The sequence below is a fragment of the Corynebacterium sp. NML180780 genome, assembly GCF_007786415.1.
Classification (GTDB): Bacteria; Actinomycetota; Actinomycetes; order Mycobacteriales; family Mycobacteriaceae; genus Corynebacterium; species Corynebacterium gottingense.
In genome coordinates, this window is the sequence record NZ_VNKN01000004.1 from 1 (window position 1) to 57,671 (window position 57,671).

The window sequence follows — 57,671 nt, forward strand, 5'->3', positions numbered from 1 at the left end:
TGGGCGACGCTGTCACGGTACCAGGCGCGTAACGTGTGGTGGGACACGCCAAGGAGCTCTCCGACTTCCTCGTACGCGCGTTGCCGTGAGCAGGACTCCAGACGGACCATCTCTAGGACTTGATGGATCGCCTTCTCCTTGAATTCGGCGGAATACTTTCTGGGCATAGTGCCAATCCTTCCTTAGCAGAGGTAGGAACTAAACCCAGGACGCTTCAGTTTCGGACCGGCTTTGGGTTCGCCTGTCAAAAGCGTGGTCTGCGGTTGGGGGGTGTTCCTATATAGGTTGTCAACTCCGCGGGTGGGCTTGTTGGGGGTGTGAACGGCTTCTGCTTCGTCTCGTAGATGTTGTTTTGGGTACCTTGAGGAGCCGATTGGGCTTGCTGTGCAATCGGCTTGGATGGGGGTCTGGTGGCTTTAGGCTGCTGCGGCCTCCTGGATTGTGGGGATGTCTCGGTAGAGCTCGCCGTTTCGCATCATGGCGAAGAGGACGTTGAGGCGTCGGCGTGCGAGTGCGACGACTGCGGCGTTGTGTCTTTTGCCTTCTTTGCGTTTTCGTTCATAGAATTGCCGGGAACGCTCGTGGAATCTGATCGATGCAAAAGACGATTGCCATAGGGCGTTCTTTAATTTTTGTTGCCAGCGCGGTTGGGCGAATTCGACATAATGGACGTTCCTGATTGATTTGTCCGTGGTGATAGGCCTGCATAGGACGCTAGGTGCGCTGCATCGGGGAAGTCGGACATATCGCCAACGGTCATGAGGATCTGTGCTGCGCTACGTGGGCCGATGTCGGGCATGGATAAAAGAATCTCGGTTTGAGGAATGTCTTGAATGAGCTTGAGTACCTGTGCTTCTATTTCCTTGCGATGCTCTAGTTTGGCCAGTGCGTCTTTGGCGGACATTGCTACGCCAAGTTCGGCGTATTCTGCGCCGACAATGGACACGGTCTGTCCGTGGATGGCAGCAAGCATGGCATCGATGACAGGCTCGGGATTGCGCGCTTTGTGACTGCGCGCAAAGGCTGCTAGGCGTGTTTTACCGATGCGTCGAATCTTGGTGGGGTCACCGTATTTCGCAAGTAGGTGGAGGATCCATTTTCGGTGAATCATCTGTCCGCGCAGAACATGTTCGAATGCAGGATAGGTTCCTACGAGCGCGGATCGCATCTGGTTAATCAGGCGTGTGTAGGCCCGGGCGAGATCTTCGTCAATACCGTTGAGTACTTTCAGCTGGATAAAGACTTCCTCAACGCGGTCGACACTGCGCAAGGAATCTGGAAGGTTAAGACCGGCATGGGCGATGACGTAGGCGTCGCGTACATCGGTTTTGGAGTTGCCGACGTGGATGCGAGAGAGCTGTCGCATCGCAAGCCCTGGTAGATAGCGAACATCTGCCCCCATGTCTTGGGCGACTGCGACGGTTAATCGGCCGATGTTGTTGGGTTGATCGACAATGACCAGGACCGAGGCGTTGTCGGTGAGGAATTTGCCGAAGAGCTTGCGTAGTGAGCCTTCATGCTGGTTGATGCGTTTGGATAGGACTTGCCTGCCTTGGGGATCGAGGACGCAGGCGTGGTGGAAGTATTTGCCGACGTCTACGCCAATGACGAAGTCATAGGCCATGGGTGTGTGCCTCCTAGCGATGAATGAGAAGTTGGACTATTTAAGCTTCATCACTGGGGTTGGTCGGACATACTTGGACTGGCACCCACATTACTGTGAGACCTCATACCACCTGGGCTGGGTCAGGTTCCTATTAGCAGTTTGAGTATGTCACTGTCTTCGGCGACATCACCCCCCGGATCATTTTCAGACAGGGACAGGAATAAGCCATACCGAAGCCAGTGACTAGTTCCCCTGTCCTTTCAGACGGAGGGAACGGAAGTAAACATAGCCCGCCCAATCGGGCGGACAGGTTATGAATCTTCGGTGCCCTGGGGTGGAACTGCTAACAACGTAATGGGGGGAGCGGGGGCAAAGTCAATAATTCGAGTCTGGCATAAGTTGCTAAGGATTGCCTAACCTAATACTGTTTCAAGTTAGGTTCCCGATCGGGAATCGGCAACGGAAGCGAGGCGGCGACGATGAACAGAAAACGTGGATCGACCAGAGAACCCCTCTCCGGAGGGGGAGTCGGGGACGCGGGCCCGGACGGGACGGGCGACGGCGACGCGGTGGCGTCGCAGACGGACGACGGGCGGTTGGTACACGTCGCACCGGTCGCAGCGGGTGGCCGACCATCCACCCGCGATATGCTCGTCGCCGCCGCGATCGGCGTCGCGGGGTCTCTCGTCGTCGTGCCCTTGACCTACCTGCAGGTGTTCGCCGGCATCGCCCACGTTTATCTCGTCGCGGCGACGCTCGGGTTGTGGTTCCTGCAGTGCGTCGTTCCCCTCATCGTCGTCCGCAAGCCTGGCGCGAGCCTCATTGCGTGCCTTGCCATGGGCGTCGTGTCCGCGGCGACCACCCCGTTCGGCGTCGCCGCGATCGGGGCGCTGATCATGGAAGGATTGCTCATCGAGCTTCCATTCATGGTCACCCTGTACCGGCGGTGGACGCGTACCCAGTTCGTGGCGTCGGCGATGTTGTTTTCCGCGCTGATGGGAACGATGGCCCCGCGCGCAGTTGGCGTCGACTCGCCGACCACGCCCATGACCCTGATCAGCTTCGCCGTAGCCTTTGCATCGAGCTTGGTGTTTTTGGTCCTGGGCTTTGCCGTCGCAAAGGGGCTTCGCAGCCGCGGGGTCACCCGGTGACCGGCGGAGCACCCGCGTGCGCTGGTGCGACACGCGGGACGGCCCCGGCCCGGTTACGGGTCAGTGGCGCTGGCGTGCGGCACGCCGATGGGCGATGGGCACCCGACATGGTGGATCTCTCCTTCGACTTCGGTACGATCAATGTCATCACGGGACCCGTGGGATGCGGAAAGACGAGCCTGGCCCACCTCATCGCTGGACTGATCCCCTCGCACATCCCCATCGACCATGCCGGATCCGTGCATATCGTTGATGTCGACGGCACCGAATGCCCCGTGGACGGGGACCGGGTCACCTTCGTCGGGCAAGACCCGGCGACGCAGGTGCTCACGCTTCGAGTCGTCGATGACGTATCCATGGCCCTCGAGTTTTCCCTCGTGGAAGCCGACATCGTCGCCAAGCGATCAGCCGCGGCCCTATCAGAGCTCGGGCTGTCAGAGCTCGCGGAGAAGGATCCGTGGGCTTTGTCGGGCGGGCAACGCCAGCGGATGGCCATCGCCGGCGCGGTGGCCAGTGCGCCGGAGGTCATGATCTTCGACGAGCCCGCGGCCCACGTCGACGAGGATGGTCGCCGGTCGCTGTTCGCCGCTATCCGTGATTTGCGGGCCCCGGGGCGCGTCATCCTGCTCATCGAGCACGACCTCCGCCCGTTCGACGGGTGGGTCGACACGGTGACGATCCTCGATGTGGACGGGAGCGTCGCCGCCCACGGAGCGCCGGATGGCATCGCGGTGAAGGGCATTGCGACGACGGCCGCGACCGCCGGAACGCCGGACGCCAGTACGCCGGGCACGGGGGTGCCGGACCGTCCCAATCCGGAATCGGAGGCGGAGGCCGTTCCACTGCTGGCCTTGACCGGAACCCACGTGGCCCGAGGCGGGGAGAGGATCCTGAACGGGGCCGATCTGACACTGGAACGGGGCGAGATTCATGCCCTAGTCGGTGCCAACGGAGCCGGTAAGTCCACCTTGCTGGCGGTGCTGTCGGGCCAGATGAAGGCGGGAGCGGACCTCCGGATTGACGGCGCGTCCGCCCGGCGCGTCCCCGACGCCTTCGCGTCGTTGGCGTTCCAGAACCCCGAGCACCAGTTCACCCGCGCGACCGTCGCCGCGGAAATCGACTCCGCGCTGGCCGGCACGGACCCGCACGGACCACTCGGTGCCGATGAGCTGCGGAAACTGCGGGAAGCCTTGTGCCCCCGGGCACTTGACCCCGTCTCGCCGTTCGTCCTGTCGGGCGGACAGAAAAGACGGTTGGGCATCTTCCTGGCGGTGGCGGCCAATCGCCGTTTGCTGCTTCTCGACGAGCCGTTGGCGCATCTGGATTCGCCGAGCTCGCGCATCGTACTGGATGCCCTAGCGGAATACGCAGGGGCCGGCGGAACCGTTGTGTTCACGTGCCACGACCGCCGTGCTGCGCGAACGTGGGCGGATCGGGCGAGCATCGTCGCCGAAGGGAAGGTCGCCTGGTCCGGTCCCGCAGCCGACGTGCCGGCTTCCCCGGAGTCGTCCCGGCGGGATCGTGCACTGCCCGCGGCCGGCGCACGGACGTCCTTGGACGAAAGCCCCTGGACCAGTGGATCCGCCGCTCGAAGGCGCGCGGGGTTGAACGCCATCACGATTGTCGCGGCGGTGATGCTCGTCCTCGTCGCCGGGCTGCTCTCCGGCGGAGACGCCGTTCTCGCTCTGACGGGGGTCGCGTTCCTCGCACTCGCTGCGATCGCGGAACGCGACGTTCGGGCGACGGCGGGGAAGGTCCTCCTCGTCCTGTTGATCGGGGTGTTCTTCGGCCTGCTCGGGTGGCGCTCCGAGTTCTACGGCAGTGGGGATCCGGCGGAGGCTGTCCGCCACGGCATCCATCACGGACTGCTACTGACGGCCGTGTTTGCGGGGACGGTCCTGGTCTCCGCGTGTATGCGCGTCGAGGAGCTTTTCGACGCCATGGTGCAACGCCTCCGGGTGCCCTACACATGGTGCACCATAGCGATTTCCGGGGTGAGCATCGCGGCGTTCCTGCGCAGCGAAATCCCCCAGCTGACATGGGCGATTAGATTGCGCTCGATGCGACCGGGGCAGTCTTTCCGCTCCGGCTTCATTCGCGCGACGACGCCCGCGCGCATCGCCTTTCCCCTGTTCGTCAGCGCCGTGCGCTGCGCCGAAAAGCTGTCCCTGACCCTGGTGATGCGCAACTTCGGCCGCCATCCGCGGCGTACCTTCCGCACCGATCACCCCTGGCGAGTGCGTGACGGTTTCGCGGCCGCAGCGTCCGCCGCGGCCTTCGTTGCCGCCCTGGTGTCCGCAGTGACTTGACGGGCACCCGGAACCGGCGGTCCCCGAGCCCGCGAGCGTTTCCGAGCCTGTACGGAGACGCGCCCCACCCAGTTGCTTCAACCCTTCAGACACATCCTCCGGGTCGCGCCATGCGGGCCCGGTCCGCCCGGCACCGGCATGGCGCCGACAACCGAAAGAGGTACCAGTGAACACGATCCGGACCATCAGCGACGTGCTTCGGGACAAGGCCGATGAGACGAAGAAGGGGATCACCTTCGTCGAGAATTGGCGGGACGTCCTCGTCCCGTACGGCCGGGTCCATGCGGAGGCGGTGGCGGCTGCGACTCGGTTGGCCGAAGCCGGCATCGGCCCGTTCGAGGTGCATGCAGACTCACTCGCCCGTGCTTGCATCGACTCAGGCACCGGGTACATCGACGTCAACGATTCGATCGACGCCCGCCGCGCAATCATGGCCCTCGACGGGGATGCTCGGCGGGAGGGGGTTCCCGTGCTCACCGGGTTCGGCCTGTGCCCGGGCTTGTCGACGGCCCTGTTGATGCTCGGGGCCTGCGCTGCGGGGGCCGAAGAGGTCCGCGATGTGCGGGTCGATCTGCGAATTGGCGCCGACCAGGAATCCGGGGCCGCGTCGGTCGAGTCGATGTTCCGGACCATTCGCGGCGGATACCGCGCGATGCTCGGCGGCGCCATCGTCGAAGTGCGGCGCAACCTGGTGTCGTCGCAAAGCGGAATCGGCTACGAATGCCCGGACATCGACGTCGTACGCGGGGTGTGCCCCTCGATCCTCGGATTTTCCTACCACGTCGCCTTCGATGCTCTCCCCGATGAGTCGGTGGAGAAGATCCGCACGTCGAGACTGTACGCGATGCCCGTCGTCTCCGGTCTGCTCGCCCGTCTCGGGGCGGCCGTGACGTCGCGGAAGGCGCGGGCGAACGGCACTCCGCAACCCGCCGAGCTGGTCATCGCACTGTCCTCCGCCGGCGCGGGCGATGCGGGGTCGGCGGCCGAGACAACCGTCGTCCGGGCAACTGGCCCGGGTTCCTACAAAATGACCGCGGCCATTGCCGCCGCCACCGTTGCGTCGGTCGCGGGGAAGCCAGTCGCGCCGGGGTGCCGGGATCTCGTCAGCCACCCCCGGCTCCTCGAACCGGTCCTCGCCTTCGCCCGCGATGCAGGCATCCATATCGAAACGCCGCATGACAACCCGACCACGGGGCCACTGCCGGCAGCGGCCCACTGCGACACCAAAGAAAAGGAGAAACGATGACGGATCAAGCTGAACGGGGTGCGGCGATCGTCGTCCGCGACCTCACGAAGAGCTACCCGATTGCGGGCACAGCCGGCACCGCGCCCGAAGGCGGGGCAGGTGCTCCGCCGGACGGCGGGCGCAAGGGAAAGCGCGGCGCCCGGATGCGCAAGCATGTGCTCGACGGCGTGAGTTTCACCGTGCCCGCCGGGTCGATCGTGTCGTTCCTCGGCCACAACGGCGCAGGCAAGACCACCCTCATCCGAATCCTGTCGACGCTCATCACCGCAGACTCCGGCGAGGTGAGCATCTTCTCGCGCGATGTGAAAAAGGATCCGGCGGGCGTGCGTGCCGACATTGCCACCACCGGCCAATTCGCGGCGATCGACGAGAACCTCACCGGCCGGGAGAACCTGGAGTTCTTCGGGCGTCTGCGCGGACTCGACCGCGCCGACGCGGCCGCCCGCGCGACGGAACTGCTCGCGCAATTCTCGCTCGCGGACAGTGCCTCGACGCTGGCGTCGGCCTATTCGGGTGGCATGCGGCGCCGCCTCGACATCGCCGCGTCGCTGTGCGTCGTGCCCAGGTTGCTGTTCCTCGACGAACCCACGACGGGGCTGGACCCGGTCAGCCGCGAAGAGTTGTGGGGCTTCATCCAGCAACTGCGGGACGACGGAATGACCCTGGTGCTGACCACCCAGTACCTGGAAGAGGCGGAGGCGCTGGCAGACTACGTCCATCTGCTCAAGGACCGCCGCATCGTCGCCAGCGGAACGCCGGAGGAATTGCGCCGCGACTTCGGATCGCACGTGCTCCGCGTGTCCTTTGCCACCACCGCCGAGGCGGAGGCGTTCGCCCGCTGCCTCGGAGGAACGTGCCTGGACGGCGCCCGCGTCGCGGGGAAGTCGGTGTCCCTCGACGTCGACCCCGGACCGCAGGTCCTCGAGGCGGTGGCGCAGGCGATGGAGGCCTCGGACGCGTTGCCGGATTCGCTGAGCGTGTCGCCGCCCACCCTCAACGAGGTATTCATATCGATGAACGCAGGGGGTGCGGCGCGATGAGTGCGACGTCGGTCGCGGCGTTCCTCCGTCGGGATCTGCTGCTGTTGCGACGCAACACCGCGTCGCTGATCTCCATGTTCGTCGTTCCTCCCCTCTTCCTGCTGTGCCTGTACGCGGTGTTTGGGTACTCGGCAGGGCAATCCGGCTTCGGGTACCTGCGTTTCGTGCTCGGCGGCTGCCTGTTCCAGGCGGCGATGTTCACCGCCGCGGCGTCGGCGATGGCGGTGGGACAGGACGTCGAATCCGGGCTCGTTGACCGCGTGCGCGTGTTGCCCGGGGCCACAGGCGGCTATGTCGCCGGCAGGCTCGCCACCGATGTGCTGCGGATGTCCGCGTCGATCGCGGCGCTGCTGGTCGTCGCGTGGTCCTGCGGCCTCGACATGGCTCTCGGTGACGTCGCGTGGACAGTCCTGTGGTCACTGCTCGCCGCCGCGGTCCTGTCCCTGGTCACGGACGGGGTGATCCTGATGGTGCCCGCCCCGGTGTCGACAGCCTCATCGATCCAGGCGCTGGAAATGCTGCTGCTCATGTTCTCCACCGCGTTCATTCCGGCGACCGCTTTGGACGGCTCCCTGCGCGACGTCGTACGTCACATGCCGTTTTCGCCGATCATCGAGGTGATCAGGGCGGCGTCCCCGGATGCCTTCCCGGATAGTGCCGGGGAAGAGGCCGCCCTGTGGCTCGGTGTCGCGGCGGTCGCCGGAATCGTCTTGTTCATCCGCCGGTTCACCTTGAGGAGCGAATCATGATCGACGCCATTTTCGTGCATCTGCGGCGCATCGTCCACACTTGGCTGCGGCGCCCTGACTTCTGGTTCATGACGTTCATTGCTCCGCTCGTGTACCTGTTCATCGTCAACCGCATGTTCGGTGGCCTGGTCAGGCAGCTCACCGGAGAGTTCGAACTCCCGAACGCGGTCATCCTGGTCGTGACGACGTGGGCGTTCATCTTGGCCATCACGGGATCGTCCACTGTGTTCGTTGAACGCAGCAATGGCCTCCACGAGCGGTTGATCACCATGCCGGCACCGTACGCGGCCGTGCCGACCGCACGGATCATCGCCGAGTTTATCCGGATCATGGCGATGACGGTCGTCGTCGCGGCGGTGGCCGCCTTGCTTTCCGACAGCCCCCCTGAGGTGTCCTGGTGGTGGAGGATCACGGTGACCGGCGCGATGGTTGCCGCGGCGGCCGCATGCACCGGCACGTACATCGCGTTCTCCATCACCAGCCCCCAGGGATCCGTGGCACTCATCCCGTTAATCATCGTTGCGATGTTCGTCAACACGGTGCTCATGCCCGCCGACCACTTCCGTCCCCTCCTGCGCGGAATCGCCGGGCACACCCCCGTATCCGCGGCCGGCGAGGCCGTCAACGGCACCGGGGCTGCGGGTCTGGTGGTCTGCGCGGCCTGGTTCTTTGGTATCGCTGTGCTCGCGGCGTGGGGCATCGCCGTGAAAACGAGGCCGGGGGAGTCTGCATGACGGCCCGCGAATCCGAGCATCTAACCCGAAACCGCCGCGTGGACGCGGCCCACACACCCGGAGACAGAACCAAATGAAGTCGATCGCCCAGATCGTCCAGAACAACCGCAGGCTCCTCGCGGCCTACGAGGACAAGGTCCAGCCGAGGTTCCTAAGCCGCTATGCGCGCGAACCGATGGACGCCGCTGCCGTGTACCGGAAGCTCCGTGCGCTGGATCCCGGGCCGGATGCGCCGGCCCGGGTCCTCGACCTCGGTTGTGGAACCGGGTGGCTCGCCCGCACGCTCGCCGCTGAGTCTCGCTATCGCAGGGCGAACATCGTCGGCTACGACCTGTCGCCCAATGCGATCCGCATCGCCCGCGAACGCGCCGCCGCCGACGGGCTCGGGGCCCGGACGGAATTCCACGTTGCCGACATCCTCACGCCGCTCGCGGGAGAGCCCGGCGGGGCCTGTGAAATCTGGGTGTGTGGCGCGCTCCACCAAATGAAGGATGCGGGAGCCGCGCTCGGCAGGGTCTCCGGGCTGCTCGCCGACGGCGGCATCGCTTACGTGCAGACGTTCGTCGAGGATCCCGACGTGAACGAGCGGGTCGACATGGCCGTCATGGAGAAGACGGGCCACCGGGTGTTCCGGGGCAGCGAGCTCGAGGACCTCGCCGAAGCCAACGGGCTGAAGCTGGACGGAGTCTCACGCGCCGGCATGGTGTATTTCTGCACTCTCACGAAGAAAAGCGCGATCGGGGAGGCGGGCAAGTGAGCGCCGTGGACGGGACCGTAGGCCCGTGGTCGCTGCTCGCCCCGATTCGGACCCGGATGCGTGCGGTGGTCGCGTTATCCGTCCTGTCGTCGGTGGCTACCGTCGCTTCGCTGGTCGGCATCATCGACATCGCGATGACGTACCCGGAGGCCCCGGAGCATCGGACGTGGTTGGCCGTGGCTGTCATCGTCGTCGCCGCAACGGTGCGCATGGCCGCGGACGGCGCCGCCGGCATGCTCTCGCACCGGGCGGATAATGACCTGCAGCTCCACCTCCGGCGCCGGCTGGTCGCCCACATCCGGAAGTTGCCGTTGGGCTGGCTGGACGCCCGGCGCTCGTCGGGAATCATCGAGTCGGTTGAGAAGGACGTCGCGGCTGTCCACCAGCTCATGGGCCACACCGTCGGTGAGACCGTGGTGGCGGTGCTGGTTCCCCTGCTTTCCCTCATCGCGCTCGTCGCGGTCGATTGGCGGATCGCGGCGGTGGCGGTCGTCCCGGTGCTGGTCACCTTCGCCCTGATGGGCGTGATGATTTCGCGCGGAGCCGGTCTTCAGCGCGACTACGAACGAGCCTCTGAAAAAGTGACGGCTGCGGTCATCGAGTTGGTGCGCGGCATCCCGGTGATGAAGTCCTTCGGACGCGCCAGCCAGGGCGCGGGCCGCTACGATGCCGCGGCGTCGTCGTTCGTCCGCGCGTGGTCCGCCTGGTCCCGGCAGTCGAACATCTATCTCGGGCTCATCGACGTGGTGACGTCCCCGATCACGGTCCTCGCAGTGATGTGCGGCGCCGGCCTCGCTTTGAGGGACACTGCGGGCGGCAAACCGGAGGGTCTCGTCGCCGGGCTGGTTCTCGGCCTTGGACTCTCCGCGGCGATCGTGAGGGTGGCTATGAACTCCGAACCCATCATCGCGGGGATCGCCGCCCTGAAGTCCATCGCGGAGGTGCTGGGCACGCCGCCGATCACCGAGTCCGTCGAGCCGGTGCCCGTGCACGGAGGCGCGCTCGAGGTTCGGAACCTGGTCTTCTCCTACGGGGATGGGCCGCGGGTCCTCGACGGGATGTCCGCGACGTTCGAACCGGGGACCCTCACGGCGCTGGTGGGGTCCTCCGGTTCCGGAAAGTCCACCGTCGCCCGGCTGTTGGCGCGTTTCCACGACCCTGTCGAAGGCTCGGTGCTGCTGGGCGGCGACGATCTTCGCGACATCGCCGTGCGCGACGTGCACCGTTCGGTGTCGGTGGTGTTCCAGGATCCGCAGTTGCTCACGCTGCCCTTGCGGGAGAACATCCGGCTGGCCAGGAGAGACGCCACCGACGGCGAAATCATGGCGGCCGCGAAGCTCGCGAACCTCGATACGGTCATCGCGGCGCTGCCGAAGGGCCTGGATTCGGTGGTCAACGTCGACGTGACCTTTTCCGGTGGTGAGGCGCAGCGCGTGGCCATCGCGAGGTCGATTGTCACGGACGCGCCGGTGCTCATCTTCGACGAGGCAACCGCTTACGCGGATCCGGCTTCCGAGGCCCTCATTCAGTCCGCAATCGAGCGTTTGGCTCGTTCGCGGACGGTGATCGTGATTGCGCACAGATTGAGCACGATCCGCAACGCCGACCGCATCCTCGTTCTCGATGGGGGAGCGGTCGCGGAGGCGGGCACCCACGACGAGTTGCTTGCGCGCGGTGGCCGTTACCGGGATCTGTGGCGCGCGTTCGCGCTCGACGACGAACCATCCGCCCCGCGGGGCACTGAAGCAGACGATGAAAAGGCAGGGAACCGATGATCCGGGACTTGTGGTCGATGACGGATCGGCGCTCGAAGATGACGCTGGCGTGGCTCATTGCGTTGGCCGCGCTTGCCGCGCTGGCACAGGGAGCGGCGTTCGTCGCGCTGCTGCCGCTGCTGTCGGCTCTGGCCGTGGGAGATGATGCGACGGCGTGGCGTTTCACCGGCGTTATCGCCGGCCTCGCGGCCGCCCATGCGGTGCTGTCCCTCGCCGCGGGGACGGTCGGCAGGGCGAATTCCGCAGCGGTGCTGTCGTCCCTGCTGCGTTCCCTGGGCGAACGCGTGCTGACGTTGCCACTCGGGTACGTCACCAAGTCCACGGCCGGCCGCTTTTCGGAGATGGCGTCTTCGGGCATGGCGTTCGCGGCGTCCGTGCCGCACGTGATCCTGCGGCCCGTCATCGCTGCTGTGGTTGCGCCGACCGTCATCGCTCTCGGAATTCTGGCGGTGGATTGGCGTGTCGGGTTGGTTCTCGTCGCGTCGGCGCCGGTGCTCTTCTTCGCCTACCGGGCCATTGGCCGAGTCGGCGGGGAGTCGGACGAAGCGCATGCTGACGCCGTCGCTGCCGTCTCCGGCAGGCTGATCGAGTTCACCCGCGGCCAGCAGGTGATTCGCGCCGCGGGCGACGGTTCGGCGGCGGACGCGATGGTGGATGAGGCGATCCAGGCCCAACACGATGCGTTCGCGAAGGCGACGTCGACGCAAGGCGCGGCCATCGGACGGTTGGGCTCGGTCGTCCATGCGGTGTTCACGGCGGCGGTGGTCGTCGCCGTGGCGGTCGCCGCGACGGGCGGGATGTCACCGGCGCATTTGGCGTCGATGCTCATTGTGGTCGTCCAGTTCACCGGACCGATCACCACGGCGGGAGCGTTGTCCGGCGGTTTCGGCGCGGGCCGCAACACGTTGGCTGCGCTGCGTGACCTGCGGGCGATCCCCGCCCTTCCCGAACCGGCCGCACCGGAGCTGCCCGACGGGCATGACGTGGAGTTCCGCGGCGTGAGCTTCGGGTACGGGGAGAAGAAGGTCCTCGACGGCGTCAGCTTCCGTGCACCTCAGGGAGTGCTGGTCGCCATAGTGGGACCTTCGGGGGCGGGCAAGACGACGGTCATGCGGCTGCTGTCGCGGTTTCATGATTCGGACTCGGGGGAGATCCTCATTGGCGGGGTGCCCTTGCCTCGGATCGGCACCGACGGCGTGAACTCGCTGGTGACCCCGGTGTTCCAGGAGACGTTCCTCTTCGACGCGTCCGTGCGGGACAACGTGGTCTTCGCCGACCCCGGATTCGGTTCCAGGCCCGGCGACGGAGACCGCTTGCGCGAGGCCGCCCGGCGATCCGGGGTGGACCGCATCGTGGAGCTGCTGCCTTCCGGGTGGGATAACCCGGTGGGGGAGGAGGGGACGCTGCTGTCGGGAGGCGAGCGGCAGCGCGTCGCCATCGCCCGGGCGCTTCTGAAGGATTCCCCGGTGGTGCTTTTCGACGAGCCGACGTCCTCGCTGGATGCGGCCACTGAGCGGGCGATTGTCGGCACGATGGAAGCGTTGCGCGGCGATCACACCGTGATCGTCGTCGCCCATCGCCTGCACACCGTCCGCGATGCCGACCTCATCGTCGTGCTTTCGGAGGACGGGACGGTCGCAGAACGGGGCACGCACGATGAATTGCTGGCGAAGGGCGGCCGCTACGCCGAGTCGTGGACGTGCCGGACGGGAGGCTCCCCGGGCGCCTGATCCTCGTCCGTCGAGGACTATCGCTCCGGTCCGGTACCGGTGCAGTGGTCCCGCCACGCCGTCCCGGTCAGCGGGTCCTCGACGATGCCCTGGGCGACAGGGTCGTAATTGAAGCCGTAGTGCTCGGTGCGGTGGGCGGGGCACACGTCTTGGACGGTGATGTTGGTGACGCCGGGTTCCCGCACGAAGGAGTTTTAGTGGGGGAGCACGGCATTGTCGTGCCGCGTGCCCAGGAAGGTGTACCGAACGCCCGGTCGAGTGATGTCGCCGATGGTCAGCTCATTCAGCAGCATGGAACCGGAGATCTGCTGTTCCCAGGCAAGCGCGTTCGTTTTGCCGGCGTTTCGGGAGTATCCGTGGCGCATCTCGGGGTGGACGTCAAAGCGATCGGCTGCGCTGTGCGCCCGGGGCCCGTGGTTCGAGGCCCGGTACCGATGAGCTGTTCGACGACCCGGTCCCGGGAATGAGGATGACGGGCAATTCACCGTCCCGGGGCGGCACCGGAAGTCGTTGGCGCCGGGGGCACCAGACCGGGCTTGGCCATGGACAGGGCCCGGGCGGCCGCGGGTGAGGTTTGCCGGCGGCCGGGCCACCGGTCGGGAAACCGCCGTCCGACAGCGACGAGGGGATTCTCGTCACCTCGTCGGGGGGTCATCCTAAAGTGGGCAGGTAGTTCCAAGGAGAACGCGTGGTGAACACTTGGTGAACCGTGCGGGTGAATGAAAACTGGCGGCGAAGGCCCGCGCGAATACCTGTTCACGGATAGACTTGTCCACCATGAACGCAGCCACCGAGCACAATGAACAGTCAACGAGCAACTACCAACCGGTCCACGCTGCCGACATTCAAGCTGCTCAGGCGAAAATTTCCTCGGTGATTGAGCCGACCCCGCTGCAGTACTGCCCGCGGCTGTCGCAGCAGTACGGCGCGGATGTGTACCTCAAGCGTGAGGATTTGCAGGACGTGCGCTCCTACAAGATTCGCGGCGCTTACTACAACATCTCTCGCCTGTCCGCTGAGCAGCGCGCAGCGGGGGTGGTCGCGGCGTCGGCAGGCAATCATGCGCAGGGCGTCGCGTACGCCTGCCGTGCGCTAGGGATCCAGGGCAAGATCTTCGTGCCCAAGCCCACGCCGAAGCAGAAGCGCGACCGGATCAAGGTCCACGGCGGCGACAACGTCGAGCTCGTCGTAACGGGCAATACGTTCGACGAGGCAGCGGAGGCGGCTCGTGCCGACGCCCGCGGGCGCGGGGCAACAATCATCGAGCCTTTCGACGCCCGCGATACCGTCATCGGGCAGGGCACGGTTGCCGCCGAGATCCTCGCTCAGCTGACGGGGCTTGGCCGGGAGCTGGACACCATCATGGTGCCCGTCGGCGGCGGCGGCCTGCTCGGCGGGATCGTGTCGTACGTGGCAGACATGTCGCCGCGCACGGCCGTGGTGGGGGTGGAACCGCGCGGCGCGGCGTCGCTCGCCGCAGCGCTCGAGCACGGGGGTCCGGTGACGCTGACGGACATTGACCCGTTCGTCGACGGTGCGGCGGTCAAGCGCATCGGCGCGTTCCCGTTTGAGGTGATTGAGCACAACCAAGGGCGTACGCACCTCCTGCGCGCAGACGAGGGCGCGGTGTGCACCGAGATGCTGGCGCTGTATCAGAACGAGGGCATCATCGCCGAGCCCGCAGGCGCGCTGTCTGTCGCGGGACTTGCCGGGATGAAGGTCCAGCCGGGGTCCACCGTCGTATGCGTCATCTCCGGCGGCAACAACGACGTGCTGCGTTACGCGGAGGTCATGGAGCGCTCCCTGGTGCACCGCGGGCTCAAGCACTACTTCCTGGTGAACTTCCCGCAGGAGCCGGGGCAGCTGCGTACCTTCCTCACCGACATCCTCGGCCCGGACGATGACATCGTCCTGTTCGAGTACCTGAAGAAGAACAACCGCGAGACCGGCGCGGCGCTGGTCGGTCTGGAGCTCACCCGCGCGAGCGACCTGGAGCCACTGCTGGAGCGCATGGATGAGTCCGTCATCGAGTGCCGCCAGCTCACGCCCGGCACGCCGGAGTACGAGTTCATCGTCTCCAGCTAGCCCAGTGGGCCGAGCGGGCCGTGCGGATCCCGCCTAGCGCTGGATGTAGGCGATGCCCCAGGGATCCAGCACCGTCTCATTGGCGCCGACCTGCGGGTCGGTGAACGAGTACAGCAGCGTACCGCCGACCGGCACGGTGACCGGCTCGTCGCTGAAGTTCGCCGCCAGCACGACCGTTCCGTCATCGCTACCGTCCGCCATGGTCAGCCACTTCTCGCCGTTGTCCACCTGCAGCGTGCGCAGGTCCTCGCGGTTGCAGCCGTGCTCGCGGCGCAGCTGGATCAGGCGCTTGTAGGCGTCGTGGACCTGCTGCTGCTCGTCGGTAAAGGTCCAGTTCAGCTTCGCGGACGTGTAGGTGTCCTCGTGGCCCGGGTCCGGCACTTCGTCGTGGTCCCAGCCCTGGCGGGAGAACTCGTGGAGACGACCCTGGCGGGTGCCCTCCAGAATTTGCTCGTTGGAGTGGGAGACGAAGAAGGGGAACGGGGTGTTCGCGCCGAACTCTTCGCCCATGAACAGCATCGGGGTAAACGGGGAGTGCAGGAGCACCGCGGCCTTGAGCACCTGCTGGGCGGGGGTGAGGTTCTGGCTCGGGCGGTCGCCCGCAGCGCGGTTGCCGGTCTGGTCGTGGTTGGTGGTGTAGGACACCAGGTGCCACGGTGCGACGTGGGAGAGGTCCAGCTCGCGGCCGTGCGTGCGGGCGCGGTACTTCGAGTAGGAGTTGCGGAAGCGGTAGCCGTTGCGCAGCGTATCCGCGAGGATCTCCATGGTGCCGTAGTCCACGTAGTAGCCCTGGGTCTCACCGGTCAGCAGAGAGTGGATCCCGTGGTGGACGTCGTCGAGCCAGTGCCCCTCGAGCCCGTAGCCGCCGCGCTCGGGGGCGCTGATCAGGCGCGGGTCGTTCTGGTCGGACTCGCCAATCACGGTGCGAGGCACGCCGGTGTCCGCGGCGAGGTCGTCGCCGATGCGGGCGATTTCTTCCATGATGGAGAAGGCGAGGCGGTCGTCGTAGGTCTGCACCGCGTCCAGGCGCAGCCCGTCAGCGTGGAACTCGCCGAGCCACTGGCGCACCGTATCCAGGATGTAGGCGCGCACCTCGTCGGAACCGGGGCCGGAGATGTTGATGACCTCGCCCCAGGCGGTGAGCCCGTCCGTCAGGTACGGGCCGAACGCGTCGTTGTAGTTGCCCTCCGGGCCGAAGTGGTTGTACACGACGTCGAGGAGGACGGCGATGCCGTGGGTATGCGCGGCGTCGATAAGCTCCTTGAGCCCCTGCGGGCCGCCGTACGTCTCATGGATAGCAAACCAGTCGACGCCGTCGTAGCCCCAGTTTCGGGTTCCGGCGAAGGGCTGCAGCGGCATGAGTTCGATGGTGTTGACGCCCAGCTCGGCGAGGTAGTCCAGCTTCTCAATCACGCCGGCGAAGGTGCCGGAGGGGGAGAAGGTGCCCACGTGGAGCTCGTAAATCACCATGTCCTTGGTGGGGATGCCGGACCAGTTGTCATCGTTCCACGCGAAGTCGGTGCTCACGACCTCGGACGGGCCGTGCACGCCCTCGGGCTGGAGGCGCGTGCGCGGATCCGGCATGGGGATGGACCACTGGGTGCCGTCGAAGAGCGAGAAGGTGTAGTGCTGACCCGGCTGCGGGGCGACGGTGGCGGGGTCGAGCACCCACCAGCCCGCGCGCTCCGCGTCGGGCTGCATGTCGTGTTCCTCGCCGTCGACGGTCACGCGCACCTTCTGGCCCTTCGGGGCCCATACCTCAAACTGGCCCGGGGCGGTGTGGGACGCATCATTATTGGCAGCGTTTGTGCTGTGTGATTCACTCATGTCCCCAGCCTAAGGAGGCGACTCGAGCACCGCAATGACGTCGTCCCCCGGTAGACTGCACCCCTATGCTGACCACCTACGAGCTGCCCGCCCCGGGCGCGCCGACCACCCACGAACTTGAAATTAAACGTTCCCGGTTCATCACCTGGGTGGGTCGCGTCGAATCGGAGGATGAAGCACGCGAATTCATCCACGCAGCGCGCGAGGCGTTCTCGGATGCGCGCCACCACTGCTCGGCGTTCATCGTCCACGTCGACGGCGCGCAGCCCATCGAGCGCTCGTCCGACGACGGCGAGCCGTCCGGCACCGCGGGCACGCCCATGCTCGAGGTGCTCAAAGGCTCGGGTCTGGTCAACGTATGCGCAGTGGTCATCCGCTACTTCGGCGGCACCAAGCTGGGCACCGGCGGGCTTGTCAGCGCGTACACGCACGCGGTGACCGGCGCGCTCGAGAACCTGCCGCGCGCCACCCGCAACCTCCGCGAGCTCATCACCGTCAACCTGCCGCACGCCGAGGCCGGCCGGATCGAGTCGGAACTGCGCAACGCGGGCATCGAGGTCGTCGACATTGCCTACGGGTCACTGGCCACGTACACGCTCGGGTTCGCCCCGGGGGAGCGTGAGCTTGTCGACGCCCACCTGGCAGCGTCCACCCAAGGCACCGTCGAGTCGAAGGAAGCCGGGCACCGGTGGGTGGAAACGACCGACTGATCCGCGGCAAACGCCGGCTGCGCGTGATCCCGCGATAGACTGTGCAGCATGACGATGAAGCCTCGCCTCAATAACCCCATCGCGCGCCGCAAGGAAGCTGTGCGCAAGTACAGCCGGAACGCCGTCCTCTGGGCCGGCGGCGGAGTGGTCGGCGGTGTCGCCCTCGGCCTCATCGCGGGCTCATGGTCGCTGCTCATCCTCGGTTTCGTCGTCGCCGTGGTCGGCGGCGTGGCCAACTGGATGAAGGTACAGAAGATCGTGAACCACAAAGACGAGTACTAAAGGCGCGGGCGAATGACCCAACCCGATGGGAGGGCAGTGCGGATCGACGCCTGGCTGTGGGCCGTCCGCATCTTCAAGACCCGCACCCAGGCCGCGGAGGCCGTGCGCGCCGGGCACGTCAAGCTGAACGAGCAATCGGTGAAACCTGCCGCGCAGGTCGTGCCCGGCGACGCGGTGCGCGTGTGGAAGGACCACCGCTACCGCGACCTGGAGGTCACGGCAACCGTGCGCAAGCGCGTCGGGGCGCCCGTGGCCAAGCAGTGCTACCTCGACCACTCGCCGCCACCGCCTCCGATGGACATTTTCGCCACGATGCCCAAGCGCGAGCGGGGGGCGGGGCGTCCGACGAAGAAGGAGCGGCGCGAGACCGACCGCCTGCTGGGTCGGCGCCGTTAGTTCGCCGCCCGGAGCTGCGCCAGACGCTTGGTCAGCCGCGCCCGGCGCACCTTTGGCCGGTTGCCGGCGTCCCACGTGCGCTCGATGTGGTCGGTGCCGTAGCGATTGAGCAGGAGGTCGTCGACAAGCCTGACTTGCCCGGGCACGAATGAGTAGCGCAGGCCGTTGGTTACCGCCTCAAGGTCCGCCGGGTTGAGTAGCTCCGCGACCTGCGAGACCCGCTCGAGGCCGTGCGCGCGCAGCAACTCGTTGAGGAACCGGTAGTCCGCCGCCCGCGAGAGTGGGTAGCGCGAACCGAGCAGCACCGTGAGGATGCCCGGCAGGGTCTCCGGCGCGATCTGCGCCTCCACGTCCGCCCCCTCCGCAGGTTTCACATCCGTGATTCCGGCGATCTGGTCAAACTGCTGATCGGCCAACTCGATGAGCCCGGCCGCGAGCGTGAACGCACGGTCCACCTGCGGGTCGACGTCCTCAACGGCCCGCTTGTAGCGCACATCGTGCTCGAACTCGGCCCAAGCGTGCTGGAGCACCGTGCGGATCTGCACCTCGAAGGCCGTCCCCACATACTCCTCGAGCCCCTCGGACCTCTCCTGCACCCGCAGCACCAGGTGGTGCGAGCCGTAGCCGAATCCGCCGGCCACGCGCGTCTCCTCCGCCTTATCCACGCTGCGCAGGACCTCAAACTCCTCCGCAAGCAGCGTCTGTACAGCGGGGATCTCAGTGGAGTGTAGCACCGTAATGCGCGCCCCGATGATGTCTTTAATGTCCGTCCACGGTTCCGGGTAGACGGGTTCGCCGTCGCGCATCTTGCGCGCCTTTTCCTTCAGCGAGGGCCACGTTTTGATCCGTACGTCCACCCGGTCGAAGTTCACGGCGGCATCGCGCATCAGCTCGTGCAGCGCGTGGCGGAACGCCGTCGCCGGGTCCTCGTGCGCATTGAGCCAGTTGAAATAGGTAGAGCCGAGCCGGGCGATGGTCGCGTCGGGAACCCTCGCCTCAGCCTTCCGCGCCCCCTTGCCCGCCCGGGCGCGCTTCTCCTGCTCGTTGCTCATCAGGAGCTACAGCATACCCCCCTGCATGCTTATCGACGCCCCCACAGTCCCATCCTCACGCCCCCGCCCGCACGAACAGCGCCACCGGCAGCGCGGAGAACACGTCGGCGACCTGCACAGTCCCGCGAAACTCCCGCCTGCTCAGGCGCTCGACCCACGTGCCCTCCGGCAGGTCCACCGTCGTTTCGCCCCAGCCGCCGGTCCTGGCCAGCTTGAGCGGCTCCCGGGTGGCGAGCCCAATCACCTGCGCGTCCTCGCCCTGCATACCGCGCGCCATGCCGACGAGGTGGTGCTGCGCTGGACCCAGCGCGAACACGGCCCGGTACGAGCCCTCCGTAAACACCTCCGGCCGCTGGCGGCGCAGCCGCAGCGCCTCCGCCGTAACCGCCTGCTTCGCGCGGTTGCCGCGCTCCGCCAGCGCCTCGGGGGTCGGCGGGACCTCGTCATACAGGAACGAAGCAATGTCGAACGACTCGCCGTCGCGGGCGGCGTCGTACTGCGCGAGCGTTTGCGCGCGCGCAGTGTAGTCTACGAACGCCCTGTTGTCCGGGTCCACGAGCGCAAGTTCTACGAACTCCTGCCCTTGGTACGTATCCGGAATCCCCGGCCCGACCAGCTGGAGCAGCTTGCGGCCCAGCGACACCTGGACCGCCCCGATGTGCAGCTGCCGGACGAACGCGCTCACCCGCGCGGCGGCCGGTCCGTACAGGACAGCGTCCACCCAGTCCAGCACCCGCTGTTCGTAGCGCGCATCCGGGTCCACCCAGGTGGTGTGGAGTGCTGCCTCGCGCACCGCCTTCGTGGCATAACCGTGCAGGCGCTCCCGCAGTGCGTCCGTCACCGCTCCGTCCTCCGGCCAGACGCCGATGATGTTCTGCAGGAGGAAGTGGCCGGTCGCGCTGTCCGGCGGCGGCACCAGCGCAACAACCTGCCGCACCAGCTCGGCGAAGTCGTTCGGCACCTCGGTGAGCTCGATGATCCGCGCGCGGGTGTCCTCGCTGCGCTTTGTGTCGTGCGTGGACAGTGACGTCATCGCGTGCGGCCACAGCCCGGCGCGCTCGTCCTGCAGCAAGTGGAACTCCGCCGCCCCGACGCCGAAGCGCCCCGGCGCGCCGCCGACTTCCTGCAGCGCCACGAGCCTGCTCGCGCGGTAGAACAGCGTGTCCTCGACGCCTTTGGCCATGACGGCGCCGCAGACTTGGGCGAAGCGGTTCTTCGCCTCGCCGGACGCGAGGAAGGCAGCCGCGATGAGGTCGAGCGCGTTGCGGCGGGAGGGGAAGCGCTTGGACATGTCCGAGATGACGCTGGAGGTGATGCGCGAGAGCGACCGGTAGTCGGCGCGGTAGACGGGCATCGCCGCGACCAGCTCGATCACTGTCGACGCCAATTGCTCATCCGAGACTTCCGCGGTCACCGCGGAGAAGTTGTCGCGGCGGATGGCGCGAACGAGCCTGCGTACCTCGGCGCCCAGCTCGGAGGAGGCGACGTCGTGCTTGAGCTGCTGCTCGCTCGCCGCGATGGCCTCCTCGTCGCAGGTCGAGCCGGATTGCTGCAGGGCGAGCATGCTTAACGTGTCCTCGGCCGAGCGGTTGAGAAAGATGCCGTCGAGTTCCCGCAGTGCGTCGTACCCGGTGGTGCCGTCGACGTGCAGGCGCGGGTCGAGCGGCTCGTTGACGCCAAGGATCTTTTCCACCACGAGCCACCGGTCGTGCCCGATGAGGTCCCGCAGGCGGGAGAGGTACGCGAAGGGGTTGGTCAACCCGTCGGGGTGGTCGACACGTACGCCGTCGATAAGCTCTTCTGCGATCAACTGGCGAAGGAGCCGGTGCGTGTGCTCGAAGACGAGTGGATCTTCCTGGCGCACCCCTGCGAGCCCATCGACGGAGAAGAAGCGGCGGTACGAGATTACGCCGTCGCGCCAGTACATGAGCTTGTACGGCTGGCGCTGGTAGACCTCGAGCGGGTCGTCGTCGAGACCGCCGTACGACCCCGGCGCGAGGGGAAAGTAGTTGTCGTAGTAGGCCAGGACATCCTCCCCGCCCGGGGCAGTGCCTGCGGGGAATTCATCCTCGGCCAGGTGAGTGAGGCGGAGCTGCTCCTCGTCGCCCTCCTTGCCAAGCACCGGGAGCCCGAGCTTACCGCCGGCGCCGTTGTCCTCGTGCCAATCAATATCAAAGTAGGTGGCAAACTCGGAGTCCGCGCCAAGCTTGAGCACGTCCCACCACCAGCGGTTGCGATGCGGGACCTCCACGCCCACGTGGTTTGGCACGATGTCCAGCACGATGCCGAGTCCGGCGTCGTGTGCTGCCCGGGCGAGCTTGCGCAGGCCCTCGATGCCACCCAGCTCGGGGTTGACCTTGGTCGGATCGATGACGTCGTAGCCGTGATTGGACTCCGGCATGGCGGTGAAGATGGGGGAGAGATAGAGGTGCGATACCCCTAGGTCGCGCAGGTAGGGGATCTGCGCCTGCGCCTCAGCAAACCCGAACGCCCGGCCCGCCGGGTCCGCCCCCGGGCCGCGCAGCTGGAGGCGGTAGGTGGAAGTGATGGGTCGACGCATGGTCGTGCTGCTCCTTGAGCTGGAATAAACGGGGACACAGGGACACCCCATTCACCATAGCGAGGTGGCTAGTAAAAGCGGCGTACCTTGCGCGGACGGCATAGCAGGAGCGGGAAGCCGAGTGAGTACCGCATCAGGCGCTCCCAACCGACGACACCGGCGACGTCCCTCGGTGGTGCGTCGAAGACGAACAACTTGTTGTCATCAGCAACGTAGTACAGCAATTCGTGCTCCGGGCGCAGTACTTCCGTGAAGTGCGAGTGCAGCACGTCGAAGGTTGTCGGGTGCGTCACCCACCCCGCGGCCGTCCACCCAAGTGCTTGGACCTCAACGCCGCGCGGGAGCGAGCCCGGGGCACCAGCGAGCGCGATGGACGGGTCCCGGACCCAAAACGCCTCCTCCTGGCCGCGCTCCTCGGCGAAGCGGAGCAGGCGCGCGGCAGCGTGCTTCCACGCTTGGTGCTCCGAAAAGCCCAACATGCCCACTTGCTGGTGCGTGAGCGCGGCCGTTGCCGGGGTGTCAAACACGCACGCCAGGCCGGGCGACAGGCCGACGTACGCAGTTGACGAGCTCAGCCCGGGCGTGAGCCACGCGTACGGGCCGGTGGAATAACGCTCGTCGCGCCGGGCGAGGCGGGGGATGAGCAAGGCGGGCAGCTCCGGGGCGCGGGGAGCCAGGGTGTCAGAAAAATGCGTCATGCACTATTAGACGCAAAAAGTGCCGCTCCGGTTCCATGCGTTGCCGAAGAAATTGAAATTTTTTTGACGGAGGGGGGAGTTGGCAGGTCAGAACGGTGGTTCGTCGTCAAGCTCGAGCACCGAAAGCAGGCGATCCGCCTGCCAGATCTGGATCTCCTGGCCCTTTTCCTGCAGTTCCTTGGCGCGCTTTTCCTTCGAGGTGACGCTGTTCCAGGCGCCGACCACCAGGATCGTCGTCTTCTTGGTCACGTTCTTGCCCACCTGGCCGCCGTGCTCGGCGATGCCGTTCCAGAGCGTGCCCTTGTCAAAGGGCTCGAATTCGCCGGTAAGCGTGACGTGCTGGCCGTACAGCGGCGAATCCGGGCTGGCGTCCAGGTTCGGCTCGGGGACCTTGTCGGGCGTGGCCACAGACTGCCAGGGAGCCGGGCCGCGCTGCCCGCCGCTCGAGGCCCCCGCACCCTTGCCCGAGCCGGATTGCCCACCGCGCTTCGGCCCGGCCTGGTTGCTGCCGCGCGGCGCGGCGGCAGCCTCCACGACGGCCTGCACGCCGCCATCGGCGAGCAGCTCCGCCTGCGCGGCGCTCCGCTTCCCGGAGCGGTCCCGCGTCACCGGTGTGACCTTCGCCTGCTCGATGGTGCCCAGCACAAAGCCGCTGCTGTGCACGAAGCTGGCCAGGGAGCCTGTGTGGTGCGCCCGGCGCGCCAGGCCGAGCATGATGCCGGCGCACGCGGCAGCGTCGGCGCACGCGTCGTGGTGGTTGTCCAGGCCCACACCGAAATACTCCGAAAGCGTGGGCAGGCGGTGGTTGCGCACGTCAAGGCGCTCCGCGCGCGACTGCGCGAGCGTGCACGCGAACAGCATGGGCGGAACCGGGTGCCCCGTAGCCACGCACGCGCTGTGCAGCGCCGAGGCGTCAAACTGCGCGTTGTGCGCGACCAACGGCAGCTCGCCGACGAAGCCAATCATCGCGTCGATGCGATCAGCCACGCCGGGCGCGTCAGCCACATCATCGGCGGTAATCCCGTGGATGGCCACGTTGCCCGGCTCGAACTGGTTGCAGCTCTCCGGGGGCTGGCACAGCCACGACACGCGGTCGACCTCTTCGCCGTCCACAAACTTGACCAGCCCAATCTGGCAGATGGAGCCCCAGTTGGGGTTGGCGGTCTCCACGTCGAACCCCACGAAATCGAAGCCGGGGATCGCGCCAGAGGCTTCCGCATTATCGACGTCCGGGGCTTCGCCCCGGCGCGCCGCAGCCACGAGCGACGCGAGCGCTTCTACCTGCGACGCCTCGCCGGGCGCGAAGCGCACCACCTTGGTGTCCCCGGCCCCGAGCGTGAAGGAGAGGCGGCCTTCTTGCCACCCGTCCCCGGGCTCGGTGGTCACCTCGGTGATGTCCGCGACGTCCACGCTGTGCTCGTCGGACTTGCCCGCGAGGGCGGCGGCGAGCGGCGAGGGGCGCCACACCACCTTCGAGTTGGTCACCGTTACCAGGGCGCCGTGGGCGGAAATCACGTGAACTACTCTCCAATCACAGGCAAATGCGGGTTCGCACTAGTCTACCGGGTCGGTGGGGCGTCGATAAGCACCTGCCCCTTAGTCCTCCGGCATCACCGGCGGCTCGATCTGCTTGAGCACCATGGTGGAGCGGGCAGGCACGGTCAGGGTGCCCTCAGCGTCGGCGGGATCGAAGCCGACGGGGTAGCCCAGGGGCTCGGTCGTGTCGATGAGCACCTCCCACTTCGCGCCGAACTTCTGCGGCGGGATGCGGAACTCGATGTCCTCGTAGTGGGCGTTGAACATGAGCACGAAGGAATCGTCCGTGATGCGGTGGCCGCGCGAATCGGGTTCGGAGATCGCGTCGCCGTTGAGGTAGACCATCAGCGCCTTGCCAAAGGCGAAGTCCCAGTCCTTCTGCTCCATTTGCTGCCCGTCCGGGACGAGCCAGGCGATCTCGCGGTCCAGCACGTCCTCACCCAGCGCACCACCGGAGAGGAAGCGACGGCGGCGGAAGACGGGGTGGGCCTTGCGGATGGCAATGAGGCGTTTGGTGAAGTCGTGGAGCTCGTTTGCCTCGTCCAGGCGGTCCCAGTTCATCCAGGCGATCTCGTTGTCCTGGCAGTAGACGTTGTTGTTGCCGCCTTGGGTGCGCGCAAACTCGTCGCCGTGGGCGATCATGGGCGTGCCCTGGGACAACAGGAGCGTGGTGAGGAAGTTGCGGCGCTGCTGGGCGCGGAGCTGGCGCACCTCCGGATCGTCCGTCGGGCCCTCCACGCCACAGTTCCAGGAGCGGTTGTGGCTCTCGCCGTCGCGGTTGTCCTCGCCGTTCGCGTCGTTGTGCTTCTCGTTGTAGCTCACCAGGTCATTGAGCGTGAAGCCGTCGTGCGCGGTGATGAAGTTGATCGACGCGGTCGGGCGGCGATCGTTGTGTTGGTACAGGTCCGAGGAGCCGGTGAGGCGGGACGCGAACTCGCCCAGGGTGGAGCCCTCGCCGCGCCAGAAGTCACGCATGGTGTCGCGGTACTTGCCGTTCCACTCGCTCCACAGCGACGGGAAGTTGCCCACCTGGTAGCCGCCCTCGCCGACGTCCCACGGCTCCGCGATGAGCTTGACCTGGCTGACAACCGGGTCCTGCTGCACGAGGTCGAAGAAGGTGGCCAGGCGGTCCACATCGGAGAACTCTCGGGCAAGGGTGGAGGCGAGGTCGAAGCGGAAACCGTCGACGTGCATCTCAGTGACCCAGTAGCGGAGGCTGTCCATAATCAGCTGCAGCGAGTGCGGGTCGCGCACGTTAAAGGAGTTGCCCGTCCCCGTGTAGTCCATGTAGTGGTACTTGTCATCGTCCACCAGGCGGTAGTACGCCTCATTATCAATGCCGCGGAACGCAATCGTCGGGCCCATGTGGTTGCCCTCCGCGGTGTGGTTGTACACCACGTCCAGGATGATCTCCATGCCCGCCTCGTGGTAGGCGCGCACCAGGTGCTTGAACTCGGCCACGGCGTCGCCGGGGTTGGAGGTGGAGGCGTAGTCGTGCTCCGGGGCGAAGAAGCCGAAGGTGTTGTAGCCCCAGTAGTTGCGCAGCCCCATTTCCTTCAGGCGGTCGTCCTGGAAGAACTGGTGGATCGGCAGCAGCTCGACGGAGGTGACGCCGAGGTCCTTGAGGTATTCCACCATTGCGGGGTGTGCCATACCGGCGTAGGTGCCGCGCAGGTTTTCCGGGATGTCCGGGTGCGACTGCGTCATGCCCTTGACGTGGCACTCGTAAATCACCGTTTCCTCGTCGGGGATGCGCGGGCTGCGGTCGTCGCCCCAATCGAAGAACGGGTTGATCACCACCGAAAGCATGGTGTGACCCAAAGAGTCTTCCTCGTTGCGGCCGGTGCCGGGTTCCTCAGCGTCCGGGTCGTAGGAAAAAAGCGCGGAGTGGGTGTCAAAGGAGCCGTCGAATGCGCGTGCGTAGGGGTCGATGAGCAGCTTGCTCGGGTCGCAGCGCTTGCCGTCAGCCGGGTCCCACGGCCCGTGGACGCGGTAGCCGTAGCGCTGGCCGGGGGCGATGCCGGGGAGGTAGCCGTGCCAGACGTGGTTGTCCATCTCTTCGAGGGGGACGCGCGTTTCGGCCCCGTCGTCGTCGATCAGGCACAGCTCGACGGCATCGGCGACACCGGAGAACAGTGCGAAGTTCGTGCCGGCTCCGTCGTAGGTGGAGCCAAGCGGGTATGCGGATCCTGGCCACACGATCGGTGCCTCGGAGGTGGTGGGTGCATCAGAAGGTGCAGTAGGTTCAGTCATGTCGACCGATCCTAGCCAAATTTGCGCGCTCGGTCCCGGCTACGCGCCTGTCTTGCCCGTCGTGCCTCCAGCGCGCAACCCCGCCATGAGGAGCGCGACGCCTTCCTCGTGCTCGCGCGTCGCTTCCTCGGCGCCCACCACCGGCCGCTCCCCGGTGGCTTCCGCCAGCTGCGCGCCTGATTGGTACACCGTCGCCGCGCCAAGCGTCATGGTGACCAGGCCCGCCGCCGCTGAGCGAAGGACACTTGCCGGAGCGCCCTCGTTCGCGACTTCCCGCACTGCCTCCTCAAAGACGGTGGAAAGCTCCCCGCGGATGCGCGCTCCCGGCTGGCTCATTGCCGCGAGCACGACCTCGGCGCCATCGCGGATGCCCAGGACGGCCTCCCGGAGGGAGCGCGCGAGCTGTTCCGGCGCGGTCGCCTCCCCCGCGGCGCCGGCTGCAACTGGTCGCACAATCTCCGCGGCAAGGCAGGAGATGAGCTCCTGTTTGTTCTCGATGTGCCAATACAATGCCCCCGGGGCAACGCCGAGTGAGGTGGCCACGCGGCGCATAGAGACGTCCGCCAGCCCGTACTCTGCCAAAATGCGCAGCGCGGATGCGGTAATGGTGTCCCGGGTCAACTGCATAATGCTCCATCGTAACTGTGGTGCAGTCAGGGCACGGGAGGTTCATTGCCCCGATTGCTCACAGGAAGCGCCCAGAATGTTGTCACCTCAACTCGACGATTGCCCCAGCTGGGTGTTGTTAGGATGGTCGAGACAACTTACAAGTATCTCGAGCGTGCGTTCGCGCGTCCAAGAGCGATACGAACCCGGGCGGTCCGACTTCCCGGGAGATGAAGAGAGGTAATTCGTGAGGTTTTCCACCAAGACGACGAAAGCTGCTGCAGCAGGTGTCACGGCAATCGCCCTGACCTTGACACTGTCTGCGTGTGGCTCAGGGGAGGAAACCAAAGGCGGCGGTCTGTCCACGGCAGCAGAGGCCGCCGGGGACAACGGGGCCGACAACACCGAGTCCGTCGACGGCGCCGCGAAGGAATCGGAAAAGAAGTCCGGGGACGACAAGGACCAGAAGGACGGCCAGGAGGCTCAGGACTCCAAGGGCGGGGATGCCGCGAAGAAGACCTCGGACAAGGATGCCAAGGACTCCGGCGAGAAGGGTTCTGGCTCCGACAACCAGGGCGAGAACGGCGATGTGCCCACCATTGCCAACCCGTTTGCGGACGGCGAGTACGAGCAGGTCACCCACGAGCCGATCGCTGGTGGCCAGGATGCGTCGCAGGGCGACATCGATGAGATGACCAAGGTCGTCGAGGCCGTCTCCAACCCGGAGTCGCTCGCCACCTGGACCCGCACCATCCTGGATAACTCCTGCAAGGCCGTGCGCGACCCCGCGATGGAGGAACTGGAGCGCCAGGGCATGACCCTGGACTCCGTCGAGGAAGCGGCGCGGATGCAGGAAGATGCCGGCATGACCATGGACCTGCCGAAGTCCGAGATCTCCCTGGCGGACGTGCGCGTTGACGGCGACCGCGCCTCCGCGTCCGTGACGGCCAAGAATGATTCCGGCGAGGATACCCAGACCCAGCTCTTCCAGCGCGAGGATGGCCGCTGGAAGCTCTGCAACTAGTCAGCGCCCCTCGTTGAGTACCGCATTAGAAACAACCCAGCCCGCGTCGCGGCCCCGCATCCCGAGGTTCCCAGCCCGGATCGGGGCGGACGCGGGCCTTGTAGTGTGCGCGCTGCTGCTTGGTATTGGCGGCGGCCTCGTGTGGGGCTGGCTGCGCCCGGCGTACGTGGGCACGGCGGATCACGGGAGGCTCGCCATCGACCAGGTGGCCAGTCCGGAAAACGTGGAGTTCGCCGCGACCGGCTGGTTCAGCCTGATCACTCTGGCCATCGGCGTCGTCCTGGCCGTCGTCGCGTTGCGCCAGTTCGCTACTCGACGCACCCGTGGAGGCCTCGGCTCGCTATGTTGGCTCATCGCCTGCGCGGTCTCCGCGGTCCTGACGGTGGCCGTTACCGGCGACGTGCTCGCCGCGGCGCTGCACCCGCTGGACCACGCGAACCTGGCCGACGGCCAGCAGGTCGAGATGGTGCCTCCCGCCAAACTCGGCGCTGCATGGTTGGTCGGCCCGTTTGTCTCCTCCCTGATCTATTGGGCCTTCAATGCGATGTCCCTCGTGGTGGAGCGGGACGAGCCGCCAACTGACTGACGAACTTGCCGCGCGCAGCGGTACCGACCCCTACACTGGAAACGTCCTGGGGCATAGCCACGCAAAGGCCGCGCCCCGTACCTCAAAGCAACGCGAGCGATGTTGGGAGTTTCCATGCTGCACGTCACCGACCTCCGGGACACCACGCCGACGACATCCGAGCTCCGTCGCGCACTACCGCGCGGCGGGACGGACGTGAACGCGGTACTGACCACCGTGGCGCCGATGGTGGAGGCCGTGCGCACCGGAGGAGCTGCGAAAGCCCTGGAATACGGCGAACAGTTCGACCGGATCCGCCCCGCGTCGGTGCGCGTGCCCGCCGAGGTCATTGAGCGGGCCGTCGCCGACCTTGACCCCGCAGTTCGTGACGCGCTTGAGCTGGCCATCCAGCGCATCCGCCGCGTCCACGCGGAGCAGAAGCCAGCGGCGCACACGACGCGCCTGGCGGCGTCGGCGCACGTCACCGAAAAGTTCGTTCCCATCAACCGCGTGGGCCTCTACGTCCCCGGGGGCAAGGCGGTCTACCCGTCGAGCGTGCTCATGAACGTCATCCCGGCGCAGGAGGCGGGTGCCACCTCCATGGTGGTGTGCACACCACCCCAGGAGGAGTTCGGCGGCTGGCCGCACCCGACCACGCTCGCCGCCTGCTCCTTGCTCGGCATCACCGAGGTCTGGGCGGTCGGTGGCGCACAGGCCGTGGCGCTCATGGCGTACGGCGACGACGCAGCCGAGCTCGAGCCGGTGGACATGGTCACCGGGCCCGGCAACATTTTCGTCGCCGCCGCCAAACGCCTGGTCAACGGCGTGGTTGGCATCGACGCGGAGGCGGGCCCCAGCGAGATCGCGGTGATCGCGGACGAGCACGCCAACGCCGAGTACGTCGCGCTGGACCTCATTTCCCAGGCGGAGCACGACGAGCAGGCGGCCAGTGTCCTCATCACTGACTCGGAAGCGTTCGCGCGCCGCGTCGACGAGCTGGTGGAGCAGCACTCCACGTCCACGCTCAACGCGGAGCGTGCCCGCAGCGCGCTGGGCGGGGCGCAGTCCGGCATCGTGCTGGTGAACGACAAGGACGCCGCGGTCGCCGTGGCCGACGCCTACGCCCCGGAGCACCTCGAAGTCCACACCTCCAACGCCAGGGAGATTGCGGAGCGCGTGACCAACGCCGGCGCGATTTTCGTCGGCCCGTACTCGCCGGTGCCGCTTGGCGACTACGCCGCCGGATCCAACCACGTCCTGCCCACGTCCGGCACCGCGCGCTTCTCCGCAGGACTGTCCACCCACACCTTTCTCAAGCCGGTCAACCTCATCGAGTACGACCAGGCCGCGCTGGCGGAGATCGGCCAGGCGATCATCACCCTGGCCGCCGAGGAGCAGCTGCCCGCCCACGGCGAATCCATCCGCGCACGACTCGAAGGAGGCCGCTAACCATGCAGTTTCAGGACGGCACACTCGCCGCGTCCACCGAGCTCGCCGGGCTGCCGCTGCGCGATGAACTGCGCGGCAAGTCCGCATACGGCGCGCCGCAGCTCAAGGTCCCGGTCGCGCTGAATACCAATGAGAACCCGTACCCGCCATCGCAGGAGCTTATCGACGCCCTCGTGCAGGAAGTTGCCGCCGTCGCCGGCGACCTCAACCGCTACCCGGACCGCGACGCGCTCGCGCTTCGTAGCGACCTCGCCGCCTACATCAGCGGCCAGACCGGCGTCCGCGTCACCCGCGACAACGTCTGGGCGGCCAACGGCTCGAACGAAATCCTCCAGCAGCTGCTGCAGGCCTTCGCCGGCCCCGGCCGCAGCGCGATGGGGTTCGTCCCCAGCTACTCCATGCACCCGATTCTGTCTGCGGGCACGCAAACGGAGTTCATCGCGGTCCCGCGCGGTGAGGACTTCCGGATTGATCTTCAGGCGGCGCTGGTGGGCGTCGATAAGCATGCGCCCGACGTCATCTTTGTGACCACGCCGAACAACCCGACTGGCGACGTAACGAGCCTGGACGACATCGAGCGGCTCATCCAAGCCGCGCCGGGCATCGTGATCGTGGACGAGGCGTACGCCGAGTTCTCGCCGAGCGCTTCGGCGGTGACGCTGCTGGAGCGGTACCCGGAGAAGCTCGTGGTGTCGCGGACCATGTCCAAGGCCTTCGATTTTGCGGGCGGGCGGCTCGGCTACTTCGTGGCGGCGCCGGCGTTTATCCAGGCAGTGATGCTCGTGCGGCTGCCGTACCACCTCTCGGTGCTTGCGCAGGCGGCCGCGCGCGTGGCGCTTCGGTTCGCGGGGCAGACCCTGGAAACCGTGGAGAAGCTCGCGCAGGAGCGCGACCGAGTCCAGGCGGCGCTGGAGGAGATGGACTACGATGTCGTGCCGAGCGAGTCGAACTTCGTCTTCTTCGGGCCGTTTGCCAACGCGCCCGCCGCGTGGCAGGAGTTCCTCGATCGCGGCGTGCTGATTCGCGACGTCGGGGTGGCCGGCCACCTGCGCGCGACCATCGGCTTACCGCACGAAAACGACGCATTTCTCACCGCAGCGAAGGAGGTTTCCCATGGCTGAGTCTCCGGCGCCAGCCGCGCAGCGCATCGGCACCGCGACCCGCACGACCAGCGAGTCCGACATTACGGTGCAGATCAACCTTGACGGCACGGGACAAGTCGAGGTTGACACCGGCCTGCCATTTTTTGACCACATGCTCACCGCGTTTGGCACCCACGGCGCGTTCGACCTCTCCGTGCGTGCCCAGGGTGATACGCACATCGACGCCCACCACACCGTCGAGGACACCGCCATCACGCTGGGCTGGGCGCTTATCGACGCCATCGGTGACAAGCGCGGTATCCGCCGGTTCGGCTCGATGCTGCTGCCCATGGACGAGACCCTGGTGGAAGGTGTCGTCGACCTGTCCGGGCGGCCGTACTTTGTCATGCACGGCGAGCCCGAGCACATGGACTGGCAGGTCATCGGCGGGCACTACGCCACCGTGATCAACCGCCACTTCTTCGAGACGCTGGCGTACAACGCGCGCCTCACGCTCCACCTCAACGTGCGCTACGGGCGCGACCCGCACCACATCACGGAGGCGGAGTACAAGGCGGTGGCCCGCAGCCTGCGCCAGGCGGTGGAACGCGACCCCCGTATCACGGGGGTGCCGTCGACGAAGGGGGCGCTGTAGGTGTTTAACGTCGCTGCCGGAATGTGGGTTGTCGTCCTCTTCCTGCTTGCCGGGCTGCTCGCCGGGGGAGTGTGGTCGGCGTATCAACACGGCTCAAAGGCCGTCACAATTGTATTAGCTCTACTCGCTGCGCTGGCATTCGTGTTCGCGCTGTTCAACATGGCAAAGGTGGTGTGAGGTGTCCTTCTTTTCCCGTCGTCCTGTGACTACGGAAGAGATCAATTCCCTAACAAGTGTGTGGCAGGCACGCGGTCTTAAAGCGGTCTTCGTGGCCATGGCGTGCGCGTTCGGCGCGTGGGCCCTGCTCCTGCCCGTCGTTCCCACCGCCGTCCTTGACGCTGGCGGGGGCGAGACACTCGCCGGCACCACGACCGGTGTGTTCATGCTCTTTACCGTCACCACACAGGTATTTACTCCGCGGCTGCTACGAAAGTTTGGCTACACCACTGTGATGTCGGTTTCCGCGTTCCTCCTGGGCTTCCCCGCGGTGGGGTACCTCCTCGGGATGGGAGCGCCCGAGGTGCTCACCATTTCCGCGATCCGCGGCGTGGGATTCGGTGCGCTGACGGTGGCGGAGGCGGCGATCGTCGCGGAGCTGGTACCCATCAGCCTGCTGGGCCGCGCGACCGGCGTGGTGGGCATCATGATTGGCCTGGCACAGATGATCGCGCTGCCCACTGGCATGGCCCTGGTCCAGCGCATCGGGTACGACGCTGTCTACCTGATCGCGGGTGGCGTCGGCCTGCTCGCGCTCGTGGCCTGCCAGGGCATCCCGCCCATCCCGCCGCCGGAGAAGGAAACGTCGGAGACGGACCACATTTACGTGCCGATCTGGCGGTTGGTGCTCGTCCCTGCGCTCGCGCTAATGTTCGTCACCACCGCATACGGTGCGATTACGAACTTCCTGCCGGCGTCGATGCGCGAGCTCGACCCTGTCGCCGGCGCAACCCTGGGCGGGCTCATGCTGGGGTTCATGAACTTCGCCTCCATGCTCTCGCGCTACTACGCGGGCCACGTCATGGACCGCGTGGGGTACCCGGGTACCGTGATGATTCGTTTCCAGATCACCGCCGCCCTCGGCGTCTTCCTCATCGCCGCGATCCTGGTGTTCCAGCTGTCTGTGTGGTGGATGGTGCTCGCGGCGCTGCTGTACGGACTCGGCTTCGGCGCCGTGCAGAACGAGGCGCTGACCATGATGTTCTACCGGCTGCCCCGGTCCAAGACCTCAGAAGCCGCGGCGATTTGGAACGTGGCCTACGACGGCGGCACCGGGCTCGGCTCGACCTTCTACGGCATGCTGCTGACCACGATGGCGTTTTCGCCCATGTTCGGTATTTCCGCGGCGGTCATCATGATCGGCCTGGTGGTGACGTTGCTGGACCGCCAGCTGGGCCGCCACCGCGTGGTTGAGGTGAACAACCTCGCCGCCCGGCTCCAGTCGGTGCAGGCACCGCGCCGCCACCGCCGCCGCGACCGGTAAGATGAGCCACCATGAACGCCACCCCTGAGCGCCCGGACCACGCGACAACGCCGAGCAGTGCCCCCAGCGTCGCCCTGCTTGATTACGGAGCGGGCAATATCCGCTCCGCGCAGCGCGCCCTCGAGCATGTCGGCGCGCAGGTGAGCGTCACACAAGACCCGCACGTGGCCGTGGAGGCTGACGGCCTGCTTGTTCCTGGGGTGGGAGCGTTCGACGCGTGCATGCGCGGCATCAACCGCGTCAACGGCGGTCGCGTCATTGGCCAGCGCCTCGCCGGGTCGCGCCCGGTGTTGGGGATCTGCGTCGGCCTGCAGGTGCTGTTTGACCGCGGCGTGGAGCACGGCGTGGACACCAAGGGGCTCGGCGAGTGGCCCGGGGTGGTTGAGAAGCTCGAGGCTTCGGTGCTGCCGCATATGGGCTGGAACACCGTCGAGATCGCGGACAACAGTGAGATGTTCGCCGGTCTGGACCCGCAGACGCGCTTTTACTTCGTGCACTCCTACGGGGTGCGCGACTTCGCGCTGTCCGCCGACGACTACATCGCGTACCCCAAGGTCACCTGGGCAACGCACGGCGACTGCCGGTTCGTCGCTGCGGTGGAGAACGGCCCGTTGTGGGCCACGCAGTTCCACCCGGAGAAGTCCGGAGACGCAGGCCTGGCGCTGCTGGAGAACTGGGTGAACACGCTGCGCTAAACGCGTGGCGGCGCTGCTACCATGTGTGCATGGATTTCACACTGCTGCCCGCCGTAGACGTTGTTGATGGCCAGGCCGTCCGCCTCGAGCAGGGCGAGGCCGGGACGGAGAAGAGCTACGGCGACCCGTTGGAGGCTGCCCTTCGCTGGCAGGAGCAGGGGGCGCAGTGGCTCCACTTCGTTGACCTGGACGCTGCCTTTGGGCGGGGGTCGAATCACGAGATGATGGCGGACATCGTCGGCAAGCTTGATGTGCAGGTGGAGCTGACCGGGGGGATTCGGGACGACGCTTCGCTTGAGCGCGCCCTGGCCACCGGTGCGCGTCGCGTGAACATCGGTACCGCAGCGCTGGAGAACCCGCAGTGGGCGGCCGATGTCATCGCGCGTTTTGGTGACAAGATCGCGGTGGATCTGGCGGTGCGCGAGGAAGCCGGCGAGTGGCGCACGAAGGGCAACGGCTGGACCTCGGACGGGGGCGATCTCTGGGAGGTCCTGGAGTACTTCGATGCGGCGGGGTGCGCGCGCGTTGTGCTTACCGACGTCAGCAAGGACGGCACCCTGACCGGTCCGAACATCGAACTGCTGCGGGAGGTCTCGGCGGCGAGCGACGCTGCGGTGACCGCCTCCGGTGGTATCGCCACACTCGACCACGTGCGGGAGCTGGCCAGCTACGCGGAGGAAGGCATCGACTCGGCCATCATTGGCAAGGCGCTCTACGAGCGGAAGTTCACGCTGACCGAAGCGCTCGACGCGGTGGCACACGCCACGCCCGCGGCCCAGGACTAATTGCGAGACGAAGGAGAAGGGGCACCGCACGTGAGCGAGTTGCACCAGCCCGATTCCAACACCGATGCGGCGGGGACAGGCGTCGACCTTCCCGGGTGCATGGACGCCGCGCGCGACGTGGTAGCACAAGCTCGCGAGCTCTTCACCGCGCACCTCGGGGCGGCGCCGGCGTTGGATAAGGGGAAGGGGGACTTCGCCACCGAAGCGGACCTGGCCATCGAGGCGCTCCTGCGGCGCCGCCTCGAGTCAGAAACCGGCGTGCCCGTCTTTGGGGAGGAGCAGGGCGGGGAGCTCAACGAGCACGCGTGCTGGGTCGTGGACCCCATCGACGGCACGTCGAACTACTCGACCGGCAACCCCAACTGCGCGATTCTGGTCTCGCTGGTGGTGCGCGGCGAGCCGGTCCTCGCGCTGACGGACATCCCGCTGATGGACATGCAGCTGAGCGCCGTCGCGGGCGGCCCGGTCATGCTCAACGGGGATGCGTTGCCACCGGTGAACAGCCGGACGGCGTCCGCGTGGCAGGTTGGCGTGGGCTCCGTCGGCTCGGACGACCGGCAGCGGTTCCCTGCCCGGATGCGCCTGGGACTTGTCGGGGCGCTCGCGGAGACGGAGCTGCGCCCCCGCATTTCCGGCTCCGTGGGGGTGGACCTGGCGTTCGTGGCGCAGGGCATCTACCAGGCGGCCGTGAGCTTCTCGCCGCACATCTGGGACAACGCGGCGGGCGTGTGCCTAGCGCGCTGCGCCGGCGCGCGCGTGACCGACGCCGTGGGCAAGCCCTGGCACATGCGTTCCGTCGGCGCCCTGCTCGGCACCCCAGAGGCGCACGCTCGGACCCTGAGTACGATGAAGTCCGTTGTGTAGATAGCCCTGTAGCCCTGTAGCCCTGCCCGAAAGGACGTGCCCGCTCATGCCCGTTGCAATTCGTGTGATCCCGTGCCTCGACGTGGACGAGGGCCGGGTGGTCAAGGGGGTTAACTTTGCCAACCTCCGCGACGCCGGCGATCCGGTCGAACTGGCCAAGAAGTACGGGGAGGCAGGCGCCGACGAGCTGACGTTCCTCGACGTCTCCGCGTCGAAGGAGGGCCGCGGCACCATGTTGGATGTCGTGCGCCGCACCGCGGAGCAGGTGTTCATTCCCCTCACCGTCGGCGGGGGAGTGCGCTCTGCTGACGACGTGCGCGAGCTCCTCCGCGCGGGAGCGGACAAGGTGAGCGTGAATACCGCAGCCATCGCGAACCCGTCGCTGCTGCGTGAACTCAGCGAGGAGTTCGGCGCCCAGTGCATCGTGCTGTCCGTCGATGCGCGGCGCGTCCCCGAAGGCGGCGCGGAACAGCCGTCCGGGTTCGAGGTCACCACCCACGGCGGCACGCGCTCAGCAGGTATCGACGCCGTGGAGTGGGCCCGCACCGGCCAGGACCTGGGCGTGGGTGAAATCCTCTTGAACTCCATGGACGGTGACGGCACGAAGGAGGGGTTCGACCTGGACCTGCTGCGCGCGGTGCGAGAGTCCGTGACGATCCCGGTGATCGCCTCCGGCGGCGCCGGTAAAGCGGAGCACTTCCCGCCCGTGGTCGATGCAGGTGGCGACGCGGTGCTTGCCGCATCGATCTTCCACTTTGGCGAGGTCTCCATCGCCGCGGTGAAGGACGCGCTGCGGGATGCCGGCAAGGAGGTCCGGTAAGTGGACACCCAGCACAGCGATAATCCTGCCGAGTATGCGCTCGACCCGGAGATTGCGCAGCGCTTGAAGCGCAACGATGCGGGGCTCGTTCCGGCAGTGGTGCAGGCGGCGGACACCCGCGAGGTGCTTATGATGGCGTGGATGGATGACCACGCGCTGGCCTACACGCTGGCCACGCGGCGCGGGACCTACTATTCGCGCTCCCGCCAAGACTACTGGATTAAGGGACTGACCAGCGGGAACGTGCAGCGTGTGACGGAGGTGCGTCTGGACTGCGACGGCGATACCCTCCTTGTCACGGTGGAACAGACCGGTGGGGCCTGCCACACGGGCGATCGCACTTGCTTTGACGCGGACCAGCTACTCTGACGCGCACGACTACTAAGGAGCACAACATGAGCCAACCGTCGAAGGGCTGGTCCCGCGCGGGCGCGATCGCGCTCGGCGTGGGCGGCGCTGCGCTGTGGGCCTTCGCACGCATGGAATGGATCCAGGTGGACTACCAGGACGACCTCTCCGGCGGAGGCAGCGTGGCCATCCGCGGGGCGGAGTGGTCCACGGAGACGACGGCGGTCGCGTTGCTGCTCATCGTCGGCATGATCGCAGGTGTTGCCCTGCGGCGCTGGGGTCGGCGCGCGGTGGGCATCGTTGGCGCGCTCGCGGGCGTCGGCGGCGCGATTTCGCCGGCGACGACGCTGCTCGGCACGATCGACCCCGAGCGGGTGCACACGCTGCTCAGCGTGGGGTCCGACACCGCGCAGACCGCGCAACAATCCCAGTCATCAGGAGCTGTGATTGCGGAATGGGCCGACATTACTGCCACGACGGTGGCACCGCTCGGGCCGATCGGTGCGCTGCTCGGTTGCCTCGTTGCGGTGGTCGGCGGCGTGCTGCTGGCGGCCAAGCCGGGACAGGACTCTGCGAAGCTGAACAAGTACGAGCAGGAGACGGTGCGCCGCGAGAAGATCCATGAGGACCTCGAAGCACGTCCGGACTCGGGTCGCGTCCTGTGGGACGCGCTGGACGCAGACATCGATCCGACTGAGCAGTTGGGCCAGCCGGAGCACCCGGAGCGCCCGGAGCGCCCGGAGCACTCCGTGCGCCGACGGGACCAGTAACCAGGGGAGATTTCGTGCGCAGCGGCCAACCCGTCTATTCTATGGACAACAGTCAAGACTCCTGGAGGTAGTCATGTTGGCACCGCACACGGCTGACGCGCCCGACAAGGTCAACACCGTTGTCGCCAGCGTCCTGCGCGACGTTGCCAAGCGCGAATCTGTCGTTTCCTTCCAGGACATTAAGGCCCGCTCCCGCGCAATGGCGCCAACTCGGGACGCCAAAGCCGCGCTGCTGCGCCACGGGTGCGGGGTGGTTGCGGAGATTAAGCGCAACTCTCCGGTGTTCGGACCGACCGCCGCCACCTACCAGTCCATCGAGGAGGTGGCGCACGCCATCGAGCAGGGCGGGGCGCACCTCATCGCGTGCCAGACGGAGCGCCTGCGTTTCGACGGTTCCCTGGCGGACATGGCGGCCGCCAGGGAAGCGGTGGAGCTGCCCATGGTGTGCAGGGACGTGATCGTTGACCCCTACCAGATCCACGAGGCGCGCTGCTACGGCGCGGACGTGCTTCCCCTCCAGGTGGAGATCCTGGAGCAGGCGAGGCTCGCCGCGCTGCTGGACCGCGCGGAGTCGCTCGGCATGGTGGTCATGGCGGAGGTGCGCACCCCAGAGGAAGCGGACCGCGCGCTTCAGGCCGGGGCGAGCGTCATCGCGGTGAACTCGTGGTCGTTTGAGACCAACTCGCTCAACCGCGACGCGTTTGCGGAAATCGCGCCGGGTCTGCCCAGCGAGGTGATCAAGATCAGCCTCGGCGGCGTCGCGACCGCGAAGGACTTGATGGCGGCTGCCGCGTGCGGGGCGGACGCGGTGCTGGCCGCCGAGGCGATCATGAACGGGGGAGACATCTTGGCGGCAACCAGGAAGCTTGCCGCAGCCGGGCAGCACCCGGCCTGCCCGTCGCGGAGGTAGCGTCGATAAGCACGAGGCCCTGTTCGAGATTCGGGGCACGCTCAGGCACACTATGTGTCGTGGAAACCTTTTATTTGGCAAATATTCCGTCGCCGCCGCAAGGCGTGTGGCACCTCGGGCCGGTGCCGATCCGCGCCTACGCCCTGTGCATCATCACCGGCATCTTCGCGGCAATGTGGCTCGGCGTGCGGCGCTACAAGGCGCGCGGCGGCGACCCGGACGTGGTGTGGGACGCGGCCATCGTGGCGATCCCGGCGGGTATCGTCGGCGGCCGTCTCTACCACGTCATTACGGACCATGAGAAATACTTCGGCCCCGGCAAGGACCCTCTGCAGGCGCTCAACATTACCGCCGGTGGCCTGGGTATTTGGGGCGCGGTCGCGCTCGGCACGCTCGCGGTGTGGGCCCTCATGCGGTACCGCAAGGTGCCGTTTGCGCCGCTTGCCGACGCCCTCGCGCCCGGTGTTGTGCTCGCACAGGGCATCGGACGACTGGGGAACTGGTTCAACCAGGAGCTCTACGGCGCGGAAACGGATGTGCCGTGGGCGCTGGACATCTACTACCGGGTCGACGAGTCCGGGAAGTTCGCGCCACTGACCGGGCATTCGACCGGCGAGGTCTTGACCAGTGTGCACCCGACATTCCTCTACGAGCTGGTCTGGAACCTGCTCGTCTGCGCGCTGCTGCTGTGGGCGGACCGCCGGTTCCGCCTCGGGCACGGCCGCGTGTTCTGGCTCTACGTGGCGGGGTACACGTTCGGTCGCTTCTTTGTGGAGCTCATGCGTAGCGACGAGGCGACCATGATTTTCGGGCAGAGAGTCAACACCTGGGTTTCTGCAATTGTGTTTTTGATCGCGGTTATCTTGTTCCTACGCTTGCCCGAGGGGCGTGAAACCACAGCTCAGGTGCGGTCGACTAGGGGGTCTAGCCCGGTCGGTGGGGAAGCGCAGGAAGATACGGCGGAATGTCCGATTGTGCCCGAACGGTCATCGGAAGACGAAAAGGAGTACCGTTGGAGACCGGAAGCAGGGCCCGGCAATCGCCCCGGTCATGAAGGCTGAGGCGGGGTCGTCGCCCTGAAGAGTTCGTCAACATCCAGATAGGTTGGAGATCGTGGATAGAAGAACAAAGATCGTTTGTACGCTGGGTCCGGCTGTGGCTTCCAAGGAGGGCATCCTCGGGCTGGTCAAGGACGGCATGGACGTCGCCCGCCTGAACTTCTCGCACGGTGATTACCCTGATCACCAGAAGAACTACGACTGGGTCCGCGAGGCGACCGACGAGACCGGTCACGCCGTCGGCATCCTGGCCGACCTGCAGGGCCCGAAGATCCGCCTGGGCCGCTTCAAGGACGAAAAGACCTACTGGGAGACCGGCGAGACCGTCCGCATCACGATCGATGATGTGCAGGGTACGCACGACCGCGTCTCCACCACCTACAAGGGCCTGGCCAACGATGCGCAGCCGGGCGACCGCCTGCTTGTGGACGACGGCAAGGTCGGCCTGGTGTGCGTCGAGGTCGACGGCAACGACGTCGTGTGCCGCGTGACAGAGGGTGGCCCGGTGTCCAACAACAAGGGTGTGTCGCTGCCCGGTATGAACATCTCCGTGCCGGCCCTGAGCGAGAAGGACAAGGCCGACCTGCGCTTCGCCCTGAACATGGGCGTGGACATGATCGCCCTGTCCTTCGTTCGCTCCCCGGCGGACGTCGACCTGGTCCACGAGATCATGGACGAGGTCGGCCGCCGCGTCCCGGTGATTGCAAAGCTGGAGAAGCCGGAAGCGGTTGACGCCATTGAGTCGATCATCCTCGCATTCGACGCCGTCATGGTTGCCCGTGGCGACCTCGGCGTGGAGATCCCGCTCGAGGAGGTCCCGGCCGTGCAGAAGCGCGTGGTCCAGATCGCCCGCGAGAACGCGAAGCCGGTCATCGTGGCAACCCAGATGCTGGACTCCATGATTGAGAACTCCCGCCCGACCCGTGCAGAGGCTTCCGACGTTGCAAACGCCGTGCTGGACGGCGCGGATGCGGTCATGCTCTCCGGCGAGACCTCCGTCGGCGTCGACCCACACAACGTGGTCCGCACCATGAGCCGCATCGTCCGCTCCGCAGAGGGCACCGGCGAGGTGCCGAAGCTCCAGCACGTCCCGCGCACCAAGCGCGGCGTGGTGGCGTACTCGGCCAAGGACATTGCTCAGAACCTGCACGCCCGCGCGATTGTCACCTTCACCACCTCCGGTGACACCGCACGCCGCGTGGCCCGCCTGCGCCCGGACCTGCCCATTCTGGTGTTCACGCCGCACCCGCAGGTGCGCTCACAGCTCGCCGTGTCCTGGGGCGCGGAGACCTTCCTCTGCCGCGACGTCCACTCCACGGACGAGATGATCGAGGTCGTCGACGAAATCCTGCTGGGCATGGACCGCTACGACGAAGGCGACACCATGGTGGTTGTCGCTGGTACCCCGCCGGGAATCTCCGGCAATACCAACACCATCCACGTCCACCAGCTGGGCGAGGATACCCGCAGCCCGCGCTAAGACTTCCGCGCGAACTGCTGCCGCATCGCCCCCGGCTGACGCACCAAAACGTGCGTTTAGCCGGGGGCGATGTCGCGTTTCCGGGGGCGGACGTATGGTGGCAGCATGTCTAGTATCTCTGTCCGCGACGCCCACCTGCACAACCTCAACAATGTCGACGTCGACATGCCGCGGGGAAAGCTCGTGGCGGTCACGGGCGTGTCCGGGTCGGGCAAGTCCTCGCTCGCATTCGGCACCATCCACGGCGAGGGCCAGCGCCGCTACCTCGAGTCAGTCGCACCCTTCGCGCGCCGCCTCATCGGCTCCGCCGTGGACCCCCAAGTGAGCCAGGTCGAGGGCCTGCCGCCCACCGTCGCACTGCAGCAGTCCACCACCTCCGGCGGCACGCGCTCGACCGTGGGCACGATCTCCGCGCTGTCCAACAGCATCCGCCTCCTGTACTCCCGCGCGGGCGACAACCCGCACGGCCTGTACTCCGACTCTTTCTCCCCGAATACGCCGGAGGGCATGTGCCCCACCTGTCACGGCACGGGCGTGGTCCACGAGCCGACGGAGGCAACGATGGTCCCCGACCCGTCGCTGTCCATTGAGGACGGCGCGATCAAGGCGTGGCCCGGCGCGTGGGCGGGCAAGAACTTCCACGACATCCTCCAGGCACTCGGCTACGACCTGGACTCACCGTGGGAGGACCTGCCACAGGAGGACCGCGAGTGGATCCTGTTTACCGACGAGCGCCCGGTAGTCACCGTCAAGCCCCTGCGCGGGAAGGACCAGATCCAGCGCAATTACGAGGGCACCTGGCGCTCGGTGGCGAGCTACCTGCGCAAGACGCTCGCGGAGACGCAGTCCGACTCGCTGCGCAAGCGCACCCTGTCCTTCATGGAGTCGCGGACTTGCGAAACCTGCAACGGCCGCCGACTGAACCAGCGCGCCCTCGAGGTCACCTACGCAGGGTTGCCTATCGACGAGCTCGGCGCCCTCCCGCTCGACCGTGCCCACGAGCTGTTGGCGCAGCAGCACCCGGAGGACCCCAGCTCCGCCGAGGCGCTCCTGCTCAAGCAGATTCTGCCCTCGCTGACCTCCGCCCTGGAGCTCGGGCTGGGTCACCTCAGCTTGGACCGACCGGCGCAAACGCTTTCCGGCGGCGAGCTGCAGCGTATCCGCCTGGCGGCGCAACTGCGCTCCGGCCTGTTCGGCGTGGCGTACGTGCTCGACGAGCCGTCCGCCGGCCTCCACCCGGCCGAGCGGGGAGCGGTGCTGGACATCTGCCGTCGCTTCATCGACGCCGGCAACTCCGTCCTCCTGGTCGAGCACGACATGGACCTGGTCGCGCAGGCCGACTGGCTTGTAGACGTCGGCCCGCTCGCCGGCCAGCGCGGCGGCGACGTGGTCTACTCTGGCCCGGTTGCGGACTACGACGCTGACACCCCCACCGCGCGCGCCCTGCGCAATAGGACACTTGAGCTGAAGGTGGAGCCGACCGAGCCTGCCGGCGACCTCGTGCTCTCCGGTGTTCGCGCCCGCAGCATCGACGCGTTGGACTTCACCTTGCACCTTGGCCAGTTCACCGCGGTGGCTGGCGTCTCCGGATCCGGCAAATCCACGCTGATCAGCACCGTGCTCGCGGGGCTGCTGCGCCGCAACGCGACGATGGTGACCGACGAGGACAGCCCTGCCGAGGAGCGCGGGTGGTCCGTCGACAATGCGGAAGGCCTCGAGCGCGTGAGCCGCGTCGTGCAGATTACGCAGAAGCCGATCGGACGCACGCCGCGCTCCACGCTGGCCACCTACACCGGCCTCTTCGACAACGTGCGCAAGCTCTACGCCTCCACCGACGAGGCGAAGCACCGCAAGTGGACCGTCTCCCGCTTCTCCTACAACGTGAAGCAAGGCCAGTGCCCGACCTGCGGCGGCGCTGGCAAGATCGAGGTGGAGCTCGTGTTCTTGCCGGGTTCGTACACCACCTGCCCGGACTGCGGCGGTGCCCGCTACAACGACGAGACGCTCGAGGTCCAGTGGGAGGGCCGCACGATCGCAGAGGTGCTGGAGCTGACTGTCGACGACGCCGCCACGGTCTTCGCCGACGAGCCGAAGATCCTGCGCGCGGTGGAAACGCTCCAGGCCGTCGGCCTTGGATACTTGCGGCTGGGGCAGGGCGCGCCGGAGCTCTCCGGCGGCGAGGCCCAGCGCATTAAGCTCGCCACCGAGCTGCAGCGCTCCCGCATCTCGCGCCGCGGCCACACGGTTTACATCCTGGACGAGCCGACTACCGGCCTGCACCCGGCCGACATCGCACTGCTCAACGCGGAGCTGCACAAGCTGGTTGACGCCGGGCAGACCGTCGTGGTGGTCGAGCACGATCTGTCGATGATGGCCCAGGCGGACCGCATCGTGGAGATGGGGCCGGGCGCAGGTGCCGAGGGCGGCCAAATCGTCGCGGATGCAACGCCCGCTAAGCTCGCAGGCCTGGATACGCCTACCGGTGAAGCACTGCGGTCGCGGGCGTAAAGCCGGACCACCACCACTCCCGCCATTGCTCAGTCGCCGCGTGCGCGGGCGGGATGATCGTGCCCTGCGCTGTCCGGATCTCGCTCACCGGGCTAATCCCGTGGAGTGAATTGAGGTACCACAGCGGGCGGTCGCAGCACGACTCCACGGTGAGCGCCTCCCTCCGCACGGGAACGCCCAACCAGCGGGCGCGCTCCGTCACCTGCCGCAGCGTGATGCTGGGGAGGTAGACACCCTCTGGGGTGACAAGCGTTTCACCGTCCCACGCGACGAGTGCGCCGTTTGACGCTTCAACCATCGCGCCGGAGCTGTCGGTGATAGCGATGTCATCGGTTTGTGTATCCATGTACTCGCGCCGGTGCAAGCGAAGCGGGATGAAGTCGGGGCCCTTCACTAGCGGGTGCTTCCGCGGGTCCGGCGCGGCTGCGTAGGTGAGACTCGTGGTGTCGCGGGGCAGCGGCGCGAACCGGAGCTGCAAAATGAGTTCACCCTTGTACAAGGCGATGCGGGGGAACAGCTCGCCCTCGGAGGCCATGGCGACCATCTCCTCCACGAACCCTTCCGGGAGCGGTCCCGCGGTCTCCTCGAATCGGTCGAGGTGGAGGTCAAGGCGGTTCGTACGGCCACGAGAATGGCGCCACGAATCAGCGACGGTGTACCTGTCCACGTAGGAGCCGGGTTGCCAGCGGCGAGGGCGGAAACCGTCCTCCCAGACGTATTCCGTTAACGGGAACTCCGCGAACTTTTCGGACACTGCAACGCCTCCACTACTGCATCGGCCTTCAACTGCTTTTCATCCCACTCTGCCACGGGATCAGAATCCCAGACGATTGCCCCTCCGGCACCCACAGTGAGCTGCTCGCCACGTTTGACCGCGGTGCGGATCACAATGTTCAGGTCCGCCGTCCCGTCGAACGCAAAGTACCCGATCGTGCCGGAATAGATGCCGCGCTCGCCGGCCTCCAGGCTGTCGATGATCTCTAGGGTGCGCTCCTTCGGCGCGCCCGTCATCGAGCCCCCGGGGAACGTGGCCCGCAATAGCTCCGCCGCGGTGACGCCGGGGCGCAGCCGCCCCGTCACCGTAGAGACCAACTGGTGGACCGTCGCGTACGTCTCCACGGCCATCAGGCTGGGTACCTCGACCGACCCGGGCTCGCACACCCGGGACAGGTCGTTGCGCAGCAGGTCCACGATCATGAGGTTTTCCGCCCGCGTCTTCGCGTCCTGTCGCAGGAACGCCGGGTCTTCCTCGCGTGCGATCGTGCCCTTGATCGGCTTGGAGGACACGATGCCCCCGCGGACGCGGAGGAACCGCTCGGGAGAGGAACAGAGGATCTCCTCCGTGCCCGTGTCCAGGTACGCAGCGTACGGCGCGGGGTTGGCGCGGCGCAGCCGGCAGTACGCGTCGAGACCGCTCCCGGTGATTGTGGTCTCCCACGTGTCGGTGAGGCAGACCTCGTAAGAGTCGCCGCGTGCGAGCGCCTCCTTGATGTCCCCGATGCGCCCGAGGTACGTGTCTTTGTCCATCCGCCACGCACCGGTCCCAAGATCGATTGGCCACGCCTCGTGCGGGCGCGGGGTAGCGGTCGCTTGGGCGGTGCGGACGGCGTGGATAAGCTGCTGCATCAAGCGTTCGGTCTCGGGTGTCTCGTGCTCGTCGACGAGCACGCAGCACTCCACCACGGCGCCATCGTGGTGGTAGACCACAAACGCGTGCGGGCGCAGCCACCAGCCCGCGCCGGGTGTGCGCGCGTAGGCGCAGTAGCCCACGAGCCCGCCAGGGATGGGCCCGACTGCCCCGCGTTGCAGCTGGGCAGAAAGCTTATCGACGCTCCCCGCACCGTCAAACACCGCAGCGAGACTCCCGGCCGAAGTGCCCATGATGGTGGTGCCGTCGCCGGTAGCGGAGTCGAGCCAAAACGCCTCCGTCGCCGGCAGGGTGGAGCGCAGCGCGCGGAAGAGCGCCTCGGTGTCGAGCGCGCCCTCGAGCCGTGTGCGCGCTACGCGCCACGGACCGGGCAGGCCAAGGAAGTTACGCATGAGCGCCTCGCCGTGCTCGGTGAGGATCGATTCGGGGTGGAATTGCACACCCCAGTGGTTCAGGCCCGCGACCTTGAGCGCTTGGACCGTGCCGTCCTCAGCGCGGGCGTGGACTTCCAAACGCGGGTTGCTGGCTGCGGGATCAGCGACGCACAGCGAGTGGTAGCGCACCACGTGCATGCCCTGCGGAAGCCCCGCGAAGATGCCCTCGCCGGAATGGGTGAGCGTGGACAGCATGCCGTGCTGCGGTGCGGCGCGGTGGATCGGCGCACCGGCGAAAAGCCCGAGGCCCTGGTGCCCGAGGCACACCCCGAGCAGCGGAAGTTTGGCCTCCGCTGCGGCCTCGATGGCGCGCCGGGAGGCCCCGAAATCCTCGTCGCTCTCCGGGGTGCCAGGGCCGGGGGAGATGATGATATGGGAAAACTCCCCGGCGCGGATGCGCGCGGGGAGTTCCGGTGCCTCTGGGGCGTCGCAGCGGACCACCAGGGGTTCGCTGCCGGCCACCTCCGCCACGAGGTGGGCGAGGTTGTAGGTGTAGGAATCGCGGTTGTCCAGCAGCAAGATCATGGTGCGGATGATCTTACCGCTGGGGTGTACGCCTCCTAGTTTGCGGTGGACGCGTTGTGCTCCGCGTTGACCGGGGTCGGCTCGATCTTCCAGACTTCCTCCGCGTAGTCGCGGATGGTGCGGTCGGAGGAGAAGCGGCCGGACGCGCAGATGTTGATCCAGCACATCTTCGCCCAGTGATCCGGGTCTGCGTAGTACTCGGCGGCCATGCGGTCGCGGGTGTCGCGGTAGTCCGCGAAGTCGCCGAGCGTGTAGTAGACGTCCGGGTCGTCGAAGCCGAAGCCGTCGAGCAGGGAAGTGCGGATGTCGTGGAAGGCTCCGCTGCCGTTGTCGTCCAGGGTACCGTCGACAAGCGCATCGAGCACGCGCATCAACCCCGGGGTGTCGGCAGCGACCTGCTTCGGGTCGTAGTTGCGCTTCAGCTCGGGAAGCTGCTCCTCGCGGGCGCCGAAGATGTAGGCGTTCTCCTCGCCCACTGCCTCGGCAATCTCCACGTTGGCGCCGTCCATGGTGCCCAGGGTCAGCGCGCCATTCATCATGAACTTCATGTTCGAGGTGCCCGAGGCCTCCTTGCCGGCCGTGGAAATCTGCTCGGACACGTCGGTCGCCGGGATGATGTGCTCGGCGGGGGAGACGTTGTAGTTCTCCACGAACACGACCGTGATGTACTTCGAGGCCTCCGGGTCATTGTTCACCAGCTCGGCAATGGTGTTGATGAGCTTGATAATGCCCTTGGCCATGGTGTAGCCCGGAGCCGCCTTGGCGCCGAAGATGAAGGTGCGCTTCGGGATGTCACGCTCGCCGTCCTGCGTGATGCGGAAGTACAGGTCCAGGATGTACAGCGCGTTCATCAGCTGGCGCTTGTACTCGTGGAGGCGCTTGATCTGGGTATCAAAGACGGAGTCCGGGTCGATCTCCGCGCCCTGGCGCTCCGCGATCCACTCGGCGAAGTCGCGCTTGTTGTCGGCCTTGATCTCGCGCAGCTCCTTGAGCACGGCCGGGTCGTCGGCGTAGCGGCTCAGTTCCTGCAGCTTGGACAGGTCGGTCACCCAGGCGTCGCTGCCCGCAAGGCGGTCCAGCAGCGCGGACAGGCGCGGGTTGCACATGCGCAGCCAGCGGCGCGGGGTCACACCGTTGGTCTTGTTGTTGAACTGTTCCTGGTTCATGCCGTACCAGTAGGCGAGCGTGTCACGCTTGAGAATTTCGGTGTGCAGCGCGGCCACGCCGTTGACGGAGTACGACGCGTAGCAGGCGATCCACGCCATGTGGATGGAACCGTCGTGCACGGGGGAGTAGTGGTGCGCTTCCTCCGGGCCGATGCCGCGCTGTTCCATGTCGATGCGGTAGCGACGGTCAATTTCCTGCACGATTTCCCAGATGCGCCAGAACAGCTGCTTGAAGATGGACTCTTCCCAGGTCTCCAGCGCTTCCTGCAGCACGGTGTGGTTGGTGTAGGCGAAGGTGTTGGAGGTGACCTCCCAGGCGTCCTCCCAGCCCATGCCGTGCTCGTCCATAAGCAAGCGCATCAGCTCGGGGATGCCTAGGACCGGGTGGGTGTCATTGAGCTGGATGGAGTTGTACTTGTGGAACTCGCTGAGGTCCTCGCCGTGGTGCTCGACGTAGTTGTCTACCAGCTCCTGCAGGGACGCGGAGACGAAGAAGTACTGCTGACGCACGCGCAGCACCTTGCCCGCGTAGCTGGAGTCGTTGGGGTAGAGCACGCGGGTGATGTCGTGGACCGCTTCGCGCTCCATGATCGCGTCGGTGAAACGCTGGTGGTTGAAGGCGTCGTAGTCGAACTCGTGCATCGGCGACGCGTCCCACAGACGCAGGGTGCCCACGTTGTCGGTGCCGTATCCGGTGATCGGCATGTCGAACGGGATGGCGCGCACGTGCATGTCATCAAACTTGATGATGCGCTGCTCCGAGCCGCGTCGAACGATGAACGGGTAGAAGGACTCCTTCCAGGCGTCCGGGTGCTCCTTCTGGAACCCGTCGACGAACTCCTGGCGGAACAGACCGTAACGGTAGAGCAGGCCGTAGCCGGTCAGCGGGTAGTCCTGGGTCACTGCAGAGTCGAGGAAGCAGGCGGCGAGACGGCCGAGGCCGCCATTGCCCAGCGCCGCGTCGTGCTCGGCCTCGAGCACGTCCGACAGCTCGTGGCCGTTCTCACGCGCAACGCGCTGTGCCTCGTCGACCAGACCCAGGTTGGTCAGGTTGTTGAGCAGTGCGCGGCCCTGCAGGAACTCGGCGGAAAAGTACGCGGCCTGGCGGCCCGCGGCGTACTTGGAGCGGGTGGCATCCCAGTTGTCCGCCAGCTGCTCCATCACGGCGGAGGACAAGCCGGTCCAGAATTTCTTATTCGTGGCGTTTTCCGGCGTGCTACCGGAAAACGCGCGGACATGGCCGCCGAGCGCGGCTTCGAGCGACGGGGCGTGTGCGGGGTTGTTCATGCTCTGCCTTCCAGGAATTTTGCAAAATGAGTTTCCGTTGCCCGAGCCTACCGGCTCTTCGCGGGCGCGTCAGTGGCCAAATAGGTCAGCACCGCGGCCAAACCGGCGTTGGTTGCCGCCTTGATCGTGGGCTCGTATTCGGGGAGGAACGTGGCCATGTGGTTGACAGGTACGTCCTGCTCCACGCGGTCCGCCGCGACGGCCTTGTCCCACTGCTCGCGCGGGGTGCAGCCGATGAGCCAGAAGAAGTACGGCACGCCGAAGGCCTGCGGCAGCACCGGGAAATCCTCGGACACCGTCTTGCGCGCGGCGTTGACGGAATCGGTGCCAAAGACATCATTAAACGTGGCGCGGACCTTGTTGTACACCACCGCGTCGTTGCTCATCAGCTCGCCGTGCGCGAAGTACTCGATCGTGGGCGCCTCGGTGGAGCCGGAGGCGAGCACCTCGGCGTGGACGACGCGCTCGATCGAGGCGTAGACGCGGGCCTTGGTGCGCTCGCTGTAGAAGCGGCAGTTCAACACCAGTTCCGCGTGGCCCGGGATAATGTTGTTGGTCGTGCCCGCGTGCATGCTGGCCACGGTGACCACGGCGAAGTCGTTCGGATCTACCTCGCGGCCCACCAGCGCCTGCATGCGGGAGATGATCATCGCGGCAGTGTAGGTGGGGTCGATGGAGTTGTGCGGCATCGAGCCGTGCGCGCTGCGGCCGGGGATGCGGATGCGGATGGAGTCGCAGGCAGCAAACTGCGGGCCGGACTTGGACATGACCTGCCCCGCGCGCCCGGGCATGACGTGCTGGCCGAAGCAGACTTCGGGGAAGGGGATACGGTCCACCAATCCATCGTCCACCATCGCTTCTGCGCCTGCGCCGATCTCCTCACCAGGCTGGAACAGGGCGATAAACGTGCCCGACCACTTGTCGCGCGTGTTGTCCAGGAAGTGGCACATGCCCATCAGTGCGGCGGTATGAATGTCGTGGCCGCAGGCGTGCATGGTCCCCACTACTTCGCCGTCCTTCGTGGTGACGCGCTTGTGCGACGCGTAGGGGACGCCGGTCTGCTCGGTCACGGGCAGGCCGTCGAAGTCCGCACGGTGCAAGACCGTGCTGCCTTCGCCGTTGCGGAAGATAGCGCAGATGCCGTACTTGCCAATCGGCGCGATGACCTCGCAGTCAAGGAAGCTCAGTTCCAACAGGAGGCGTTGGTGCGTTTCCTCCTCCTGCAGCGAGAGTTCCGGGTTGGCGTGCAGCAGCTCGTAGAGCCTGCGCTGCCAGGCCGGATCGATCTCGTAGGATTCAATTATGGACGCGATATTGCTCGTGTCGCTCAAGGTTGCTCCTCCGTGTGGTCAACCCACACGCTCGATGGTTTGGGTGTATTTACCTGTTTACCACCTTGCGCGGCGCTCGAGCGATCGCGTGCGCCCCGCGTTCACCCAACCGCGGGGTTGTAGCGCAGCGCGTTGCGCGCCGGTGCGCACTCCGTCGCAATCCGGATGCCCGGGTCGATCGCGCCTTCCTCGCGCAGCCGGTACATGTTGGTCACCACACGGTCGCGAATATCAAACGGGGAGAGCGTGTTGACGTAGATCTTCGTACCGCCCTCGAACCCCGCGAGCGTGGAGATACGCCACTTGATGTTGATCCGCCACGGCATAGGCAGGTCCAGGTCCACCGGCTTGTAGTGCCACTCCTCGTTCGTCGACACCTCCGGTCCCGTCGCTGCGTGGACAGCGTGCAGCAGGTTGGACATGCCACGGACCTCGTCCGGGGTCTGCTTCCACGGCTCGCAGGTCGGGGACTTGGAGTAGACGCTCACGGTGGGGTAGCGGTGCCCGATGCCGACGAGCACAATGGCGTGCTCGTTCTCCGCGATGACGAGGTTGTGGTAGCTGGCGTAGTTCGCGCCCCACTCGTTGTACATGTTCACGTTCTGGCGCAACTTGCTGATCTCCAGCTCGGCTTGGACCCCGCGCTCGTCGATAGCCACCAGCTGTTTGTGCAGGTGATTGAACGACGCGCCCGCGGGGGCAAGCCAGTTTTGAAACACCACCACGTAGGGAGCGTAGCGGTTCTGGTCGAGCAGGTCCGCGAGCGCGTCGATGGTGAAGGTGATGAAGCCGAAGTGTTCCTCCGGCGTGAGCGTGCCCGAGCCAGCGAGCTGTGAGTCATTCTCCGCGCCGTCAACGTAGTGCCTGCGCCCGATGATCACGTCATGCCCGCCCGCAAAATATGCGGGCACGTATGACATGAGGGTCGCCTCGTCCGGCTCGCCCTGGTGCCCGGAGGCCTTCAGCCGCGTGCGGACAATGTTATAGATGTGCTCGCGGCCCTCGTGGTCGGCCAAGTAGCCATCCATACGCGAGCGCTGGGCCTCGGTGATCTCGTAGCCGTAGTTCTCCTTCCAGTACTGGTAGGAGACGATTTCGAAGAGGTTGGGTACGCGCCTGAATTCGGCACGTGTTTGTTCCAGCTCGTGCGGCATTTGGTTACGCAGGATGCGCCACTCCTCGCCGTTGCGCACCATCCGGGACTTCTCCGGTGGCGTGGCCAGTTGCTTCGCCTCGCAGAAGTTGCACGCGTGGGTGAAGTCGTCCCCGGAGAGCGGCTTCGGGTCGGCCGCGGGTGTGGATAGCGGCCGGTTCCCGCGCCCCGGCACGGTCCACACTTGAGTACCGGAAAACGGGTTGACCTGCTTGATCGTCCCGTCGGCCATGGTGGACAGTGCGTCGCGGTGCAAGGGCAGCGGAAAGCTCATGCGACCCAGCGTAACCCCTTGGTTAGGCTTGTCGCATGCCCCACATCCAGTTCGATGTCCTTGTCCCGCCCGCCCACGCTGGCGAAATCGGCGATGCGTTCCAGCGCGCGCTGGACATTCTCGTTCGTCGCGGCAAGCTCAGCGCCGCCTCGCTCGAGGCCCAGGGTTCAGTGCTTCTCGACGCCCCCGTGCTCGCCGTTTTCACGCGCGCCTACGAAGAAGAGCGCGGCACCGACCCCGCCGCCGACGGGGCCGAGGTGCACCGGTACCTCATCAGCGCCGAGGGCGTGGACAGCTACAACCGCCTGGCCATGGGCCTCTCGCGCATCCTTACCCCGAAGGCGGACCTGCCGCGCGACCCGGTCGCGCTTGAGCAGCAGGACCGCTTCGAGGTGCCAGCGCTCTTCCCGTGGATGGTCACGATCCTGCGCTGACCCTTCGCCGCCCCCTCGCTGACCCCTCGGCTACTCGGCGCCAGTAGCGCCGTCGTTGAGGTACGCGACCGCGATCTGCGCGCCCGCTCGGACGAGCTGCTCGCGGATATCGGCAATATCCTCCAGCTGCACAGCCAGCACGCCCCCGTCGGGCTCGCCCTCAAAGCTTCCCGCCGCCACTGCGACGGTGGGGGAGCCTGCTCCTGCCTCGCGAGCCATCTCACAGATCGCGCCGACGACCTTGCCGCTCGCGGTCTGCGAGTCGAAGCGGCCCTCTCCGGTGATCACAAGGGAGGCAGCTCCGATCAGGTCCGCTACGCCGTTCGCGTCGGCGACGGCTCGCGCGCCGGGCGTGATGTGGACGTGGCTGGCGTCGCCGTGCAGCAGCGTGGAGAGCCACGTGATGCCGATGCCCAGGCCGCCCGCGGCGCCCATCCCCGGCGTGGCGGGGTCGATCCCGGCCACCTCGCACAGGCGGGTCAGGCCCGCGTCGAGGAGCTCGACGTCCTCGGCAGACGCGCCCTTCTGCGGGCCGAACACTGCGGCTGCACCGGAGGGGCCGGTGGCCGGCGAGGTGACGTCGGTAAGCAACAGCCACTCGAGCGCGCCGGCGGGGACATTGACTTTGGCGGTGTCCAGGTCGGCGAGCTGTGTGAGGGAGCCACCGCCCGGTTTGAGCTGGTAGCCGGCCTGGTCGATGGGGTTCGCGCCGAGCGCGACGAGGATGCCGGTGCCGCCGTCGATCGTGGCGGTGCCGCCGAGGCCCAGGACGATACGCTTCGCGCCGCGCGTTTCCGCATCCGCGATGAGCACGCCGGTGCCATAGGTGTCGCCGGTGAGCGGTACCGGGTGGTCAGCGACGGCGGGGAGGCCGGAGGCTGCGGCGACGTCGATGTAGGCGGTCTCGGTGGCCGCGTCGTAGGTGTAGGTCGCCTCGGTGAGACGCCCGGCGGCGTCCGTGGTGGGGAGAGTGATGCGCTCACCAGCAAAAAGGGAGGAGGTGCCCTCGCCGCCATCGGCCATGGGTGCGAGGGTGATGTCGGCGTCGCGGATGACGCTGCGGACGCCCTCGCCGAGCCACTGTGCGGCTTGTTCCGCAGTGGCGGTGCCCTTGAACGAGCCTGGTGCAATAACGATGCGCGCGGAGGGCGCTTCAACACCGTCGACGTCATTTGTGATCAAGCTCATAATTTCCCCTTTTCCGTGCGTGCTGGGATGTTGAGGGCATTGTAGCTGGCTGCCAAGAATGAAAATTTGGCAGTTTTCTATCGCGAGACCGAAACCTGCTGTAGGCTGAACCGCGATCCTGAAACCTACTGCCTAACAGGTATTGAAAGGAAAGCTCATGAGCTCGATCGAACAAGAGGTCGCTGGCTACTACGACAAGCTGCTCCAGCGCAACGCCGGTGAGCCGGAATTCCACCAGGCCGTCGCCGAAGTGCTCGACTCCCTGAAGATCGTCCTGGGCAAGGACCCGCACTACGCGGACTACGGGCTCATTGAGCGTCTGTGCGAGCCGGAGCGCCAGATCATCTTCCGCGTCCCCTGGATGGATGACAATAACGAGATCCGCGTCAACCGCGGCTTCCGCGTCCAGTTCAACTCGGCGCTTGGCCCCTACAAGGGCGGCCTGCGCTTCCACCCGTCCGTGAACCTGGGCATCATCAAGTTCCTTGGCTTCGAGCAGATCTTCAAGAACTCTCTGACCGGCCTTCCCATCGGCGGCGGCAAGGGCGGTTCCGACTTTGACCCGAAGGGCAAGTCCGAGGGCGAGGTCATGCGCTTCTGCCAGTCCTTTATGACTGAGCTGTGGCGCCACATCGGCGAGTACCGCGACGTCCCCGCCGGCGACATTGGCGTGGGCGGCCGCGAGATCGGATTCCTCTTCGGCCAATACCGCCGCCTGGCAAACCAGCACGAGTCTGGTGTCCTGACAGGGAAGGGTCTGACCTGGGGCGGCTCCCTCGTCCGCACCGAGGCAACCGGTTACGGCTGCGTGTACTTCACGCAGGAGATGATGAAGGCAAAGGGCGAGTCCCTCGACGGCGCGAAGGTCATCGTCTCCGGTTCCGGCAACGTGGCCATCTATGCAGCGCAGAAGGCGCAGGAGCTCGGCGCCACGGTCGTCGGCATGTCCGACTCCTCCGGCTGGGTCGAGACCCCGAACGGCGTCGACGTTGAGCTGCTGCGTGACGTCAAGGAGGTTCGCCGCGCACGCATCAGTGACTACGCAAAGGAGACGGAGGGCGCGACCTACCACGAGGACGGCTCCATCTGGGACCTCAAGGCGGATGTTGCCCTGCCGTGCGCGACCCAGAACGAGCTGGACGGTGAGCACGCGAAGAAGCTCATCTCCAACGGCGTGAAGTACGTGGCGGAGGGCGCAAACATGCCGTCCACCGCAGAGGCAGTGGAGGTCTTCCGCGCAAAGAAGATCTCTTTCGGCCCGGGCAAGGCCGCCAACGCCGGTGGCGTGGCGACCTCGGCACTGGAGATGCAGCAGAACGCGTCGCGTGACTCCTGGACCTTCGACTACACCGACGGCCGCCTGCACCAGATCATGTCCGGCATCTTCAACGTCACGGCGAACACCGCGGAGGAGTACGACCATGCTGGCGACTACGTCATCGGTGCGAACATCGCGGGCTTTAAGAAGGTCGCAGACGCGATGCTGGCGCAGGGCGTCATCTAACCGCCGCAGTCGTTGTAGTTGTTGTTGGACACTGGTTCCGCCTTCGCTTCGCGCGGGGCGGATTCCAGTAGGCTATTGAGCTATGTATCGCGTATTTGAAGCACTGGACGAGCTTGTCAAGACTGTTGAGGGTGCATACGGCGTGCCAATGACCGCCAACTGCATGGTTCCGCGCAACGAGATGCTCACGCTTCTCGACGACATCCGGGAGTCCCTCCCCAAGGAGATCGATGATGCGCAGGACGTCCTGGATAAGCAGGACGAGATCCTTATTGGTGCCGAAAACCGCGCGGACCAGCTCGTGGGCGACGCGAAGGCGGAGGCAGACCACATCCTCGGGGACGCACAGTCCCAGTCCGAATCCATGTTGAGCGACGCGCAGGCGCAGGCCACCTCGCTGGTCGCCCGTGCCGAGCAGGACGCGGAGAGCATCACCTCGCGCGCTCAGGAGGAAGCGGACTACGCGCTCGATAGCGCCCACACCGAGGCCGAGCGCCTTGTGGAGGATGGGAAGCAGCAGTACCAGCGCTCCATCGACGAGGGCCTTGCGCAGCAGGAGCACCTCATCTCCGAGTCCGAGGTCATGCGCCGCGCCGACGAGGAGGCGCACCGCTTGGTCGAGCAGGCGCACTCCGAGTCGTCCCGACTGCGCGGCGAGTGCGACGACTACGTGGATTCCAAGCTGGCGGAGTTCGAGGAGTCGTTGTCCTCCGTCCTGCGCACTGTGTCCTCGGACCGTTCCGCGCTGCGCCGTGGCGCCGGTGCAGCCGGTACGTCGCGCGACCGCGGTGACAGCAGGGGAGACGTAAGGACGGACCATTACGAGCCTCGCGGCTACCCGCGCAGCGGCCGGAGCCAGCGAGCTGACCGCGGAAACCGTGAGTAGGATACTGGCTGTTATGGCTAAGAATCCTTTCATTGTTGATGTCGCCGACGCACTCCACGGCGACGGAATGCCAGTCACCGTCCACCTGTCCGGCCCGAGCCCGTCGAGGGTGGGGCCGGAGATGATTGCCCTCCCGGAGGGCCAGGAAGTGGACGTGGATGCGACCATCACCCCGCTCGGCTCGGGCGTGCTCGTGGACGCCAGCCTGACCGCTCAGTTCAAGGGCGAGTGCGTCCGCTGCTTGAAGACGCTGACGCCCACGAAGACACTGCAGATCTCGCAGGTGTTTGAAGGCGACGACGGCTTCATCGTCGGCGATGCTGAGGCCGAGGAGGACCAGGGCTCGGGCGATGAGATCCGCCGGATTGAGGACGAAACGGTTGACCTTGAGCAGGCGTTTGTGGACGAGGCGGGCCTGACCCTACCGTTCAACCCGGTTTGCGAGCCAGAGTGCGACGGCGACACCGAGGTCCCCGACCCGGACGGCGTGTCAGGGAAGGAAAACAACCTGGTCGACCCGCGTTGGGCCGGTTTGGAGAAGTTCCTGTGAGCCGTTCCCGCAAACACAAACTCTCCGGCGAGGAAGCCCTTGCGCAAGCCTTCGCCGCAGTGGACCACTCGCCGCTGCTCGAGCGCATCGGCGTGCAGCTTGACGACGATTACCTGCGCCTCGCCCTGACGCACCGCTCCTTTGCCAACGAGCACGGTCACCTCCCAAACAACGAGCGCCTTGAGTTCCTCGGCGACGCCGTGCTGGGGCTGTCGGTGGCCACGAAACTGTTCGAGCTCTATCCGTCACGGCCGGAGTCCGATCTGTCTCCGATGCGTGCGGCCATCGTGTCGCGCTACGGGCTGGCGGACATCGCCCGCGAGATTGACCTGGGCCCGCACATCCTGTTGGGCAAAGGCGAAGAGGCCACGGGCGGCCGGAAGAAGGACTCGATCTTGGCCGATACGACCGAGGCCCTGTTTGGCGCGATCTACCGGCAGCACGGCTTCACCGCGGCACGGGACGTCGTGCTCCGGTTGTTCGACGACAAGCTGCAGCACGCTACCGTCTCCGGCAAGCACAAGGACTGGAAGACCGAACTGCAGGAGCGCCTCGCAGAGCTGAAGGCCCCGTTGGCGGAGTACCGCGCCACCTCGGTGGGCCCCGACCACGACAAGACCTTTACTTCCGACGTCTTCGTCGGCGAGGAGTCCCGTGGCCGCGGTGTCGGCCCGAGCAAGAAGCTGGCGGAGCAAGAAGCGGCGCGCAACGCGGTCCGGTTCCTCCGCGACCACCCCGAGGCCGTGGCGGGCACCGCCAAGGAGCACTAAGTGCCCGAACTGCCAGAGGTGGAGGTGGTCCGCCGCGGGCTCGATCGCCACGTGGTCGGCCGCACGTTCACCGCGGTCGAGGTGCTGCACCCCCGCGCGGTCCGCGGGAACACCCACGACCTCGCAGCTGTCCTGCCCGGAACAACCATTACCGGCACCGGGCGGCGCGGCAAGTTCATGTGGCTCACGCTGGATTGCGCCGACGCTCTTGTCATCCACCTCCGCATGAGCGGGCAGATGCTCGTCGGCGCTCCGGGCAGCGTTGACAGCCCGCACCTGCGCATTCGGGCCCTGCTTGGCGGTTCCGGCCGCGATAGCGCAGTGGCAGGGGAGCCGCTCGAGCTGGACTTCGTGGACCAGCGCACCTTCGGGCTGTGGCAGTACGCCCCGTTTTCCGGCGATGTGCCCGAACCAGTCGCGCACATTGCCCCGGACCCGTTCGAGGACGACTTTGACGCGGTCGCAACGGCGCGCCTGATTCGCACGAAACGCTCGGCGATTAAGACGGTGTTGCTCAACCAAGAGGTGGTGAGCGGGATCGGGTCGATTTATGCCGATGAGGCGATGTGGGCGGCGGGCGTGAGGCCGTCGAAAAGCGCCCGCTCGCTGCGCCAACGCGACACCATCGCGCTGTTGGACCACGCGCGGGACGTGATGGCACGCGCCCTCGAGCAGGGCGGCACCAGTTTCGATTCCCTCTACGTCAACGTCAACGGCGCCTCGGGGTACTTCTCGCGCTCGTTAAACGCATACGGGCAAGCGGGCGCACCGTGCGCCCGTTGCGGGACCCCCATCGAACGGATGGTGGTGGGCGGGCGCTCCAGCTTCTACTGCCCCCAGTGCCAACGCGGCTAACTGCCCGCCCACGAATGTGGGGAAGCGTACATCGTCGTTGCGAGTTTCCTCATATCACCCATTAAGATTCC

Annotated in this window: 52 protein-coding genes and 1 pseudogene; 36 read left to right on the forward strand and 17 right to left on the reverse strand. The window is 66.5% G+C overall.

Annotated features, from left to right (window positions below):
• Both FPP74_RS03130 and FPP74_RS03135 read right to left on the reverse strand, forming a co-directional pair.
• Positions 1–167 (reverse strand): transposase (locus tag FPP74_RS03130; protein ID WP_144717136.1); only part of this gene is annotated, 167 nt, incomplete at its 3' end.
• A gap of 249 nt (positions 168–416) precedes the next feature.
• Positions 417–1,624, reverse strand: a pseudogene (locus tag FPP74_RS03135) (IS110 family transposase).
• A 461-nt stretch (positions 1,625–2,085) separates the two neighbouring features.
• Here FPP74_RS03135 and FPP74_RS03140 point away from each other — a divergent pair.
• From FPP74_RS03140 to FPP74_RS03180, 9 genes are all read left to right on the forward strand, one after another.
• A complete protein-coding gene (locus FPP74_RS03140) occupies positions 2,086–2,757 on the forward strand; it encodes an ECF transporter S component (RefSeq protein WP_095279059.1) in 672 nt (223 codons plus the stop codon).
• Between the two features lie 107 nt (positions 2,758–2,864).
• Entirely contained in the window at positions 2,865–5,066 is a 2,202-nt protein-coding gene (locus FPP74_RS03145) for an ATP-binding cassette domain-containing protein (protein ID WP_233125468.1), read from the forward strand.
• 166 nt (positions 5,067–5,232) lie between these two features.
• Positions 5,233–6,312 (forward strand): saccharopine dehydrogenase, encoded by a 1,080-nt coding sequence (locus FPP74_RS03150; RefSeq protein WP_239216915.1) that lies wholly within the window; start codon positions 5,233–5,235, stop codon positions 6,310–6,312.
• Positions 6,309–7,352, forward strand: coding sequence for an ATP-binding cassette domain-containing protein (locus FPP74_RS03155; protein WP_095279057.1), 1,044 nt, complete (start codon positions 6,309–6,311; stop codon positions 7,350–7,352). Before FPP74_RS03150 ends, FPP74_RS03155 begins: the two co-directional genes overlap by 4 nt.
• Positions 7,349–8,101 carry an ABC transporter permease gene (locus FPP74_RS03160; RefSeq protein ID WP_095279056.1) on the forward strand — a complete coding sequence of 251 codons (753 nt, stop codon included), beginning with the start codon at positions 7,349–7,351 and terminating at the stop codon, positions 8,099–8,101. Before FPP74_RS03155 ends, FPP74_RS03160 begins: the two co-directional genes overlap by 4 nt.
• Positions 8,098–8,835 (forward strand): ABC transporter permease, encoded by a 738-nt coding sequence (locus tag FPP74_RS03165; protein ID WP_095534860.1) that lies wholly within the window; start codon positions 8,098–8,100, stop codon positions 8,833–8,835. The genes FPP74_RS03160 and FPP74_RS03165 overlap by 4 nt, the downstream gene beginning before the upstream one ends.
• Positions 8,836–8,908: 73 nt before the next feature.
• On the forward strand, positions 8,909–9,592 hold the full coding sequence (locus tag FPP74_RS03170) for a trans-aconitate 2-methyltransferase (protein ID WP_095279054.1): 684 nt from the start codon (positions 8,909–8,911) through the stop codon (positions 9,590–9,592).
• On the forward strand, positions 9,589–11,367 hold the full coding sequence (locus tag FPP74_RS03175; protein WP_095279053.1) for an ABC transporter ATP-binding protein: 1,779 nt from the start codon (positions 9,589–9,591) through the stop codon (positions 11,365–11,367). The genes FPP74_RS03170 and FPP74_RS03175 overlap by 4 nt, the downstream gene beginning before the upstream one ends.
• Positions 11,364–13,097: an ABC transporter ATP-binding protein gene (locus tag FPP74_RS03180; protein WP_144717137.1), complete on the forward strand. Its 1,734-nt coding sequence runs from the start codon at positions 11,364–11,366 to the stop codon at positions 13,095–13,097. Before FPP74_RS03175 ends, FPP74_RS03180 begins: the two co-directional genes overlap by 4 nt.
• Positions 13,098–13,114: 17 nt before the next feature.
• Here the strand turns inward: FPP74_RS03180 and FPP74_RS12160 are convergent, their stop codons facing one another.
• Together FPP74_RS12160 and FPP74_RS12165 are read right to left on the reverse strand one after the other, a co-directional pair.
• Complete coding sequence (locus tag FPP74_RS12160) at positions 13,115–13,282, reverse strand: hypothetical protein (RefSeq protein ID WP_154762579.1); 168 nt, start codon at positions 13,280–13,282, stop codon at positions 13,115–13,117.
• Positions 13,283–13,291: 9 nt separating this feature from the next.
• A complete protein-coding gene (locus tag FPP74_RS12165) occupies positions 13,292–13,462 on the reverse strand; it encodes a hypothetical protein (RefSeq protein ID WP_154762578.1) in 171 nt (56 codons plus the stop codon).
• A 412-nt stretch (positions 13,463–13,874) separates the two neighbouring features.
• Here FPP74_RS12165 and ilvA point away from each other — a divergent pair, with 412 nt between their 5' ends.
• Positions 13,875–15,182, forward strand: coding sequence for a threonine ammonia-lyase IlvA (gene ilvA, locus FPP74_RS03185; RefSeq protein WP_144717138.1), 1,308 nt, complete (start codon positions 13,875–13,877; stop codon positions 15,180–15,182).
• 33 nt (positions 15,183–15,215) lie between these two features.
• Here ilvA and treZ read toward each other — a convergent pair whose 3' ends face one another.
• Positions 15,216–17,009, reverse strand: coding sequence for a malto-oligosyltrehalose trehalohydrolase (gene treZ / locus FPP74_RS03190; RefSeq protein WP_144717139.1), 1,794 nt, complete (start codon positions 17,007–17,009; stop codon positions 15,216–15,218).
• Between the two features lie 65 nt (positions 17,010–17,074).
• Here treZ and FPP74_RS03195 point away from each other — a divergent pair, with 65 nt between their 5' ends.
• The 3 genes from FPP74_RS03195 to FPP74_RS03205 are packed head-to-tail and all read left to right on the forward strand — an operon-like array spanning position 17,075 to position 18,397.
• Complete coding sequence (locus tag FPP74_RS03195) at positions 17,075–17,719, forward strand: YigZ family protein (RefSeq protein WP_144717140.1); 645 nt, start codon at positions 17,075–17,077, stop codon at positions 17,717–17,719.
• A gap of 48 nt (positions 17,720–17,767) precedes the next feature.
• Positions 17,768–18,001 carry a hypothetical protein gene (locus tag FPP74_RS03200; RefSeq protein WP_095534855.1) on the forward strand — a complete coding sequence of 78 codons (234 nt, stop codon included), beginning with the start codon at positions 17,768–17,770 and terminating at the stop codon, positions 17,999–18,001.
• A gap of 12 nt (positions 18,002–18,013) precedes the next feature.
• Positions 18,014–18,397 (forward strand): RNA-binding S4 domain-containing protein, encoded by a 384-nt coding sequence (locus FPP74_RS03205; RefSeq protein WP_095534854.1) that lies wholly within the window; start codon positions 18,014–18,016, stop codon positions 18,395–18,397.
• Here FPP74_RS03205 and FPP74_RS03210 read toward each other — a convergent pair.
• From FPP74_RS03210 to FPP74_RS03235, 6 genes are all read right to left on the reverse strand, one after another.
• On the reverse strand, positions 18,394–19,449 hold the full coding sequence (locus tag FPP74_RS03210; protein ID WP_095277581.1) for a GTP pyrophosphokinase family protein: 1,056 nt from the start codon (positions 19,447–19,449) through the stop codon (positions 18,394–18,396). The genes FPP74_RS03205 and FPP74_RS03210 overlap by 4 nt on opposite strands.
• Before the next feature lie 55 nt (positions 19,450–19,504).
• On the reverse strand, positions 19,505–22,009 hold the full coding sequence (gene treY / locus FPP74_RS03215; RefSeq protein WP_144717141.1) for a malto-oligosyltrehalose synthase: 2,505 nt from the start codon (positions 22,007–22,009) through the stop codon (positions 19,505–19,507).
• Between the two features lie 68 nt (positions 22,010–22,077).
• Positions 22,078–22,707 (reverse strand): hypothetical protein, encoded by a 630-nt coding sequence (locus FPP74_RS03220; RefSeq protein ID WP_144717142.1) that lies wholly within the window; start codon positions 22,705–22,707, stop codon positions 22,078–22,080.
• Positions 22,708–22,794: 87 nt separating this feature from the next.
• On the reverse strand, positions 22,795–24,222 hold the full coding sequence (locus FPP74_RS03225; protein ID WP_144717143.1) for an exonuclease domain-containing protein: 1,428 nt from the start codon (positions 24,220–24,222) through the stop codon (positions 22,795–22,797).
• Positions 24,223–24,303: 81 nt separating this feature from the next.
• The gene (gene glgX / locus FPP74_RS03230; RefSeq protein WP_144717144.1) at positions 24,304–26,496 is read right to left on the reverse strand and encodes a glycogen debranching protein GlgX; all 2,193 of its coding nucleotides are present in this window, start codon (positions 26,494–26,496) and stop codon (positions 24,304–24,306) included.
• A 39-nt stretch (positions 26,497–26,535) separates the two neighbouring features.
• Positions 26,536–27,123: a TetR family transcriptional regulator gene (locus tag FPP74_RS03235; RefSeq protein ID WP_144717145.1), complete on the reverse strand. Its 588-nt coding sequence runs from the start codon at positions 27,121–27,123 to the stop codon at positions 26,536–26,538.
• Positions 27,124–27,349: 226 nt separating this feature from the next.
• Here FPP74_RS03235 and FPP74_RS03240 point away from each other — a divergent pair, with 226 nt between their 5' ends.
• From FPP74_RS03240 to FPP74_RS03315, 17 genes are all read left to right on the forward strand, one after another.
• Complete coding sequence (locus FPP74_RS03240; protein ID WP_144717146.1) at positions 27,350–28,126, forward strand: hypothetical protein; 777 nt, start codon at positions 27,350–27,352, stop codon at positions 28,124–28,126.
• A gap of 13 nt (positions 28,127–28,139) precedes the next feature.
• Entirely contained in the window at positions 28,140–28,712 is a 573-nt protein-coding gene (locus tag FPP74_RS03245; protein WP_144717147.1) for a hypothetical protein, read from the forward strand.
• 114 nt (positions 28,713–28,826) lie between these two features.
• Entirely contained in the window at positions 28,827–30,140 is a 1,314-nt protein-coding gene (gene hisD, locus FPP74_RS03250; RefSeq protein WP_144717148.1) for a histidinol dehydrogenase, read from the forward strand.
• Between the two features lie 2 nt (positions 30,141–30,142).
• Positions 30,143–31,261 (forward strand): histidinol-phosphate transaminase, encoded by a 1,119-nt coding sequence (locus FPP74_RS03255; RefSeq protein ID WP_144717149.1) that lies wholly within the window; start codon positions 30,143–30,145, stop codon positions 31,259–31,261.
• Complete coding sequence (gene hisB, locus FPP74_RS03260; RefSeq protein ID WP_144717150.1) at positions 31,254–31,877, forward strand: imidazoleglycerol-phosphate dehydratase HisB; 624 nt, start codon at positions 31,254–31,256, stop codon at positions 31,875–31,877. Before FPP74_RS03255 ends, hisB begins: the two co-directional genes overlap by 8 nt.
• Positions 31,878–32,054, forward strand: coding sequence for a hypothetical protein (locus tag FPP74_RS12170; protein ID WP_158221631.1), 177 nt, complete (start codon positions 31,878–31,880; stop codon positions 32,052–32,054).
• Positions 32,055–32,112: 58 nt separating this feature from the next.
• A complete protein-coding gene (locus tag FPP74_RS03265) occupies positions 32,113–33,357 on the forward strand; it encodes an MFS transporter (protein ID WP_255456048.1) in 1,245 nt (414 codons plus the stop codon).
• 11 nt (positions 33,358–33,368) lie between these two features.
• Positions 33,369–34,052 (forward strand): imidazole glycerol phosphate synthase subunit HisH, encoded by a 684-nt coding sequence (gene hisH / locus FPP74_RS03270; protein ID WP_144717151.1) that lies wholly within the window; start codon positions 33,369–33,371, stop codon positions 34,050–34,052.
• Positions 34,053–34,081: 29 nt separating this feature from the next.
• The gene (gene priA, locus FPP74_RS03275) at positions 34,082–34,837 is read left to right on the forward strand and encodes a bifunctional 1-(5-phosphoribosyl)-5-((5-phosphoribosylamino)methylideneamino)imidazole-4-carboxamide isomerase/phosphoribosylanthranilate isomerase PriA (RefSeq protein ID WP_095545922.1); all 756 of its coding nucleotides are present in this window, start codon (positions 34,082–34,084) and stop codon (positions 34,835–34,837) included.
• Positions 34,838–34,867: 30 nt separating this feature from the next.
• Entirely contained in the window at positions 34,868–35,701 is an 834-nt protein-coding gene (locus tag FPP74_RS03280) for an inositol monophosphatase (protein ID WP_369801150.1), read from the forward strand.
• 46 nt (positions 35,702–35,747) lie between these two features.
• Positions 35,748–36,521 (forward strand): imidazole glycerol phosphate synthase subunit HisF, encoded by a 774-nt coding sequence (gene hisF, locus FPP74_RS03285; protein ID WP_095545921.1) that lies wholly within the window; start codon positions 35,748–35,750, stop codon positions 36,519–36,521.
• Positions 36,522–36,890 (forward strand): phosphoribosyl-AMP cyclohydrolase, encoded by a 369-nt coding sequence (gene hisI / locus FPP74_RS03290; protein ID WP_095545920.1) that lies wholly within the window; start codon positions 36,522–36,524, stop codon positions 36,888–36,890.
• A 26-nt stretch (positions 36,891–36,916) separates the two neighbouring features.
• A complete protein-coding gene (locus FPP74_RS03295; protein ID WP_095553943.1) occupies positions 36,917–37,639 on the forward strand; it encodes a TIGR02234 family membrane protein in 723 nt (240 codons plus the stop codon).
• Between the two features lie 73 nt (positions 37,640–37,712).
• Complete coding sequence (locus FPP74_RS03300) at positions 37,713–38,549, forward strand: indole-3-glycerol-phosphate synthase (protein WP_095277546.1); 837 nt, start codon at positions 37,713–37,715, stop codon at positions 38,547–38,549.
• A gap of 59 nt (positions 38,550–38,608) precedes the next feature.
• On the forward strand, positions 38,609–39,610 hold the full coding sequence (lgt, locus tag FPP74_RS03305; protein ID WP_144717152.1) for a prolipoprotein diacylglyceryl transferase: 1,002 nt from the start codon (positions 38,609–38,611) through the stop codon (positions 39,608–39,610).
• Between the two features lie 52 nt (positions 39,611–39,662).
• On the forward strand, positions 39,663–41,087 hold the full coding sequence (gene pyk / locus FPP74_RS03310; RefSeq protein WP_095534968.1) for a pyruvate kinase: 1,425 nt from the start codon (positions 39,663–39,665) through the stop codon (positions 41,085–41,087).
• A gap of 105 nt (positions 41,088–41,192) precedes the next feature.
• A complete protein-coding gene (locus FPP74_RS03315; RefSeq protein WP_095545917.1) occupies positions 41,193–43,595 on the forward strand; it encodes an excinuclease ABC subunit UvrA in 2,403 nt (800 codons plus the stop codon).
• Here the strand turns inward: FPP74_RS03315 and FPP74_RS03320 are convergent.
• The 5 genes from FPP74_RS03320 to FPP74_RS03340 form a co-directional block, all read right to left on the reverse strand.
• The gene (locus tag FPP74_RS03320; RefSeq protein WP_095545916.1) at positions 43,564–44,349 is read right to left on the reverse strand and encodes an aminotransferase class IV; all 786 of its coding nucleotides are present in this window, start codon (positions 44,347–44,349) and stop codon (positions 43,564–43,566) included. The genes FPP74_RS03315 and FPP74_RS03320 overlap by 32 nt on opposite strands.
• Positions 44,319–46,202, reverse strand: coding sequence for an aminodeoxychorismate synthase component I (gene pabB, locus FPP74_RS03325; RefSeq protein ID WP_144717153.1), 1,884 nt, complete (start codon positions 46,200–46,202; stop codon positions 44,319–44,321). The genes FPP74_RS03320 and pabB overlap by 31 nt, the downstream gene beginning before the upstream one ends.
• A gap of 35 nt (positions 46,203–46,237) precedes the next feature.
• Positions 46,238–48,655, reverse strand: a complete 2,418-nt coding sequence (locus FPP74_RS03330; protein WP_144717154.1) for a glycogen/starch/alpha-glucan phosphorylase — start codon at positions 48,653–48,655, stop codon at positions 46,238–46,240.
• Positions 48,656–48,702: 47 nt separating this feature from the next.
• Positions 48,703–49,986 (reverse strand): amidohydrolase, encoded by a 1,284-nt coding sequence (locus FPP74_RS03335; protein WP_095536786.1) that lies wholly within the window; start codon positions 49,984–49,986, stop codon positions 48,703–48,705.
• A 101-nt stretch (positions 49,987–50,087) separates the two neighbouring features.
• Positions 50,088–51,413 (reverse strand): DUF4921 family protein, encoded by a 1,326-nt coding sequence (locus FPP74_RS03340; RefSeq protein ID WP_186439372.1) that lies wholly within the window; start codon positions 51,411–51,413, stop codon positions 50,088–50,090.
• A gap of 35 nt (positions 51,414–51,448) precedes the next feature.
• Here FPP74_RS03340 and FPP74_RS03345 point away from each other — a divergent pair, with 35 nt between their 5' ends.
• Positions 51,449–51,847: a hypothetical protein gene (locus FPP74_RS03345; protein ID WP_095534832.1), complete on the forward strand. Its 399-nt coding sequence runs from the start codon at positions 51,449–51,451 to the stop codon at positions 51,845–51,847.
• Between the two features lie 30 nt (positions 51,848–51,877).
• On the opposite strand, the gene FPP74_RS03350 is transcribed toward FPP74_RS03345, so the two are convergent.
• Positions 51,878–53,035: a glycerate kinase gene (locus FPP74_RS03350; protein ID WP_144717155.1), complete on the reverse strand. Its 1,158-nt coding sequence runs from the start codon at positions 53,033–53,035 to the stop codon at positions 51,878–51,880.
• Between the two features lie 157 nt (positions 53,036–53,192).
• On the opposite strand from FPP74_RS03350, the gene gdhA reads away from it, so the two are divergent.
• The 5 genes from gdhA to mutM all read left to right on the forward strand — a co-directional run bounded on the left by gdhA (position 53,193) and on the right by mutM (position 57,600).
• A complete protein-coding gene (gene gdhA / locus FPP74_RS03355) occupies positions 53,193–54,539 on the forward strand; it encodes an NADP-specific glutamate dehydrogenase (RefSeq protein WP_122086121.1) in 1,347 nt (448 codons plus the stop codon).
• Positions 54,540–54,621: 82 nt separating this feature from the next.
• Complete coding sequence (locus FPP74_RS03360) at positions 54,622–55,425, forward strand: DivIVA domain-containing protein (RefSeq protein WP_095534830.1); 804 nt, start codon at positions 54,622–54,624, stop codon at positions 55,423–55,425.
• A gap of 13 nt (positions 55,426–55,438) precedes the next feature.
• Positions 55,439–55,975, forward strand: coding sequence for a DUF177 domain-containing protein (locus tag FPP74_RS03365; protein WP_144717156.1), 537 nt, complete (start codon positions 55,439–55,441; stop codon positions 55,973–55,975).
• Complete coding sequence (rnc, locus tag FPP74_RS03370) at positions 55,972–56,745, forward strand: ribonuclease III (RefSeq protein ID WP_095277509.1); 774 nt, start codon at positions 55,972–55,974, stop codon at positions 56,743–56,745. Before FPP74_RS03365 ends, rnc begins: the two co-directional genes overlap by 4 nt.
• On the forward strand, positions 56,746–57,600 hold the full coding sequence (gene mutM, locus FPP74_RS03375; protein ID WP_095536782.1) for a bifunctional DNA-formamidopyrimidine glycosylase/DNA-(apurinic or apyrimidinic site) lyase: 855 nt from the start codon (positions 56,746–56,748) through the stop codon (positions 57,598–57,600).
• Positions 57,601–57,671: the final 71 nt, after the last annotated feature.

Coding starts and splice junctions, on each gene's coding strand:
- FPP74_RS03140 (WP_095279059.1), top strand. CDS start 2,086: ATGAACAGAAAACGTGGATCGACCAGAGAACCCCTCTCCGGAGGGGGA.
- FPP74_RS03145 (WP_233125468.1), top strand. CDS start 2,865: ATGGTGGATCTCTCCTTCGACTTCGGTACGATCAATGTCATCACGGGA.
- FPP74_RS03155 (WP_095279057.1), top strand. CDS start 6,309: ATGACGGATCAAGCTGAACGGGGTGCGGCGATCGTCGTCCGCGACCTC.
- FPP74_RS03160 (WP_095279056.1), top strand. CDS start 7,349: ATGAGTGCGACGTCGGTCGCGGCGTTCCTCCGTCGGGATCTGCTGCTG.
- FPP74_RS03165 (WP_095534860.1), top strand. CDS start 8,098: ATGATCGACGCCATTTTCGTGCATCTGCGGCGCATCGTCCACACTTGG.
- FPP74_RS03170 (WP_095279054.1), top strand. CDS start 8,909: ATGAAGTCGATCGCCCAGATCGTCCAGAACAACCGCAGGCTCCTCGCG.
- FPP74_RS03180 (WP_144717137.1), top strand. CDS start 11,364: ATGATCCGGGACTTGTGGTCGATGACGGATCGGCGCTCGAAGATGACG.
- FPP74_RS12165 (WP_154762578.1), bottom strand. CDS start 13,462: ATGCGCCACGGATACTCCCGAAACGCCGGCAAAACGAACGCGCTTGCC.
- ilvA (WP_144717138.1), top strand. CDS start 13,875: ATGAACGCAGCCACCGAGCACAATGAACAGTCAACGAGCAACTACCAA.
- treZ (WP_144717139.1), bottom strand. CDS start 17,009: ATGAGTGAATCACACAGCACAAACGCTGCCAATAATGATGCGTCCCAC.
- FPP74_RS03195 (WP_144717140.1), top strand. CDS start 17,075: ATGCTGACCACCTACGAGCTGCCCGCCCCGGGCGCGCCGACCACCCAC.
- FPP74_RS03200 (WP_095534855.1), top strand. CDS start 17,768: ATGACGATGAAGCCTCGCCTCAATAACCCCATCGCGCGCCGCAAGGAA.
- FPP74_RS03205 (WP_095534854.1), top strand. CDS start 18,014: ATGACCCAACCCGATGGGAGGGCAGTGCGGATCGACGCCTGGCTGTGG.
- FPP74_RS03210 (WP_095277581.1), bottom strand. CDS start 19,449: ATGAGCAACGAGCAGGAGAAGCGCGCCCGGGCGGGCAAGGGGGCGCGG.
- treY (WP_144717141.1), bottom strand. CDS start 22,009: ATGCGTCGACCCATCACTTCCACCTACCGCCTCCAGCTGCGCGGCCCG.
- FPP74_RS03220 (WP_144717142.1), bottom strand. CDS start 22,707: ATGACGCATTTTTCTGACACCCTGGCTCCCCGCGCCCCGGAGCTGCCC.
- glgX (WP_144717144.1), bottom strand. CDS start 26,496: ATGACTGAACCTACTGCACCTTCTGATGCACCCACCACCTCCGAGGCA.
- FPP74_RS03235 (WP_144717145.1), bottom strand. CDS start 27,123: ATGCAGTTGACCCGGGACACCATTACCGCATCCGCGCTGCGCATTTTG.
- hisD (WP_144717148.1), top strand. CDS start 28,827: ATGCTGCACGTCACCGACCTCCGGGACACCACGCCGACGACATCCGAG.
- FPP74_RS03255 (WP_144717149.1), top strand. CDS start 30,143: ATGCAGTTTCAGGACGGCACACTCGCCGCGTCCACCGAGCTCGCCGGG.
- hisB (WP_144717150.1), top strand. CDS start 31,254: ATGGCTGAGTCTCCGGCGCCAGCCGCGCAGCGCATCGGCACCGCGACC.
- hisH (WP_144717151.1), top strand. CDS start 33,369: ATGAACGCCACCCCTGAGCGCCCGGACCACGCGACAACGCCGAGCAGT.
- priA (WP_095545922.1), top strand. CDS start 34,082: ATGGATTTCACACTGCTGCCCGCCGTAGACGTTGTTGATGGCCAGGCC.
- hisF (WP_095545921.1), top strand. CDS start 35,748: ATGCCCGTTGCAATTCGTGTGATCCCGTGCCTCGACGTGGACGAGGGC.
- FPP74_RS03295 (WP_095553943.1), top strand. CDS start 36,917: ATGAGCCAACCGTCGAAGGGCTGGTCCCGCGCGGGCGCGATCGCGCTC.
- FPP74_RS03300 (WP_095277546.1), top strand. CDS start 37,713: ATGTTGGCACCGCACACGGCTGACGCGCCCGACAAGGTCAACACCGTT.
- FPP74_RS03315 (WP_095545917.1), top strand. CDS start 41,193: ATGTCTAGTATCTCTGTCCGCGACGCCCACCTGCACAACCTCAACAAT.
- pabB (WP_144717153.1), bottom strand. CDS start 46,202: ATGATCTTGCTGCTGGACAACCGCGATTCCTACACCTACAACCTCGCC.
- FPP74_RS03330 (WP_144717154.1), bottom strand. CDS start 48,655: ATGAACAACCCCGCACACGCCCCGTCGCTCGAAGCCGCGCTCGGCGGC.
- FPP74_RS03340 (WP_186439372.1), bottom strand. CDS start 51,413: ATGAGCTTTCCGCTGCCCTTGCACCGCGACGCACTGTCCACCATGGCC.
- FPP74_RS03345 (WP_095534832.1), top strand. CDS start 51,449: ATGCCCCACATCCAGTTCGATGTCCTTGTCCCGCCCGCCCACGCTGGC.
- FPP74_RS03350 (WP_144717155.1), bottom strand. CDS start 53,035: ATGAGCTTGATCACAAATGACGTCGACGGTGTTGAAGCGCCCTCCGCG.
- gdhA (WP_122086121.1), top strand. CDS start 53,193: ATGAGCTCGATCGAACAAGAGGTCGCTGGCTACTACGACAAGCTGCTC.
- FPP74_RS03360 (WP_095534830.1), top strand. CDS start 54,622: ATGTATCGCGTATTTGAAGCACTGGACGAGCTTGTCAAGACTGTTGAG.
- FPP74_RS03365 (WP_144717156.1), top strand. CDS start 55,439: ATGGCTAAGAATCCTTTCATTGTTGATGTCGCCGACGCACTCCACGGC.